The organism is Methylobacter psychrophilus, from assembly GCF_025583945.1.
In the GTDB taxonomy this organism is placed as follows: Bacteria; Pseudomonadota; Gammaproteobacteria; order Methylococcales; family Methylomonadaceae; genus Methylobacter_C; species Methylobacter_C psychrophilus.
The window spans coordinates 1-41987 of sequence record NZ_JAOEGU010000033.1; the positions used below are offsets into that span (position 1 = coordinate 1).

General features: G+C 45.0%; 24 protein-coding genes. 8 read left to right on the forward strand and 16 right to left on the reverse strand.

Annotated features, from left to right (window positions below):
- Nucleotides 1-590: 590 nt before the first annotated feature.
- The 3 genes from N7974_RS14220 to N7974_RS14230 all read right to left on the reverse strand — a co-directional run bounded on the left by N7974_RS14220 (nucleotide 591) and on the right by N7974_RS14230 (nucleotide 4606).
- Complete coding sequence (locus N7974_RS14220; protein ID WP_262966257.1) at nucleotides 591-1925, reverse strand: DASH family cryptochrome; 1335 nt, start codon at nucleotides 1923-1925, stop codon at nucleotides 591-593.
- A 130-nt stretch (nucleotides 1926-2055) separates the two neighbouring features.
- Entirely contained in the window at nucleotides 2056-2598 is a 543-nt protein-coding gene (locus N7974_RS14225; protein ID WP_262966258.1) for a glutathione peroxidase, read from the reverse strand.
- 298 nt (nucleotides 2599-2896) lie between these two features.
- The gene (locus N7974_RS14230) at nucleotides 2897-4606 is read right to left on the reverse strand and encodes a proline--tRNA ligase (protein WP_262966259.1); all 1710 of its coding nucleotides are present in this window, start codon (nucleotides 4604-4606) and stop codon (nucleotides 2897-2899) included.
- A gap of 492 nt (nucleotides 4607-5098) precedes the next feature.
- On the opposite strand from N7974_RS14230, the gene aceE reads away from it, so the two are divergent.
- From aceE to N7974_RS14255, 5 genes are all read left to right on the forward strand, one after another.
- Nucleotides 5099-7777: a pyruvate dehydrogenase (acetyl-transferring), homodimeric type gene (aceE, locus tag N7974_RS14235; RefSeq protein ID WP_262966260.1), complete on the forward strand. Its 2679-nt coding sequence runs from the start codon at nucleotides 5099-5101 to the stop codon at nucleotides 7775-7777.
- Between the two features lie 98 nt (nucleotides 7778-7875).
- The gene (locus N7974_RS14240) at nucleotides 7876-9183 is read left to right on the forward strand and encodes a 2-oxo acid dehydrogenase subunit E2 (RefSeq protein ID WP_262966261.1); all 1308 of its coding nucleotides are present in this window, start codon (nucleotides 7876-7878) and stop codon (nucleotides 9181-9183) included.
- A 17-nt stretch (nucleotides 9184-9200) separates the two neighbouring features.
- Complete coding sequence (lpdA, locus tag N7974_RS14245; protein ID WP_262966262.1) at nucleotides 9201-10616, forward strand: dihydrolipoyl dehydrogenase; 1416 nt, start codon at nucleotides 9201-9203, stop codon at nucleotides 10614-10616.
- Between the two features lie 271 nt (nucleotides 10617-10887).
- Nucleotides 10888-11094 carry a hypothetical protein gene (locus N7974_RS14250; protein WP_262966263.1) on the forward strand — a complete coding sequence of 69 codons (207 nt, stop codon included), beginning with the start codon at nucleotides 10888-10890 and terminating at the stop codon, nucleotides 11092-11094.
- 232 nt (nucleotides 11095-11326) lie between these two features.
- The gene (locus N7974_RS14255; protein WP_262966264.1) at nucleotides 11327-12490 is read left to right on the forward strand and encodes a toxin-antitoxin system YwqK family antitoxin; all 1164 of its coding nucleotides are present in this window, start codon (nucleotides 11327-11329) and stop codon (nucleotides 12488-12490) included.
- 285 nt (nucleotides 12491-12775) lie between these two features.
- On the opposite strand, the gene cysZ is transcribed toward N7974_RS14255, so the two are convergent.
- Nucleotides 12776-13498: a sulfate transporter CysZ gene (gene cysZ, locus N7974_RS14260; RefSeq protein ID WP_262966265.1), complete on the reverse strand. Its 723-nt coding sequence runs from the start codon at nucleotides 13496-13498 to the stop codon at nucleotides 12776-12778.
- Complete coding sequence (mtnA, locus tag N7974_RS14265; protein ID WP_262966266.1) at nucleotides 13488-14531, reverse strand: S-methyl-5-thioribose-1-phosphate isomerase; 1044 nt, start codon at nucleotides 14529-14531, stop codon at nucleotides 13488-13490. The genes cysZ and mtnA overlap by 11 nt, the downstream gene beginning before the upstream one ends.
- Before the next feature lie 138 nt (nucleotides 14532-14669).
- On the opposite strand from mtnA, the gene N7974_RS14270 reads away from it, so the two are divergent.
- A complete protein-coding gene (locus N7974_RS14270; RefSeq protein WP_262966267.1) occupies nucleotides 14670-15980 on the forward strand; it encodes a TRZ/ATZ family hydrolase in 1311 nt (436 codons plus the stop codon).
- A gap of 261 nt (nucleotides 15981-16241) precedes the next feature.
- Nucleotides 16242-16838, forward strand: a complete 597-nt coding sequence (locus N7974_RS14275; RefSeq protein ID WP_262966268.1) for a hypothetical protein — start codon at nucleotides 16242-16244, stop codon at nucleotides 16836-16838.
- Between the two features lie 77 nt (nucleotides 16839-16915).
- Here N7974_RS14275 and N7974_RS14280 read toward each other — a convergent pair whose 3' ends face one another.
- The 11 genes from N7974_RS14280 to nirB form a co-directional block, all read right to left on the reverse strand.
- A complete protein-coding gene (locus tag N7974_RS14280) occupies nucleotides 16916-20362 on the reverse strand; it encodes a hypothetical protein (protein WP_262966269.1) in 3447 nt (1148 codons plus the stop codon).
- Between the two features lie 547 nt (nucleotides 20363-20909).
- Entirely contained in the window at nucleotides 20910-27569 is a 6660-nt protein-coding gene (locus N7974_RS14285; protein WP_262966270.1) for an autotransporter outer membrane beta-barrel domain-containing protein, read from the reverse strand.
- Nucleotides 27570-28528: 959 nt separating this feature from the next.
- Nucleotides 28529-29824 (reverse strand): alginate export family protein, encoded by a 1296-nt coding sequence (locus N7974_RS14290; protein WP_262966271.1) that lies wholly within the window; start codon nucleotides 29822-29824, stop codon nucleotides 28529-28531.
- Nucleotides 29825-29918: 94 nt separating this feature from the next.
- The gene (locus N7974_RS14295; protein ID WP_262966272.1) at nucleotides 29919-31670 is read right to left on the reverse strand and encodes an ABC transporter ATP-binding protein; all 1752 of its coding nucleotides are present in this window, start codon (nucleotides 31668-31670) and stop codon (nucleotides 29919-29921) included.
- A 13-nt stretch (nucleotides 31671-31683) separates the two neighbouring features.
- On the reverse strand, nucleotides 31684-32700 hold the full coding sequence (locus N7974_RS14300) for an ABC transporter permease (RefSeq protein ID WP_243221075.1): 1017 nt from the start codon (nucleotides 32698-32700) through the stop codon (nucleotides 31684-31686).
- Nucleotides 32701-32796: 96 nt separating this feature from the next.
- The gene (locus tag N7974_RS14305; RefSeq protein ID WP_262966273.1) at nucleotides 32797-34197 is read right to left on the reverse strand and encodes a CmpA/NrtA family ABC transporter substrate-binding protein; all 1401 of its coding nucleotides are present in this window, start codon (nucleotides 34195-34197) and stop codon (nucleotides 32797-32799) included.
- 352 nt (nucleotides 34198-34549) lie between these two features.
- The gene (locus tag N7974_RS14310) at nucleotides 34550-35473 is read right to left on the reverse strand and encodes a GAF domain-containing protein (RefSeq protein ID WP_262966274.1); all 924 of its coding nucleotides are present in this window, start codon (nucleotides 35471-35473) and stop codon (nucleotides 34550-34552) included.
- Between the two features lie 26 nt (nucleotides 35474-35499).
- Nucleotides 35500-36069, reverse strand: a complete 570-nt coding sequence (locus N7974_RS14315) for an ANTAR domain-containing response regulator (RefSeq protein ID WP_262966275.1) — start codon at nucleotides 36067-36069, stop codon at nucleotides 35500-35502.
- A gap of 86 nt (nucleotides 36070-36155) precedes the next feature.
- Nucleotides 36156-37073 carry a PhzF family phenazine biosynthesis protein gene (locus tag N7974_RS14320; protein WP_262966276.1) on the reverse strand — a complete coding sequence of 306 codons (918 nt, stop codon included), beginning with the start codon at nucleotides 37071-37073 and terminating at the stop codon, nucleotides 36156-36158.
- Nucleotides 37074-37077: 4 nt separating this feature from the next.
- A complete protein-coding gene (nirD, locus tag N7974_RS14325; RefSeq protein ID WP_262966277.1) occupies nucleotides 37078-37410 on the reverse strand; it encodes a nitrite reductase small subunit NirD in 333 nt (110 codons plus the stop codon).
- Complete coding sequence (nirB, locus tag N7974_RS14330) at nucleotides 37410-39947, reverse strand: nitrite reductase large subunit NirB (protein ID WP_262966278.1); 2538 nt, start codon at nucleotides 39945-39947, stop codon at nucleotides 37410-37412. Before nirB ends, nirD begins: the two co-directional genes overlap by 1 nt.
- A 383-nt stretch (nucleotides 39948-40330) precedes the next feature.
- Between nirB and N7974_RS14335 the strand changes: the two genes are divergently transcribed.
- Nucleotides 40331-41812 carry a NarK family nitrate/nitrite MFS transporter gene (locus N7974_RS14335; protein ID WP_262966279.1) on the forward strand — a complete coding sequence of 494 codons (1482 nt, stop codon included), beginning with the start codon at nucleotides 40331-40333 and terminating at the stop codon, nucleotides 41810-41812.
- Nucleotides 41813-41987: the final 175 nt, after the last annotated feature.

Below are 41987 nucleotides of genomic sequence, written 5' to 3' on the forward strand. Positions count from 1 at the left end.
AATCATTCGACCGATCAACTAATGAATAACGCCGACACAGCGATGTATGTAGCCAAGAAATCAGGAAAGAATACCTACCGATTCTTCAATCCAACGATGACCGCACTATTAAGCGATAGTGATGACTAAAGTGATATGCAAGAATTAATATACCCAAGTGGCGCAGGATTTTGTTTATTTACAACGACTGCAAGGACAGATATTTGCTCCTGCAATATCTGCATTCACCACATCCCTGTGGATTATGCAGGAGCTAAAGCACCAACAGTAGGCTCCTTAAGAGACGCAGGAGCAGTTGCCGATGCGTAAAAATAGGCGCGTAGCTGCTGGTTACGTAACTATTTTGACAACACAGTAAATGAATAAAAAGACCAGTAAACTGAGTATATTATTCTAAGAAAATCACCTAAATAGTCAATATGCTGCACATGGCCCTCAATAAACAGAATTAGCGATAGCTATATAATTTATAGCTGACTTATCCAAACTCCAGTATTAAAAACATTAAGATCGGGCACATAAAAAACCGACACTATCCCAAGTCGGTTTCGATTAATGACACGACATTTACAAAAGCCGGCTTTATAGGTTTAAGGAGTGATAAGCGGCCAATCAGCAGCATCGACAGAATCCAATGGTAAATTTGGACTTTGCCCCTGCCACTTGTTAATAAAGCTTCCTTCCTGATCGTATTGCCTGGTTTGCTTGTCCAGATTGAAATGCCGATTGCTCCGGGGATCAGCGCCAACGCCGGCCAGATATTGCCAGTTACCCCAGTTGCTGGCGACATCATAATCCAGCAATTGCTGCTCAAAATAAGCGGCGCCATAACGCCAATCGACTGCCAACTCATTGACCAGACAACTGGCGACAATTTGCCGGGCACGATTGGACATAAAGCCGGTGGTATTGAGTTGTTTCATGGCAGCGTTTACCAAAGGATACGGCGTATTACCCAGACACCACTTCTGAAACCGTTCGGGGTAAAAACTGGTTAAGGGTTTTTGCTGTTTGATACCCTGAAAAACAAACAAGTATTTGCCATGGCGATGGGCATACCATTGAAAATATTCGCGCCATAATAATTCAAAAAATATCCAATACGTCGATTCATTAGCACCAACTTTTTGTTCGAAATCATTTAAATAGTGGCAAATTTGCCGGGCAGAGAGATTGCCGTTAGCCAGCCAGGGCGAAAATTTGGTTGAATTATCCCAGCCATCCAGTTCATTGCGAAGCTCTTTATAACGACTAGCAGAGCCCTTGGCAAAATAATCCGTTAACTGCTTTAAACCAGCTGTTTCACCGCCATTGAAAACCATTTCCTGATCAGCGTCAGGAGTAAATTTTAAACAATCAGGAAAATCCACTAACCAATCAGTTGATGCTGCAGGGCTGGATGGCAAGAAATCAGGGACAGGCAACGGCTTTTCAACGGGTACTTGTTCAACTGCCTGTCTAAATTTGCTAAACGTATCAGGTAATTTATCCAAAGCAAAAGGTAGTTGCTCCAGGGAATATAAACTATGCGTGTCCGACTCGACCAACTGCAATGATGGTAACTGCTTTTGTAAGGCCAGCATTAGTTGATTTTCATAAAAACCGGTTTGGCGACTGCGATAAAGCGACGAAATGCCATGCTCACCAACCAGCGCTGTAATGGCTTTTACGGGTGATTGATAACACACCACAAGATGCTGGCCAAGTTTATGTAATTGCTTATCGAGATCCAGCAGCGAAGCTTTTAAAAAACGCCAACGATTAGCTGACATCATTGCCAAACCATATTGATTCGGCGATAACCACTGCGGGTCCAGACAATAAACACAGAGTAAATAATCCACCTCGGCCGCTGCTTTTAACAGCGCAACATTATCGTGGACCCGTAAATCATTACCAAACCAATAAAGCCCGACATTACGCATAATCATTTAATCCTTATATCAAGCACTACTGTAAAATTAGTTAAACAAGATCCACTGAAACTGACTTCAAAAATTGCTAACGAGGCTAAAAAAACCAGTCATCTACCAGCAATAAAGTTAAGCTCAGCAACTATTTCGCCATTAGCAGTGAATTAATTTTAGAATCCAGTTGTTCGGGAGTGACATTACTGGCAAACGCCTCAACAGTTGCACCATCCCGACTAATCAAATATTTATAAAAATTCCATTCTGGCGCTTGACCGGTAGTTTGAATAAGCTTTTTAAAAAAAGTATTGGCCTCTGCTCCCTTGACTGCGCTTTTTTCCAGCATCGGAAAAGTCACGCCATAATTGATATAACAGACTTTGGCGGTTTTTTCCGATTCATCAAACTCCTGATTAAATTCATTAGAGGGGAAACCGACCACAACCAGACCCTTATCTTTATATTTTTGATACAACGCTTCCAGACCTTTAAATTGTGGCGTATAACCGCAATTACTGGCGGTATTAACAGCCAAAATGACCTTACCTTTAAATGCCTGGCAAAAATCAAGCTGTTCACTTGATCTTAACTTGCTCATTTTATAATTCAGCAAATCAGAACAAGGTTCTGCCGAGACTGCTGACTGTGCAAATAACAACATGCCAGCCAGTAAAATTAGAATTTTCATGAATATACCTTTTGTGTGGGTTAACCGTAAGCTTATCAGTTCTGGGTAAAAGTCAACCGTGTCGCTACCCAAAGAAACAAAAGAGTTTATTGGAAGAATAATGCTACGGCCTGTTGTACGATGAAAAACTATTTTTTATGACTGAATAGCGGCAATACGTCTAAGCTTAACTCACAAAAAAAATGCCCCGCCAGTTTCCTGACAGAGCATTTTTAATCACTCAACTTAACTCTCAAGTAATCAGCATATTTTTACAGACGCAGGCTTTAGGCGATTTCCTGCGAAAAAAATACCCGATTTAAACCAACTTTGCTTGCAGAAATTCAATGATATTTGCAAACGGGACTTCTTCACTGCCCTGCCCTGTTCTGCCTTTGTATTCAAGCGTACCGGCATCCAGACCACGATCACCAATAATAACGCAATGCGGAACACCGATTAACTCCATATCGGAAAACATAAAGCCTGCCCGTACTTTTCTGTCATCAAACAATACGTCGATACCGGCAGCCCGCAAGTCTTGATAGAGCTGCTCGGCAGCAACTTTAAGACGCTCGGATTTGTGCATGTTCATGGGGCAAAGCGCAACTTGAAAAGGTGCCAGATTGGCAGGCCAGATAATGCCTTTATCATCATGGTTTTGTTCAATCGCCGCAGCAACCACGCGAGAAATACCAATACCGTAACAGCCCATGAGCATAATTTGGTTTTTACCCCCTTCATTAATGACGCCAGCTTTCATGGACTCGCTGTATTTACTGCCCAACTGAAAGATATGACCGACTTCAATACCACGAGCCAGGGTAATTTCGCCCTGACCATCAGGACTCGGATCACCTTCAACAACCGTGCGAATATCGGCAACACAGTCAGGAACCGGTAAATCGCGTTCCCAATTGACACCTTGAAAATGCTTGCCATCTTCATTGGCACCACAAACAAAATCAGACATAACCACGACGCTACGATCAGCGATAACAGGTATTGTCAGACCTAGTGGACCTATAGATCCTGGTTTGCAGTTACAGGCACGTTGAATATCATCTTCACTGGCAAATTCCAGTGGCGAAGCAACACCCGCTATTTTTTCTGCCTTGATTTTATTCAGCTCATGATCGCCTCTTAACAACAAAGCTACCAAGCCTTCATCTTCGCCTTTAACAATCAAGGTCTTAAGGCATTGTGTAGCAGACAAGCCCAAGAATTGGCTAACGTCTTCAATGCTGTGTTGATTTGGCGTATCGATGACTTGCTTGTCAGCGGTTGCCGGGGCGCGAGATCCGGTCGGCATCAACGCTTCAGCCTTTTCAACGTTAGCCGCATAATCGCTACCGGTTGAGAAGGCAATGGCATCTTCACCGGAATCGGCCAACACATGAAATTCATGCGAAATGGCCCCACCGATAGAGCCCGAATCAGCAACAACAGCGCGAAATTTTAAGCCCAATTGATTGAAAATATTGGTATAAGCCTGATACAGGACATCATAAGTTTGTTGTAACGAGTCTTGATCCAAATGAAAGGAATAAGCATCCTTCATAATAAACTCACGCGAACGCATAACACCGAAACGCGGACGGATTTCATCGCGAAATTTGGTCTGTACCTGATAATAAGTAATGGGCAATTGTTTATAGCTTTTTAATTCATTACGCGCCAGATCGGTAATAATTTCTTCATGCGTGGGGCCTAAGCAAAACTCACGATCATGACGATCTTTCAACCGTGCCAGCTCGGGGCCATATTGCTCCCAGCGCCCGGTTTCCTGCCAAAGTTCCGCCGGTTGTAAGGCCGGCATTAACACTTCCAATGCGCCTACTTTTTCCATTTCATCCCGCGTAATTTTTTCTACTTTACGTAGCACACGCAACCCCAACGGGAGCCAGGTGTAAAGACCGGCAGCCAGTTTGCGAATGAGCCCCGCACGTATCATCAGTTGATGACTGGTTATTTCGGCGTCAGCAGGTGTTTCTTTTACGGTATTTAGAGGGAATTGACTAGTACGCATGATGTATAGGGAAATGAAAAATAAAACAGCTATTTTACAGCTTTTTAGCGGGTTCCCAAGTTCTTGACCTGGAATTACCTCTTTATATAAAGTAAAGCTGACTGTTATACCTGGCTAAACGGGGCAATACGCGTCACAAAACAAGCGCAGTCTTAAGCTTCAGAACCCATAATCCGTAACATCCAAGGTTATGACCTCCAGCTTGCCTGCAGAAATAACCAGTTTTTTGGTATTAGCTAAAATGGCTTGTCGATCAGCCTTTATTTCGTGTTTTTAATGCCTTTCGTGGACAATCAGGAACATCACTTACTAAAACGGGTGTATTGCGCACCTTCAATTGTATATACTATGTACCGTTACCAAGTCATTCAGACTGCATTGATACTGATATTTTCTCAGCTGATCTTGCAAACCGAGTCAAAACGACTAAATTAAATTTCATAGTAAAATAATTCTTTAAGCCATGCACACCGCGTCCCAACAGGATCACTCATGAACAACAGTTTAATTCCAGAGATTACCGGACAGAATGACATTGATCCGACCGAAACCAAAGAGTGGGTTGAAGCCCTGCAATCAGTATTAGAGCAAGATGGCAGTGATCGCGCGCATTTTCTGATTGAACAACTCGTTGCTGCAGCACGGCATTCAGGATTTGACATCCCTTTTAGTGCCAACACCGCTTATATCAATACCATTCCGGTTTCCCGGCAAGCCAAGTTTCCTGGCGATGCCATTATCGAACAGAAAATCCGCTCCTATGTGCGCTGGAATGCCATGATGATGGTATTGCGAGCGAATAAACATACCAATGTCGGTGGACATATTGCCAGTTTTGCTTCAGCCGCGACCCTTTACGATGTCGGTTACAATCATTTTTGGCATGCCGCTTCCGATCAAAATGACGGCGATTTAATTTTTACCCAAGGCCATTTGACACCGGGTGATTATGCACGTGCCTTCTTGCTTGGAAGACTGACTAAAGAGCAAATGGATAACTTCCGCCAGGAAGTCGACGGTAATGGACTGCCATCTTACCCACATCCTTGGTTAATGCAGGATTTCTGGCAGTTCCCGACAGTTTCGATGGGACTTGGCCCGATTATGGCAATTTACCAGGCCCGTTTCATGCGTTACTTGCAGGATCGCGGCTTTGCCGATACTTCGGAACGTAAAGTCTGGAGTTTTCTAGGTGATGGTGAAACCGATGAACCTGAATCATTGGGCGCTATCGGTATGGCCGGGCGTGAAAAACTGGATAATCTCATTTTTGTGATTAACTGTAATCTACAGCGTCTGGATGGCCCTGTGCGTGGTAATGGCAAAATCATTCAGGAATTGGAAAGTGAATTTCGCGGTGCCGGTTGGAACGTTATTAAACTGGTTTGGGGTCAACGCTGGGATGCGTTATTGGCTCGTGACAGGGATGGTTTACTTACAGCCCGCATGATGGCGTGTGCCGATGGCGACTATCAAACCTTTAAAGCGAAAGATGGCGCTTATGTCCGTGAACACTTTTTTAATACGCCGGAACTAAAAGAAATGGTTTCCGACTGGTCTGATCGAGATATCTGGGAACTGAACAGAGGCGGTCATGATCCTGCCAAAACCTATGCGGCTTTTCATGCGGCTGTACATCATAAAGGTCAACCTACCGTTATTTTAGCCAAGACCATTAAAGGTTACGGTATGGGTTCATCCGGAGAAGCCCAGAATATTTCTCATCAACAAAAAAAGATGAGCGACATATCGCTGAGCCATTTTCGGGATCGCTATGATTTACCGGTCACCGATGAAGAAATGCACAATCTGCCTTATCTGACCTTTGCCGAAGACTCAAAAGAACTGCTGTACATGCAGCAACGTCGTGCAGAATTGGGCGGACATTTACCGTCCAGAAGATCAAAATCTTATGCGCTGGATGTACCGGTATTAAGTGATTTTAAATCCTTACTGGAAGCAACCCGTGAAGGCCGCGAGATTTCCACTACCATGGCCTTTGTTAATATACTCAATATTTTGGTCAAAGATAAAAATATTGGCAAACGCATTGTGCCGATTGTTCCTGACGAATCCCGGACTTTTGGCATGGAAGGCATGTTCAGACAGCTGGGCATCTGGTCACAGGTCGGTCAATTGTATACCCCGCAAGATGCCGATCAACTGATGTTCTACAAAGAAGACAAGCACGGTCAGGTGCTGCAGGAAGGTATCAATGAAGCGGGCGGTTTGTGTGACTGGATTGCGGCAGGCACGGCCTACTCAACCCATAACGTACCGATGATCCCGTTTTTTATCTATTACTCCATGTTTGGTTTCCAACGTGTGGGTGATTTAATCTGGGCTGCTGCCGATCAACGTACCCGTGGCTTTTTAATGGGTGGTACTGCCGGAAGAACGACCCTGAACGGCGAAGGCCTCCAGCACGAGGATGGACACAGTCACTTGATGGCGGCTACCGTCCCTAATTGCGTATCCTATGATCCAACCTACGCTTATGAAGTGGCGGTCATCATTCAGGATGGCTTGCGACGTATGTATGTCGACCAAGAAGATATTTTTTACTACATCACAGTGATGAACGAAAATTATAGCCATCCGGCCATGCCCAAAGGGATAGAATTGGATATACTTAAAGGTATGTATAATTTTCGAACAGGTCCTAAAAACAAAGCACCCCGAGTGCAGTTATTAGGATCTGGAACCATTTTCCGTGAAGTTGAATTTGCCGCCGAGTTGCTCAAAAACGATTGGGGCGTAGAAGCCGATTTATGGAGCTGCCCAAGCTTTACCGAATTGGCCCGTGATGGCCAATCCTGTGAACGCTGGAACCGGTTACATCCAACAGAACCAGCCCGACAAGCGCATGTTGCCAATTGTCTTGGTAATGCGGTGGGCCCTGTCATTGCCGCAACGGATTATACCCGTGCCTTTGCCGAACAAATTCGAGCGTATATTGCAGCACCTTATACCGTATTGGGTACCGATGGTTTTGGCCGCTCCGATACCCGTGAAAACTTACGACGGTTTTTTGAAGTGGATCGTTTCCATGTCACCATTGCCGCACTGAAAAGTCTGGCTGATCTGGGTCAATTTGATCCTGCCAAAGTAGAGGTAGCCATCGCTAAATACGGTATAGCGGCGGATGTTAAAGCTCCCTGGCTAATTTAACGGAAGGACATACATGACTGTTTTCATTGAACACCAGCACCTTACGGCTATATTTGGCTGTAAATTGCCTATGGCTACCTTGTCAGGAAGATATTGAAATGGCAATATTAATAGAAATTAGAGTTCCCGATGTAGGTAATGTTGCTGAAATTGACGTTGTTGAAGTATTGATTCAGGCCGGTGATATCGTCGCACTGGAGCAGACTGTTGCGACACTGGAAACGGATAAAGCCAGTATGGATTTACCCTCCAGTGCGTCAGGAACCATCCAGCAAGTCTATATCAAGCCAGGTGATAAAGTATCAGAAGGCTCGTTAATTGCAACGGTACTGGCAAGTGATGCAGCTGCCAGTAGTACAGAACCCGCTCAACAAGCCGCTACCCCGGTAGCCGCTCCAGTCGATTTGCCTGTAGCAGATAAAGCGCCTGAACCTGTCAATCTGCCGGTAAAATCGGCACCTGTCGTAGCGTCAGCAGAGACTGTAGCAAGCATTGATCCTGCCACTGGAAAAGCCCATGCGTCACCGGCCATACGGCTTTTTGCACGCGAACTGGGCGTTGATGTCAGCAAGATAAAAACCGGTAGCGGGCGTAAGGGACGCATTTTAAAAGACGATGTCAAAAACTTCGTCAAAAAAGTGATTACTGAAGGTATCGTCGCCACCGGATCGGGTATCCCGAGTCTGCCTGCCGTTGATTTTTCACCGTATGGCGAAACAGAAATTCAAAAACTCAGCAAGATTAAACGTCTGACGGGGCAAAACCTGACGCGTGTCTGGCTTAATTTGCCGATGGTTACCTACCATGAAGAAGTTGATATCACCGACATGGAAGCCTTTCGTAATGCACTGAATGCCGAAAAAACCAAAGGTGAATTAAAAATCACCGGCTTGATGTTTATCATTAAAGCACTGGTTGCCGCCATGCAGCAGTTTCCAGAGTTCAATGCGTCTTTATCGGCCGATGGCGAAAGCTTGATTCTAAAAAAATATTTTAATATCGGCATCGCCGTTGATACGCCTAACGGCCTGGTCGTGCCCGTATTGCGCAATGTTAACAACAAAAACATCAATGAACTGGCGCTTGAATTAGCCCAAAAAAGTGACAAAGCCCGTCTGGGCAAGTTGTTGCCCGGTGACATGCAGGGTGGCTGCATGAGCATTTCCAGTCTTGGCGGCATTGGCGGCACCTCGTTTACACCCATTGTTAATGCACCGGAAGTTGCCATACTCGGTGTTACGCGGGCAAAAATGCAACCGGTCTGGAATGGCAAGGAATTTTTACCTCGCCTGATGTTGCCGCTCGATTTAACTTATGACCACCGGGTCATTGATGGTGCACAAGGTGCCCGTTTTATGGCTACCCTCAAGCAATACTTAAGTGATATTCGTCGTTTATTACTTTAATACGGGAAATACCAACAATGAATGAAGAAGTTTTACATGCAGAAGTTTTAGTGCTTGGCGGCGGCCCGGGTGGTTACAGTGCGGCATTTCGTGCTGCCGATTTAGGTAAACAGGTCGTATTGATTGAGCGCTATCCGGTGTTGGGCGGCGTGTGCCTTAATGTCGGCTGTATTCCATCAAAAGCGCTGCTGCATACTGCGCAAATAATTCATGAAGCCGAAGAATTTGCACAACACGGTGTCAGTTACGGTGAGCCGACGATTGATATTGATAAAATCAGAAGCTGGAAAGAAAGCATTACCAAATCCTTAAATGACGGACTGGCTGGCTTGGTAAAACAACGTAAAGTCACCTTGATTCAAGGCACAGGAAAATTTACCTCGCCGGATACTGTGGCCGTGGAAACTGAAGAGGGCATTAAAACCATCCGCTTTGATCAGGCCATTATTGCCGCCGGTTCACGTCCCACTAAAATACCGATTTTTCCGCATGATGATCCACGGTTATGGGATTCAACGGATGCGTTGGCATTAAAAGAAATCCCTAAAAAGCTATTGATTGTCGGTGGCGGCATTATTGGTTTGGAAATGGCAACGGTTTACCATGCAATGGGTTCAGAAATCAGTGTCGTTGAGCTCATGGATCAAATCATTCCCGGTTGCGATAAAGACTTGGTGACACCGTTATTTCGCCGTATAAAAAAGCAATATAAAAATATCTGGCTGGACACCCGTGTAACGTCTATTGAATCTCACAACGAAGGCCTGAAAGTTTTCTTTGAGGGTAAAGGCGCACCTGAATCAGAGCTGTTTGATGCTGTTTTGGTTGCAGTCGGCCGCAGGCCTAACGGACCGTTAATCGGTGCTGATCTGGCTGGCATTACTGTCGATGAACAGGGCTTTATTGCTGTCGATAAGCAACAACGTACCAATGTCGGACACATCTTTGCCATCGGCGATATCGTCGGCAACCCCATGCTGGCGCACAAAGCAGTCCATGAAGGCAAAGTAGCCGCCGAAGTGACTGCCGGGCATAAAACCCACTTTGATGCCCTGACGATTCCTTCCGTTGCCTATACCGATCCTGAAATTGCCTGGATGGGACTTACCGAAAACCAGGCCAAGCAACAAGGTATCGAATACGACAAGGCGGTATTTCCTTGGGCTGCCAGTGGCCGTTCCTTGTGCATTGGTCGAAAAGAAGGTTTAACCAAAATACTCTGTGAAAAAGGCACCGGCAAACTGCTGGGTACCGGCATGGTCGGCACCAACGCCGGCGAGTTAATTGCAGAAGCCGTACTGGCACTGGAAATGGGCGCGGATGCCGAAGATATCAGCTTAACCATTCATGCTCACCCCACGTTGGCCGAAACCTTTGGCTTTGCCGCTGAAATGATCACCGGCACCATTACCGATCTTTATATCAAGAAATAACGATTGCTGGGGGGTAAAGCTTTCACCACGAACGACTGCATGGATGCAGGAGGTAGAGCAACGCAGGAGCAGTTGCCGAGACACGAAGAACACGAAGTTTTTTGATTGGGAGTTAATGGAGTTGTAGGTTGGGTTAGGCGATAGCCGTAACCCAACACTTCAAACCGGTAAATCATTGGCATACAGTTTAGAGGAAGCGCTATGACCACAATTACATTTTGTACAGCGTCTGGAATCGGCTGGAGTTCCGCGCGAACAAACAGAAGTTATTGTGCACGTTATTACTGATACTCAAGAAACATTGGTAACCAACCAATCACTTGATTATCGCCTATCTGAAACAGAATTACGCCTGGATGGGCGCTTTGCACAAATTGATTCTCATCTTATTCAGGTTGAGCAACGCTTAATCATTAAGCTGGTTGGTCTTATAGCTGTATCAGTTGGCATAGTGGCTGCACTGGTAAAACTGTTATAAAGGCTTGTTGGCGATTTTGTTAAAGCTTTTCACCACGAAGACACGAAGATCACAAAGTTTTTACTCTATTAATCAAAGAGCCGTAGGTTGGGTTAGGCGATAGCCGTAACCCAACACATCGAAGCGGCAAATGTTAGGTTACGCTATCGCTCCCAGCCTACAAACTTCGTTGAGCAACAGGTGAATACTATGATGTCAAAGTCACCATCAAATAAATTAAGGATTAAGCGATATGAAAATTAAACAACTTGTCTTGCTGTTAAGTGTATTACTAACGTTAGCAGGATGCACAACAGCAAAGGATAAAGTTGCCTCTAATAGTTCCATATCCTCAGCACAAAAAATGGATGATATTTCAGGGAAACTTAAAGAAAGAATCACTAAAGTCATAGAGGTAAGAAATGGGATTGCTTATTTACCTAATGAAAATAAACCTTTCACTGGTAAATATGAAACGTATTATCCGAATGGACAGAAAGACATTGAAAAAAACTACATAGATGGAAAACTGAATGGATTGAGCACACAGTGGTATGAAATCGGACAGAAAAAGTCTGAATTTAACTTCAAAGATGGAATAGGAAACGGATTAGCTACAACGTGGCATGAAAACGGACAAAAAGAGGTTGAACTAAATCTCAAAAATGGGAAGCAAAACGGATTAATGATGGGTTGGAATGAAAAAGGACAGAAAGAAGTTGAAGCCAATTTCAAAGACGATAAACAGACTGGATTAGATACACAGTGGTATGAAAATGGGCAGAAAAAATCTGAAATACACTACAAGAACGGGGAGAAAAATGGATTAATGATAGGTTGGCATAAAAATGGACAGAAAGATATTGAAATGGGCTTTATAGGTGGAAAATTTAACGGATTAGGCACACAGTGGTATGAAAGTGGACAGAAAAAACTTGAAGAAAATTACAAAGATGGGGAGAAAAATGGATTATCTACAGCTTGGTATGCAAACGGACAGAAAAACTTTGAAATACACTTAAAAGACGGGAAACAGAATGGTTTAGCTACATCGTGGAATGAAAATGGACAGAAAACAATGGAGGCAAATTTCAAAAATGGGAAAATAAATAATAAAAAAGGAATCGTTCCCCTACCCGAAACAGTTGAAAATGAGAATAAACAGAAAACAAGTGATTTCACACAAGAAATAAAAGAACGTTGCCAAATCCAAATTGGCGAACATGGCGCAGCAATGGTTAAAGCATGTGTCGATCAAGACATAGAAGCTCTCGGCGTTCTTGGTTTATACTTAAAAAATCACGAAGCCATTACTAAGCGATGTATTATTCAAATAGGAACAAAAAATGGATACGCAATGATTAAAGCGTGTGCAGACCAAGACATTGAAGCAGAGGATGCACTAAGCAAATATTAACTCGTAAGGTGCAATCCGAAGCCAAGCAATGTAGGCAAAGCTTACCATTTTTAGAGCTTAATTCGAAACTTAAATCCTCGATTCTGTTTTGCTGAATAGAAGACTACTCTCTACGTTGTAAAACCGAGTATTTTCTATGTGCCAGCCACTGACCACGTTGTAAAACCGGGAATCCTCTATGTGCCAACCTTACCTAAACGTGGTCAAAACATAAGATCTAATCTGTAAAATATATAAGCTAAGCGCTATACCCTACAGATATAAGTCATGTTGAATACTCTTAATTTAACCCTGCTTCTTGATCTCATTAAAATAAATCGTCGCGCCAATGACAGCTGCCGGTGCGACAATGATATTTAATACCGGAATAGTAAGCCCCATCGCGGCGATACCGCCAAAGCTTAACGCTCCCAAACGAATACTTTTAACCAACTGTTTCTGGTCAGAAAATAATACACCGGCATTTTCCAATGGATAAGCCAGGTATTCCAGTGCCATACCCCACGCGCCGAATAAAACCCATAAAAAAGGTGCAATCACGTTAAGGCCGGGGATAAAAGACACGATGACCAGCGGTAAGGCTCGGCTTAATAAATAACCGGCGCGCTTTACTTCAGCCAATATAACCTTAATTAAAGGTTGTTCGTCAATTACGATAGCTTGACCGGTAATAAGCGCCAAGGTTTTTGCCGATAATTTGCCGTAAAAAGGCGCAGCAAGCAGGTTAGCCAATACCGTAAAGGTAAAAAAACCGGCAATAAAAAAGCTGATGAAAAATAATGGCCATAAGAACCAGCTTAACCATTGCAGCCAACCCGGAATAAACTGGTTAATCAAATCAGCAATATAGTAATAACCCAGCGTTAAGGCCACGCTATATAACACGATATTAATTAAAACCGGGATAAGAATAAACGTGCGCAATTGAGGGCTGGTTAATAATTTCAGGCCTTTAAATAAATAACTCACAGCCAAAGCCGGATTGTTGCCTTTTTTGTCAAATAGCATCTTTTAAACCTCTCATACCTTGTTCAGTTGGATTTAATACTACACCACGTTCGGTTACCAGTGCCGAAATTAATTCAGCGGGCGTGACATCAAATACCGGATTCCAGGCGCTAACCAATGAGCCTTCTTTATGATAACAAGCCGGTAACAACTCACTCTGGTCGCGTTGCTCGATTTCTATCTGATCGCCATTTTCAATAGCCCAATCGATAGTCGTTATCGGCGCTACGACCATAAATTTAACACCATGTTGTTTAGCCAGGACCGCCAAAGAATAGGTGCCTATTTTATTGGCGGTATCGCCATTGGCGGCAATCCTGTCAGCACCGACAATAACCCAATCGATAGCACCTGACCTCATTAACCAGGCGGCGGCTGAATCGGCCAGTAAAGTAACGGGGATGTCGTCTTGAGCCAACTCCCAAACGGTTAATCTTGCACCCTGCAACCAGGGACGGGTTTCTCCGGCATAAACGTTTAATGGCTGTCTTTGGGTGGCACTGCGAATAACGCCGAGTGCAGTCCCGTAACCACCGGTAGCCAAAGCGCCGGTATTACAATGCGTCATGACACCTTTAACGCCGGCTAAAAGATCGGCACCCAGTTCGCCCATTGTCGTATTGGCGATGATATCATCAGCATGAATTTTCTCGGCACAGGCAATAAATGCAGCTTGAGGATTCGTTAACGGTTGAGCCAATAAAGCCTGCATTTGCGCCAACGCCCAAAACAAGTTGACCGCTGTTGGTCTGGACTTTGCCAGCATGGCAATGTCGCCTGCTACTTTTTCCTGCCAGTTTGCCGGGTTTTCTGCACAATGCTGAATAACCGAAAGCGCGACACCGTAAGCGGCAGCGATACCAATCGCCGGTGCGCCGCGTACCCGCATCGTTGCAATGGCTTCGGTGACACCCGCAGCATCGTTATAGTCATCATAAACCAGCGTTTCCGGTAATTGCCGCTGATCCAGGACTTTTAAAGAAGTGCCTGTCCATTGCAGGGCCTGTACCGTTTTTTTAGTTTGCAGAGTCATTATTTAATAAAACCTGAGGGTAAAAAGTTATAATTTGGTTACCGGACATTATAATCGGTTACTCAAGGTAACCCATCACTTGCGGATTATTATGTCAGCTTATATTAAGACCAAGCCTACCATCTACAGGAACAACTCATGATAGTCGATACCATTATCCATGCCCGCTGGATTATACCCGTTAAACCGGAATCTGTGACCTACGAATACCATACCTTGGTGATTAATAACGGCAAAATCATTGATTTGTTGCCGACGGAACTTGCCAAACAAAAATATCAGGGCAAAGCCACAGAAAATCTTGAAAATCATGCCTTACTACCGGGCTTGATCAATTGCCATACTCACGCCGCGATGACATTAATGCGTGGTATTGCCGATGATTTACCGCTAATGGATTGGTTGCAAAACCACATCTGGCCATTGGAGCAAAAATGGATGAGTGAAGCCTTCGTTAAAGACGGCACTGATTTAGCGATTGCCGAAATGATTCGGGGTGGAACCACCTGCTTTAATGATATGTATTTCTTTCCTGACATTACCGCAAAACAGGCTATACACCATGGTATACGGGCAACAGTCGGTATGATCGTGATTGATTTTCCCTCGGTCTGGGCACAAAACAGTGATGAATATATTGAAAAAGGTTTGGCCTTACATGAGCAACTACGTCTTTCTGACCTGTGCTCGACGGCTTTTGCTCCACATGCACCTTACACGGTATCTGACGAACCGTTGCAAAAAATCAGAATTCTGGCTGATGAATTGGAGTTGCCGATACATATCCATCTTCATGAAACCTTACACGAAATCGAACAGGCACAAGCACAAACCGGACAACGGCCCATACAAAGATTACAAGAATTGGGCTTGGTCAATCCCTCTTTAATAGCGGTACACATGACCCAGTTAAACGATGAAGAAATCAGCCTGTTTGCAGAATCCGGTGCTCATATCGTGCATTGCCCCGAGTCCAATTTAAAATTGGCCAGCGGCTTTTGCCAGGTTGCCCAGTGTCTTGCCGCAGGTGTTAATGTCGCTTTGGGAACCGATGGTGCAGCCAGTAACAATGATCTGGATATGTTTGGAGAAATGCGCACGGCGGCTTTGCTGGGTAAAGCGGTTGCCGGTGACGCCAGTGCCATTCCTGCCATGACCGCGTTACGCATGGCGACTATTAATGGTGCCAAAGCACTGGGGCTTGATGCTATTTGTGGCTCACTTAGTGTTGGTAAAGCTGCTGATGTGATCGCTATTGATTTAAACACGCTTGAAACGCAACCGTTATATTGTCCGGTCTCGCAAATCGTTTACGCCGCCAGCAGACAACAAGTCACTGACGTTTGGGTAGCCGGCAAGCAATTATTAAAACAACGCCAGCTAACGACCATTAATATCGATGATTTAAAGACCAAGATTGCCGAATGGCAGCAGCACTTGTCGACTTGATTATCAGCAAATATTAGCAACCAAAGCCGCCATATCTTTATTCTAAAAACAGGATATATCAACCTTGCTTAGTTTTAACCGGTACATTAAAAAAAAATAGAAAATTAATCGTATTTTTATTTATTTGGCTGTCGCCAACCAAAGCTACAAGTGTTATAGTTTGGAGATAAAAACTATCGGGTAACTACCAGTTATTCTTGGCAAAATAGGCATTAATAACGTCTGGTAGTCTCTTTTTTAAACAAGGAAAAACGTAATATTATGATTGAACTTTTAATTGCAGCCGTCGCCGTCGTACTTTTTTTTATTTACCTTTCCAGGACCAAAAAAGCCAAAAATCAATCACCACAGCCGGAAAGTCAGACTGGAGAAAATAAACCAGCGGCTCATTCCGAGCCCAAAACTACATCATCTGTAAAGTCAAAAGCCGGTTCGACAACTATCCTCACTCAGCAAAACAGCAATAACGTTCCTCAAGATTCAACACTGAAACGACATTTTGTTTCTCATCTACGTACCATGATTGAATCTCTTAAACCTCGTCCAACCGACTCTACTTTAAGCCGTCATTATGACTCGTTGATCAATACTGAAGTAGAGCAATGTGTAAATGATCAAGATGCACTTGAGCGATTAATTGCCCGATATGAAGGTAACCCAAAAACTTTGGCTCAAGCAATCGAAGCACCAAAAACACTCGCAGAACCGGTGTTAAAAACTGAAGTTGGCGCCAAAGTAAAGCAAGCCAAAGCATCAACTGCCAAGCCTGAGCTGTCGCATCGTCCCACTGATTCTACTTTAGCCCGTCATTACGACACCATAATTAACGCTGAAGCCAACAAAACATCTAAAGCATAAAACAAGTCATTAAATTGCCTACTGTTTACATGCGAAAAACAGTAGGCAATTTCTTTATAGCGTCATCAATAAATCCCTTAATGATGTACCCAGTCTGCTCCTAAAGTCCCCTGTAGATTCTCAAAATAAGACGGATTAGAGACCTCGGCAAGCATCCGCTCTGTCACTTCAAGCTTATAAGTCAACACCTGATTAAAAGAATCAGTTTGCTCGGTTTCGCTGATACGTTGCAAAATATAATCACGATGTTGCTGCCAAAGCCCGTGATCCCTTCCCTGCTTAATTATAAGCCGTTCTTGATACCAATCACTTTTCAGTAAATAATCGCGCGTGAACATAAAGCGAATGTCGGGATCAGTAATGGATTTACCTTCAAAGCTGCCATTGGCCATGATATGAATAAGAGCTTTTAGCGGTGGGCAGGCATCATTAATTGAGCCATCCTGAAAATAAATTTGGGCAACCCGTTGCTGCGCTTCGTAAACATTGTCAACGCCATCAACATAACTGGTCAGATCCTGGGTTTCCGGCTTTAACATGGCTTCATCAAATACAGCTGTCGGATAATCAAAGACTTTACCAAAATTGGTATGTACAAAGCGTTCCGTGATGCGATAACCCAATCTGCTGGCATAAACCGTTCGGCCCTCATAGTCAAAATCTTCCAGCTTTTCCAACTGCCCATGCTCGATAAGATAGTAAGGATCGCGTTGAGCGACCGGCAAACGCGACCAGACTTCAGGGATTAACAGACTGATATCATGATCTATTTTACGTTGAGAGCCGATATAACCTGCCGCTGTCGAATAACCGTGATAGCCGCATAAAATATAGGAAACCAGTGCCGTATTAAGATCCGCTGTGGTGCTCAGCGCGTTAAACGGACCTTTAGTCAGTGCACCTTCAGAACCTGCGCCGGTAGTCGACGGTGATTTACCGGTCAGGCTACAGATAAAATCCATAAACAGCTCAGGTAGCTCCTGATAATGGATGGGATTATAAATCGCCAATGGCCTGATTCCAGCGGCACTATCGGCTGGATTGTTACGGCGACCGGGCAGTACCGCGTTAACCGGAAAATAAACTGCTTGACCGGCATAAAGACCACGTACCAAGCGTGTGGATACTTCAGAAAGATAACGGGTTACCGGGTTAACAATATCCGGTCGAAGTTGCAGATAACGGACATTAAGACTGGGCTTGCCATCGACCAAACGTGGATGGGCTGACGAGACAAAATATTCACCTTCCTGGCCTTGTGCTGCCTGACTAATCACTTTGCGCATTGGCTTACTGAATTCATCAAAGTGAATGATGTCTTCCATCAGTTCACGGGCATCATTTGAGGTTAGCGGTTGGAAATTGGAAATAAAATTGTCGGCACCCGATAAATCAAGCTCAGTCTGTAAATCCATACCCCGGTTAATGGCATCATCGGGACGTTGAAAAAAACTTTGCTCACAGTTATCAACCAGCTTAACGCTAGGATTTTTATAATCCGGATTAAGCCCTGTCAGACGGTTTGACGGCACCACAATAGAGGCCGTTATATCATCTTCCATCTGAACTTTAACCGAAGCCATAAAGTCCTGCCTTAACTTGAAAACACGCCAGGCACCGTTCGTATCAAAACCTACCCGGAGATAACTAGCGATCAATTTTCGGCCATGAAATTTCAATTCGTTACCCGGATAACCATTTACCAAATCAACAGAAAAATGTTCCCGCCAGTTTTGCCCCCACTCCTCTTTGTAAAAACGTTTTATCATCAGCGCAAGCGCCCAAATATGCTGAGGAATTTGCTTTAACCAATGATTATAGTCATGGCAATACTCGGTGACGGACGGTGTCAGTAATTTAATAACCGAACCCAGCGTGCGTTTATTGCTGAGCAGTCTACGTTGATCACTCCCGTTACGTGCGGTATCCCGAAACCGGCCGGAATAATCATAATCAAAAATATCGGCAACCATATCCATATCTTTCTCAAAATTATCGACAAAAACAGCACCGGAAATAATGGCGCCGGCAATTGACTTGGATATTTCTGACTTGCCACCGCCTGATACGGTACTCGGCTTGTGACAAAAGGTGCCTTCCGTATAAGTACCTACCAGTCGCCAACTCGGTGCGTTGGGGTGACGCTCCATATGGACTCTAAAGCCATTGGGATAAACATAAGTATGATTGATCAGCGGTTTTATGGTGACGGTAATATTGTCACGCTGCCAGCTTATTTGCTGTTGCTGGATATTAATTTGTGCCGTATCCGGAATAAAAACAATAGAGGGATGCTTTTTGTCTACCGCATAGCCATCATCTTTAATGTCTATCGTTGAGCCCAAGAGCTGGCAAAGTTTATCGAAAGAATAGCCCTCGTTATCATCCAACTCTTTGGGTAAATAAATTTCCCCCAGAATAGCTCTTGGAAAAGCCAGTGCGCCACCGGAATGCTCCTCTTCACAGCCACCAAACAGATTCGCAGAATAGCTGATCTGGGATTTTATTTCTTTTTTACTGTAACCAAAATAGTTATCGGCAATCAGGGTAACAATGACACCCTTCATGTTGCGGCATACCAGTTTAAAAGGTTTACCCTCATTATAAAGTTCATTCTTATGTTGCCAGCACATGCCGTCTTTACGCTGACGTTCGGTAGCCTCTTTATAGTGCGGTAAACCCAATGCCTGTTTGCGACAGTGCACCAAATGTGGCGCAAGAATGATACAACCGGTATGGCCCGTCCATTGATTAATATCCAGCGCCGCATCATTCTCCGGGAGAAAGGGATCGCCCGCATTACCAAAAATAGACTCAACAAAATCAAGATTGGCAACCAGGCCACCGGGTGCAAAAAACCGGGTTTCCATGGTTTTTTTATGGCTTAAACCAACAACCTCAGGTGCCACGATGGGCCTGAGCAATAAAGATAACCAGAGTTTTGCCGAGTTTTCTTGCCTGCTGGTGTAAGGCAGATACAACAGATCATCTGGCGGCGACAAGGCAATACGCAATAATTGTGCATAAGCCGCAACGGGAACTTCGTTCTTGTCAGCCGGAACAGGAAGCCCGCCAGCAACAATATGAAAGACACCTTTAGTCGTGCGCCGGTCATTTTGTGGATTATGCAAGACGCCTTGCTGTATTCGGTATGAATCAATATATGCAGAGTGAAATTCATTGAACTGAAAGGGTAATGACAGCTCTCTGGCCAAGCCTTTACGCTCCAGTACAAAAGTTTCCCCCGGTATGCGAATGGATTCATCTATGCCATTCTCGAGCAAATAAGCATTAAGGAAATCCTGAATACGTTGATCAGCGGGACAACGGTAATTGGCCAAGAGACGGCGTTGCTGGGAATAATTCTTCAACAAACCATCGGCTATTTTGAGATATTGCTGATCCCCTTCAACTTCACAAACAGGTTGATCCAAGGCCGCTAATTGCAGATTGATATGTTGTAGCTCTTCCAATTGTTTTTGACTGGCCAAATTAAGCCCCGTCGGAATAACAGTTGAATTCATAAATTGACTCCAGCAAGCGTTGATTAAAATCTGTGGGTAGATAGTGATTGAAGATTATTTTTATTGCAATCAATTAACGATAGAGCCAATTATTGACTATAACAGAATGGTATTTCCCCCAAAAAATAAAATCGGTCAATGATAGTTTTTAAGCAGGCAAAGTTGTTCTATTTTTAGATAGTAACCTAAGGAGTAGCCATAAAACAAGCGTTTCAAGAGTACCAATAAAGTGATTGCCATACTGTAAAAGAACCTCGCTCTTTTAACTGAGCCAGAGCAGTAAATACAAAATTAACATAAACGTTTGCCTTAAAAATCGGCAGCATGAAGGGATAAATATTTACATCTCTTCTGCCAGATAAAAACCAGAAGTTGCAACGGTAGCAAACATGCTTTTTATTGAAGAAAAATGTGGTGAAAACCATATGAATCCAGAGGTACTAACGGCCTCTGGATCAGCGATTGAGAGTTATACAGTGAGCAATTGCAAAATCAGATAAAGACAAAACAAGGTGGATAAACGCTAAAATTGTTTATCCACCTGCTTTCAGAATTTGCAACCCACGCTTACCGATCCATATTGGGACAAGAAGTTGTTGCTAAAGTCCCCGTTCCATTGCACCTTCATCTCCAGACCGCCCTTACGGAACACTTCCGCGCCGACGGCAGCCTTACCAAAGGCTTGAGGCATCGGTGCAGTAACGTTGAACGAACCCGCAGAAGGAACACCTTCCAAACTGGCACTGGTGTTCCAGCGATCGTTGCTCAGTACACTCATACCCAATTGACCATAGGTGCGAACGGATAGCCCTCCGGCAGTATCGGGAAAGTCAAAGCGCTGCCCTGCCTCGGCCAAAGGTGTGGCCATAAACAGGGTGCGTGTGGTGCTATTAACGTTGAGATTGTAAAGCCCCGCCCCACTTTCCTGGTAGCCGCCAAGCAAGGTGGTGATCATGTCAAGATCCATGGTAGGACGCAGATACCAGCCCGTGAAAGCAAACTCGTAACTGCCGCGTAACTTGGTATCGAAAAAGCCGATCTCGTTGTTACTTTTCGCCTGCATCAACAACGGGTTCATAGTGTCGGTTCCCGGCAGGTTAACCAACCTGGAACCGTTGTTCCAGATGTTGCCGCCCGCGACTGACGCAGACAGCATTCTCGGACCAGACTGGTGCTTCATGGCCAGACCCAGTAGTAAAGTACTGCCGTTGGCACTTTCCGATGTGGTCGTGCCGTCCAGCCAGTTTTCTTCATAAGCGACAGAGCCGCCAAGAAACCAATCTTCTTTAAGCTCCATCTGCCCACCAAACTGATAAGACACATTGCTACGCTTGTAGCCCAAAGTCTTGTTGTCATCGTAGTTCATTCTGCCCAGAATCACACGGTTCCACACACAAGTGCTCTCGCCCATGCTAACCCCTGAGCCTTTGAAAGTGGGACAACTCATCATGTTGGCCATAAAGCTTTGCACCAACATCGGCGTAGTCGCTGCCTGCGCAGTCGCCAAAGATGACGTCATACTGGACAGTGCTTGTTCGTAATTGTTGGCATTGGCATTGCTCAGTCGTGCGAAAGTATTGCCCAGTCCCGCTTGCTGCTCAGGCGTACCGGTATCCCAAGTATTCTGAAAGTAGCGGGCCAGCGATTGCTCATTAGCGTGGAGACCCACACTATTCGGGCTGAAGTTGGCTTTCGTCGCGATACTATAATTGTTAACGCCTCCGATGTTGTTCTGGTTGACATTGTAAGAGGAAATCAGTGACTGATTCTCTACCTGAATCGGCTGCACGGCATTAAACGATGAGTCCGCCGAGTGGGTCAGTACGGTAATCGTCTTGTTCGGTACCATCACGTTAGTATTGAGATGAACTGTCAAAGGCTTTGGATTGGAATCCACCGAGTTGAACGTGGTATTGTTCAACCGCAGGGTATCCGAAATACCCGTCACAAAATCAGCATCGACAACCATTCGGGTATTTGCATTATAGTTATAATTAACGCCGGTCATCACCAGATCGGTAATTTTACCCGCCTGCGTACCCAGGTAAGTTGTACCGTAGTCATTAAAATCGATATTGGTGACTTCACTGCCCGAAAAATAAGTACCATAGTTGTTAAAGCTGACAGCATTAGGTGGTGGATCAATCGAGCCGATCACGGTACCCTGATTGATAATATCCGTAAAAGCGAGGTTGCCTGTAGGCTGCAGAAAGGCATAACCGTTTCCGTTACAGTTGTCGACTGCGGTGCAACCGCCAGCCAGAACACCACCCTGATTGATCATTAGTGTAGAAACACCTACCACCCCGTCACCACCGGCAATGACTACGCCAGCCGCATTACCGTAAACCTTGCCATTAATCGTGATCTCAACCATTTCATTAACGCTACCGATGGATTGAGCAAAAATACCGTAAGCTCCTGCTCCTGTAGCGCTGACCGTGCCGTCAACAGTGATAATGATCGGCAAGCCCGCGCTTGAATAATCTTTACTGGTTTTGGTAGCGTCATATTGAGCAGCAGAACCGATGAGGGAACTGTTGCCCAGGCTCACCATGCCGCCACCGCCGCCCACCGACTGAGCAACGATGCCATGGGCATTAGCGCCGGTGGTGGTAATATTGGATCCGGCGTCAACAATAACTTCAACAATACCGCCATTACCGGTAGCTGCGTAGGTAGCAATATTTGCCTGACTTGTTCCCAAATGATACTGATCCAAGAAGACGCCCTGCCAGTTTCCTTGACCACTATCGCCGATAAACCCGCCACCGCCACCAATGGACTGAGCCAATATGCCGTAAGCACCCGCCCCGGTTGTGGTAATGCTGCTACCACTTATGTTATGTATATAAACACTATCACCGTCATTGCCAAGGCTATTTGAGTCAGTTGTACCGCCGATACTGGTGTTGATGAAATCGTAATAATGCCCGGAAATCAAGCCGCCGCCGCCGCCTATCGATTGAGCGACTATACCCATGGCTAAATCACCGCTGGTACTAATAGTACCGGCGTTGTTTACCACCACTGCACTACCATTACCGCTACTGCCGTTGGAGTTACCCAATGCCGCCGCCTCGATGTTAAAACTCTGATTGGTGGTTGACGCTCCTGAAGCAGCAACAACCCCGCCGCCGCCACCGATTGATTGGGCAATTACGGCATGAGCCAGGGTACCGGTGGTACTGACTTTACTCCCTGCACCGAAATTAACAGTCACTGCGCCGCCATTACCCTCAGCCTTATCATCTGCACCCAAGACTGCAAAGACCTTCGGAATGGTACTGCCGCTACTGCCGTCACCAAAGCCTGCCAAGCCGCCGCCAGCGCCAATGGACTGAGCCAACACACCGTAGCCGACACTACCGGAGGTGCTGATAGACCCCGAGCCGACATCGACCAAAACAGCATCACCATGGCCACTACTTTCACTTTGTGATGACGCCTTGATTATAATTTCCTTGCTTGACAGCGACAGGTCACTGCCATCAATAGCGGCACCGCCACCACCACCGATGGACTGGGCAATAATTCCCATGGAGCCGTAGCCGAAGGCGCGAATGCTGTTAATACCTTGAACGGTCACTGCATCGCCGCTGCCGGAGGGACCGCCACCAAAAGTCATAACAGAAGTGTAACTGCCTGTTTCACCCTTGGACGAACTGACACCACTGGAACCGCCGCCGCCACCGATGGATTGGGCAAAGATACCATGAGACCACACGCCGCTGGTAGAGGCAGTAATCAAATCGGCACCAGCGGCATTATTACCAACCGTCACTGCACCACCGTTACCGCCACCTCCGCCACCCAGTGTCATAGCCATAGCGAAGGTAGTAGAGGTATCCTCAGAACTGTCGCTGTCGCTGGTACTGTCATCGGGGCTGTCCAAGGCTGATTCGCTGCTTTTCGCAGTGTTGTCAGCATTACCGGCAGCCCCGCCGCCGCCGCCAATGGATTGGGCGAGAATGGCATCAGAGTAACCACCGGTAGTAGTAATCGCCGCGTTGGAACTGTCAGGCATGACCGTTACTGCAGCACCGTCGCCCCCAGTACCACCTTTCCCGCCCAAGCTAAAACTCAATGACGTCTTTGAGCTACTGCCACCATCAGAGGCCGTGGTACCGCCAGCCGCCAAACCTCCACCACCGCCAATAGATTGAGCAACGATGCCGCGAGCGGTCGAACCTGATGTACCAAGGATACCGCCATAATTGACGCTGACCGCACCACCTTTAGCTGCGGTACCAGCGTCACCGCCCAAAGCCATCGTTAAACTATAATTTTGTGCTTCAGTTTTGTTTTTGGTGTTGCTGTTGCCGAGCGCACCGTTGCCGCCGCCGCCGCCGATGGATTGAACCACGATTGCACTGGCGCTGGCACCTTGGGTATTAATGGTTCCGGTATTATTAACCGATACAGCTCCGCCCTGGCCACCATCACCACCGGCACCAGCTTGGCCATAGGCAAAGTTCAAGGTCACTGAGTCAGGAGGAGTGTCCTCGGAACCACCGATCGAACCTGCTGTAGCTGAGGCCGAGGAATCGCCCCCATTACCACCACCACCACCAATCGACTGCGCCAGAATACCCAGCGCACCGTCATTAGCGGTGGTGATCCCGCCCGTCTGGTTAACCGTTACAATGTTACCGGTTCCTGCGCCGCCGCCCTGACCGCCCAGCGCAACACTAATAGCAATGCTTGGAATCTCCGGATCTCCGGAAGCAAAGGCTTCGGCTTTTGAGCTGGCAGCGCCACCGGTTCCGCCACCACCGGCTATTGATTGCGCCAAAATACCCATTGCATCAAGCCCGGAAGTACTGATGCTGTTGTAATCGTTAACAGTGACGATACCCGCTGCACCACCACTGCCGCCCTCACCGCCAATAGTGGTAGATATGGCCCATATGACGCCTTCCGAATGCGCTGAAGCTGCGCCGCCATTACCGCCACCACCAGCAATACTCTGAGCGACAATAGCGTTACTGTGTGCGCCGGAGGTAATAATGCCGCCATAATTATCCACACCAACTGCTCCTCCTGTGCCACCAATGCCGCCGGTACCACCAACTGCCGACGAAAAGAACAAGCCCACAGTTTTGGCATAACCGCCATTGCCGCCGCCACCGCCAATCGACTGCGCCAGCACCGCAGCGGCATAGTCACCCGAAGTTACCAGAGTACTGTTGGTATCGATAGCACTGGTCCCAACATCCACATTGACTATGCCACCGCTGCCACCGGCACCACCGGCACCACCAACCTTTGCTGACCACCCCCTGCCTGATGCACCGTTGCCACCCCCCCCGGCAATCGACTGTGCAAGGATAGAAATTGCACCATCACCCAAGGTAGTAATATTTGAATTACCGGTGGTAGTGACCGCTACTGCGTTACCGTTTCCGCCCGTCACACCACTGGAACCAACAGACCCGATCGCCCCGTCCCCGCCAATACTGCCGCCCCCGGAAGCTATGGACTGGGCCAATATGCCAAACGAGGTTTCTCCTGCCGTATGGACAGTACTGCCGCCGTCGGCGCTGCTGCCAAGATCAACGCTGACCTTACCCGCGCTATTACCGTTACTACCCTGTGAACCCAAGGTTAAAGGCGACGGGTTAGTAACCGTACTGGCGGTAGTCGTAAACATGCCGCCGCCATCACCCAGCGACTGTGCAACGATACCAGGTGCGTCAGCACCGGTGGTAACAATTGAACCACCCTCAGCCTGGAGGACATTAACCTCGTTGCCGGCTCCGTTGGCATTTGCCACCGAGTAACCGGTACCAGTATTAGTTAAACTCATCCTGCCACCACCACCACCGATGGATTGAGCAAGAATACCAACACCATAATCACCAAAACCGTTCAAGGCACCGGCATTGTTTACTGTCACCGTATTGCCGTCACCGGAATTTCCGACAACTTTAACTGTATCGGAACTATTTAAACCACCGCCAATGGATTGTGCGATGACACCAACGCCAGTACCCAAGTTTCCGCTACTACCGGGGAGCAAACTGATATTCGCTCCACTAACCACAGTCACCGCTACTTTGCCGGCATCGCCACCAACAATAATATTCCCAATAGCGGCTTCTTTCGAAACTTTATCAATGACAAGTAACCCCGCAGTACCGCCTATACTTTGCGCCAAGATGCCAGTAACCGAACTGCTCACGTCACCACCAACAGACAAGGCACCGGAATGCGTCACGCTGACGACGCCACCGTTGCCGCCCTTGCCGGGATTTGCTGTTAACCATTTGTTTGTATCGGTAACCATCATTTCTCCACCCGCGCCACCTGAGCTATAGGCCTGTAGTCCGATACTGGCCTGGGAGCTTGATGCCCCTGTCACCGAAATTTGCTGGGAATTATTGATAGTCACCGAGCCGCCGTTACCACCATTACCGCCAGTGGCCATGGTAGTGTTATCATCAACATTTTGCATTACAAATCCCGCGTCCCCGCCACTGGATTGGGCAATAATCCCTCCTAAAGTGTAGGCTGCCATATTACCCGTATTGACGGTAGTGATGGTTACAGCCCCTGCATTGCCACCGTTGCCGCTGGTAATCTCCTGATTATTTGATGATCCAATATACCCGCCACCCCCACCCTGAGCCATGGCAGAAATCAATGCACTTTGGCTGACGCCTTGTAATGATGGAGTACCGACGACACCGGATTGATTAACGGTAATATCACCAGAAGCTGAGCCGGACGCGCCATTATCAGTGATTGTCATGTCGCTTCCTGTGGATTGCAAATTAATAACCGACGGCAGCGGCAGCACGGGTGTGCTCAAACTTGTATATGCATAGGAGTTGATTGTGCCATAATTGGTGAAAATAACATTTCCTCCGGCAACAGGGGACGCAGGGTCAGCACTTGGCGCAATAATTGAAACACTACTTTGCTGGCTTGCGGTTGGAGAGCCGTTATCCAGCGTGCCATTATTGATGAAAGTAAATCCTGAACTACCCGCCGCCACATTAACAGCACTGGCGCTGTCACCTGACTGGATAGTGCAGGAACTGCTTCCTGCAGCGCACGTGACGATACTTGCTGACGTCGGTAGCGCAAAGCCCATGCTTGCGCCGCACAGCAACCGTACAGCAATGGATAAAGCCGACAGATGCAGAGGCACACTCTGATTAGTTGGTAACGTTCTTATTTGGACTTTCGTTATTTTATTCATGTTCTAACCTTATTTTAAGTAGGTTGCTGCTCGTTGGAGTTGCAAGTTTTTAACTATCAAAACAGTATGCAAGACCAGGAGCGGTGCTATTAGCCAGTAATGTCATCGTTTTATAAGATGACGAAAAAATGTTTTAAAACATGTCAAATAATCGATAAGTAAAGACCGCCGGTTTTATACCTGTCGCCTAAAAGTTTAAAAAAATTCAATTGAGAGAGTTCTTTAACCAACAAATATCAAACACCTTAATCAGCAGAAGCTTTACCGATTAAACTTAATTTCATTAAATGCAAATATATTTGATATTAACGACTAATAAAACAAAATAGATCATCATAACCCGTTAGTTATAAATATTTTTTTTAAAAAAAATTTATTATATTTATCTGTTAAATTCACAAATATAGAAAATATTTAAGATCATAGCATTCAATTATTCTAATTACCTCATAATACTTTTCTGTTTTAGCCATTTTTCTTGCCGCTCTTTATTACCCGCGATGGATTGCATAACGATAAGGCAGAATTAACAAGACCTGAGCACATGTCAGCATAAAACGATCACAAGGAACAGAGATAGACTCCGGTAAATCCTGCATACACCACTATTTCCATAGTTTTTATGCAGAATTTACATAGCCGGGGATAAATGAAGATTGAATAAATATCGAAGGAAACTGTTGAAACGAGGAAATATAGACTTTCAGAAATTAAATTTCCATTACATGAAATTTTTAGCCCGTACGGATAACATCCCTTGAAGGGATGGTATCCGTTAATATCGAATTTATTTATCTGAAAATATATAGTTACGTAGCAAGCAGGCTAAGTAACTATTTTTACAACGAAAAAATGCTTAGGTAAAAAGAACAATACGTTTTTTGTACACTTTGTAGAGAAAATTTTAAAATCGACGCTGATAGCTTTTATACCCGGCACCTAAAACACACGATGGGGCTTTAAAAACTAATATTACCTTGTAACCAGATTTTTTGGGTATCTGTGTTGTACTGATCGGCATTGTAATAAGCATATTTTGCAAGCACCGAATAGTGCTTACCAAATTTTTTGGTCGCCATAAAATCCCATTCATCGCCGTAATGAACACTGCCGGTATCATCATAAAAGGCATGGTAAACGCCGGTTAAGGCAACATTGCCCTTGTCCAGCGAAGTAATTATGGTACCAAATACATCACGAATACCATCTTTAGGGGTCACCAGAAACAGATCTGCCCAACCCTGAAAGGCATGATTGGTACCCAACGGGGTAATAAAGGTTTTATTTTGACCAACGCCATCCAGTTGCTCCATGGCACCTTGAAAGGTAAACATATGCGCGGTCAAGCCACCCATCAAGTTAAAACGGTTGACGGTATATTTTTGCAGGCTGTTTTGGTAATCCGACTGGATACTCCATTCGGCCGTATAAAGCAGACCATAATTATCACTTACTTTAAAGGAGTCCCCCGGTTTTTGATAATTGGTCACGCGAAGACCATAGGTCTGGTTGGATTTATTATAATTTTCCTGCTCGGTATAACCCAGCCAATAGCCATAGCCGACCAGATTACCATAATCCCCCAGCTTGTAATTGACATTGAGTATCGGTGCATTAATATTTTCGGTCGTCGAAGTAAACGTTTTTACATTACCCATATAGCCAACATTAACTGTCAGGCCAAAAAGTTGTTGATTGTTGTGAGTAATTAGTACCGAGTCATAGGTTTGCTCCAACTGACGCCAACCGACGTTACCAATAAATCGATCATCATCCAGTTTGATACGTTGCCGCCCGCCTTTTATGATGGTATCGGCAAAACCTGCATAACTGAGCCATAACTGGTCAAGTTCGCTGACGTAAGGATCGGCAACCGTTGAATATTGGCTTTTACCGTTAACCGTACTATTGTAATTCGAATCCATTGCATAGACGCCTTCGTATTCCGCATAACCTTGCAAACCATGAAACACCGGTGACAGCAACCCCAAGCGTAACCGCGAGGTCACCGCATTGGCGGTATCGGGTTGTTGTTTGGCAGGTACGCCGCCAATGGGCTTGGTCATGACATCACCTTGATTAACATTTTCATAGCGCGTATTCAGATCAATTTTTACCGCTCCGTTTTTGCCGTAGTGATAAAAATTAAGCGCATCTTCAACCTCTTGGGTAACACCCGCCAACGCAGAATGGCTCGCTACCGATAATGTCAACAGCGCAACCGATAATGGAATTTTTTTTTGTTGCCTTGGCATAAAGCCCCCTACGTTATTAATTGATAAGTGATGGTTTCGTAAAACCTGAAGCAGGGAACGATGATCCATGGGTCTATTTTATGAGCAAATTTGTCTAATGTGCCTGATCGCATTCAGCCAGAAAAGTTAATAAACTTTCCCGATATTTATAATAATCAGGGTGTGCAAGCAATGCTTTTCGCGTGCGCGGCCTGGGTAAATCGATATTCTCTATTTTACCTATTTTTGCATGAGGGCCGTTGGTCATCATCACCACGCGATCTGCCAATAAAATGGCTTCATCAACATCATGGGTCACGACGATAGCCGTTACGTGCGTCCGCTCCCAAACTTCCATCAAAACCTCCTGTAACTCCCAGCGCGTCAATGAATCCAGCATACCAAAAGGTTCATCAAGTAACAGCAACTTGGGTGACAAGGCAAAAGCGCGGGCAATTCCAACCCGTTGGCGCATACCATTAGATAGTTCGGCGGCTTTTTTATGCAGTGAATCTGCCAAGCCAACACGAGTCAGGTAGTATTCAACAATATCATTACGCTCTGCTTTGGTGGCATGGGGATAAACCTTATCAACGCCCAAGGTCACATTTTCAAATGCCGTCAACCACGGAAACAGGCTGGGAGCCTGAAAGACCACGCCACGATCAGGCCCCGCGCCGTCAATCTCACGGTTATCAAGAACAATACCCCCTTCGGAAATACTGTTTAATCCGGCAGTCATTGATAAAACCGTGGATTTACCGCAACCTGAATGACCGATAATGGAGATAAACTCACCTTTTTTCATTTTCAGGTCAAAACCGTCAACAACTTTAACACTGCTGTTACCATCGGGTGTCGGGTAACTTTTTGACAACTGCGAAAATTCCAGATATCTAGGCCTGCCCAGACCATCCTTATCCGGTTTTAGTGCCGAACTATCCCGGTTCCAATCATTACTGGTATTAGGCCGGACTGTTGGCAGGATAATTTTATCCGGTGCCGATTCCCCGGTCTTTTCGATGCCAATAGCCAGCAGATATTGGGTAATTTCGGCACGACATTTTTTAAATGTTTCATTATGGTTTAATGCAGCTCTATTGCGTGGCCGCTCGATATCGATAAGGAAATCGGGGCCAAAGGTTGCATCAGGGCCAGGGTTTAACGGAATAACGCGGTCAGCCATATAGATTGCTTCATCGACATCATTGGTAATCAGGATAACTGTTTTCTTTTCCTGCTCCCAGATTTGCAAAATCTCATCCTGTAAATTACCGCGTGTCAACGCATCCAGAGCACTCAGCGGTTCATCCAGTAATAAAATATCCGGACTGGCCGCCAGAGCGCGAGCGACATTAACCCGTTGGCGCATGCCGCCCGATAATTCCGCCGGTTTTTTAGCCATGGCAGCACCCAGATTAACCATACGAATATATTTTTCTGTATGCGCTTTACGTTGTTCGGCAGTCCAGTCTTTAAAAATGGTATCAACTGCCAAAGCTACGTTTTCATAAACCGTTAACCACGGCATCAACGAATAATTTTGAAATACTACACCACGATCAGGCCCCGGCCCGGTAATTGGCTGACCCTGTTTTAATACCTCACCGCTGTCAGCCTGAATCAGACCGGCAATGGTTGAAATCAACGTGGTTTTACCACTGCCGGAAAAGCCGACAATGGCGATAAACTCACCCTGTTTAACGGTTAAATTGATATTTTTCAGGATCGATGTTTTATCTTTACCGTCACCATAAGCTTTACAAACATTCTTTAATTCTACTAACGGCAAGTAAGGATCGTTTAATGGCAATGGCTTTTTGGTCACTACACTACTATGAACTAACTTAATTTTTACAGTTGGCATAACAGACTCCTGATTAAATATCTTTACCAAAAGAGAATACTTTTTGAAATGACTGCATGATACGGTCCAAAATAAAACCGATAATACCAATGGTAAATACAGCCACCATGATTCGTCCCAAGGAATTTGAGCTGCCGTTTTGAAATTCATCCCAGATAAATTTTCCCAGTCCCGGATTTTGTGCCAGCATTTCCGCAGCAATTAACACCATCCAGCCCACTCCCAGCGATAACCGCATGCCGGTAAAAATATAAGGCAAAGCCGATGGTAAAATGATTTTTTTAATCTGCGTAAACCAGTTAAGACGTAATACCTTGCCTACGTTAACCAAATCTTTATCTATGGAAGATACGCCGACAGCGGTATTAATTAAGGTTGGCCAAAGCGAACACAGCGTTACCGTAATGGCTGATGTTAAAAAAGATTTTTCAAACCATGAATCCTCGGTAGTGATATAAACCGCACTGACAACCAGCGTCACAATAGGTAACCAGGCCAATGGTGATACCGGTTTAAAGAGTTGAATCAGTGGATTGATTGCCGTATTGACAACCGGACTCATGCCACATAAAAGACCCAGTGGCACAGCGATCAGTGTGGCAATGACAAAGCCTGCAAAAACCGTATAAAGACTGGTGAAAATCTTGTCCAGATAAGTCGCCTGACCGTTATAAGGCCGGGATTTAATTTCAGCTGCCGGATTTTCTGCCAATGTTTGTGTATTGCGCTCTTGCTGGCGTTGATAAAACTTGGCTTCTTTGTCCCTTTCTGCGAAATGTTCCGTCAATAAGCCCCCAGCCTCATGCCAAACGGCAACAGGGCCGGGTATTGCGCCAAGACTGGTGTTAACTTTGGCAGCGGAAAAACTCCAAAGCCCCAGAAACAAAGTAAAAGCAATAATGGGTACGCCCATAATCAAAAATAGCTGACGGGCTTGTTGTGCAGGATTTTCACCGGCCGCTATTTTTACAAAAGGTACAAACCAGGTTAAACCGGTTATGTTAAAAAATTTGATTAATTGGTTGTTCATTTTTTGACCTCAATTTACTTAACATCTGCAGGAGCCAACCATGCCGGCCCGCTCCTGCATCAACATACCCCGCATTACTACCCGGAAATTCGGGTATTACTCAACAACCTTGCCACCAGCTACTTTTTGTTTGCCTTTAAGGCCGATAGTAAATTTAGTCAGATACTCATTGGGTTTGTTACCGTCATAAACAATGCCATCAATAAAATCGGCGCTGGGTGCTTTAAAACCGGTTTCTTTATCTGAGGGAAAATCGCCGGCTTTAGCTTTACCTTCGGCAATTAACGCTTTGGCTGCTGCCATGTAAATATCAGGACGGTAAACTTTTTTGGCTATTTCCATATACCAGGCATCCGGTTTTTGCTCGTTGATTTGTCCCCAGCGACGCATTTGGGTCAAGCTCCAAACCGCATCGCTGTAATAGGGGTAAGAGCCGTTATAACGAAAAAACACATTAAAATCGGGTAATGCACGTTTATCACCCTTTTCGTATTCAAAAGTGCCGTTCATACTGTTGGCAATAACCTCATAGTCAGCACCGACATACTGTTTTTGCGAGAGCATTTCTACGCCTTCGTTACGGTTTTTATTATTCTCTGCATCCAGCCACATTGATGCACGAATTAAGGCCTTGATAACTGCCAAATGGGTATTGGGATATTTATCCGCCCATTCTTTCGTCACCCCAAAAATTTTTTCAGGGCTGTTTTTCATCAGTTCATAATCGCTGATAACCGGGACGCCTATACCTTTAAATACGGCTTGCTGATTCCAGGGTTCACCGACGCAATAACCAACAATAGTACCTGAATCCATAGTAGCCGGCATTTGTGGTGGCGGGGTTACTGACAATATGGCTTCGGCATCAATTTGACCGGAAGTGTCTTCCGGAGGTGCATAATATCCCGGTTTAATACCGCCGGCTGCCAGCCAGTAACGCAATTTCATATTATGAGTTCCAACCGGAAAGGTCATTGCCATATTGAACGGTTTACCGGCATTTTTGTATTTTTCGAGTACCGGCTTTAAGGTATCCGCTTTAACAGGATGTACCGGTTTACCGTCCTGCATGGGTATCTGCGGTTTCATTTGCTTCCAGACATCATTCGATACCGTAATGGCATCGCCATTTAAGGTCATCGTGAAAGCACTGATAATATCTGCTTTGGTACCATAACCTATGGCAGTTCCAAAGGGCAATGTTGCCAGCATGTGGGCACCATCAAGCTCACCATTGATAACCCGGTCCAATAAAACCTTCCAGTTGGCTTGAGCTTCAATTTGTACGGAAAGCCCTTCATCTTCGAAATAGCCTTTTTCAAAAGCAACCGCTAAAGGTGCCATATCGGTTAATTTAATAAAGCCCAACTTCAGACTTTCTTTCTCCAGTTTTTCAACAGCACCAACACTGGACGCAAAGCTTAACGTTGTAATAGTGGCGACGGTTACAAGTGCTGTAACCAGATTTTTAATAGTTAATTTTCCCGATTTTTTCATAACGGCTTTATCCTGTTCAGATATTCAGTGCAAAAAAAAAGCGTCGAAAACCTCTGTGTCAATAACAACACTGAGATTTAGCGACGCCTTTGTCTGGTGCTCAACTTTGAGCAAGGAATGGTGACTCCAACGTTGGAGCCTCTGACAATGTTAAAGCATAAGCTATGCCAAAATTATGGAAAAGTATTTATATTTAAAATAAATTAATAAATACAATCTGTTGCGTTACTTTTACAGGAATAAACACCTTAAGGGTAAACATCAATATCGAAATTATTAATTGCTGCGCTCCAGTAACGTGCAATATTCAAAATATTTTGCACCAAATCAGATCTCACTGGCTCGATTAACTTTAAAACAGAAAACTGACAATGGCTTTTAGCCGGCCTTTTTCTATAACCGGTATGGCCAACATACTGCTTAGACTATCCAGCTCCGGACTATAGTCGGACTCCTGATTACCCGTGATAACAGGCATGCCGGTCAGCCAGACGCGGCCCAAGGCACCAATGCCTTTGGTAACCGTCATGGTTTCAAATATTTTCGCCAGCTCATTACTGCTTTTACTATAACCCTGCTGACAAATGAGTTGTTTGCCTTCCCTATCTGGAATCCATATCTGAATACGTTTGGCAATAGGCGTCGCTTTCGCTGACAAAAAGGTCATGATATAAGGCTGCCCGGGATTATCAGCAACAGGAATACCAATTCCCATAGTAATACCGGCCTGTTGTGCATCGCCAGCTCTAATAAAGGTATCTGCCTTGCTGATATCATCGATAAGAACGGGCATACCCGATTCCCAAGCCAGTCCAGCCAGACCTTGCCCCTTGGGTACGCTGATTTGTCTGGAGACAGCTTCAAAATATTGTAGTGTGCCGTAATAACCGTCCATAACAGCAAGACTTTTATCCAAAACCGGATTATTGCACCAAACCTCGATAGCTCCGGCATGATCCTCGTCATCGCCACATAAAAAAACCACGACAGCCATCAGAAAATCGCCGGAAAAAATAGGTATGGCAATGCCGCAGGTTAAACCGGCGTTTTTTGCAGCAGCGATACGCTTAAAATAAGAGTGTTCAAATTTTGCCAAAACAATGGGATGACCAGCAGCCCAAGCCTTACCGGGTAAGCCTTCGTTATAAGAAAATTTTTGTTGCTCACTGTCCACTTTAAAATCGGTTAGTCCACCATATAAACCGGAGCCAAATTCCAATTGAGTGCGTTCTTTGTCTGGAATCCATACTTCAGTGACTTTGATAAAGGTTTTCATGGCTGGTAGATGCAGTTAAGGCTTTTTTATTTAAACAGTTCCGACATGGCAACAACATTTTTAGCCATTTCGCCCAAGGTAATATTTCGATCCATCGCCAATTTCCTAAGCGTATGGTAAGCCTCGTCTTCAGTAAAATTTTGCGTTTTTATTAAAATGGCTTTGGCACGATCAATCTGCTTTCTGTCTTCAAGCTTTACACAAGCCTCTTCCAGTGCATGCTTAAGTGCTTGCTGATGTTTAAATCTGGCGATAGCCACGTTGATGATGGTGTTAATACGATTACCCTGAAGACCATCGACTATAAAAGCACTAATGTCAGCTTTAATGACCTGGTTAATAGTATCTGTAGTCGTATCATTGGCAAACATAATGACAGGTAAAGGCGATTGATCATTAAGCGTTTTCAGATCAGCCAATAATTTTTTAGAGGGTGTATCAAGATTGAAAATAAGGACATCCGGCGTGACATCCTTAATCAGCGCTAAAATTGCAGGACTATATTCGATTTTTAAGCATTGGTAATCAGTGTCTTTAAGGCTGTTTTCCAGCAATGTATTATGAAGATCACTTTCAATCAATAATACATTAAGCATAATTCATAATATTGCGTCAGTGTAAGGTAATCGGTTTAAACACGGTAAGCGACTATTACCTTCGCCTACCGTTTTGCTGTTATAAATCAGGCCGGTAAAAAAACAGTCCCTTGAGCAAACATGACCGCTTCACCACCAACTCGCAAGGCAAGCTGCTCCTGACCTTTATGATCCATTTCCAGATTCAATACACTACGCCTGGCCTGTGAATCGCCTCTATCAACGGCAAAAGTGTGAGTACCTTTTCGGGTATGTTCAAATGAACACAAGTAAGAAGCAAACGCCGGCATTGCACTACCTATCGGTGGATCTTCGTGAATACCTATACGAGGCCCCAGTAGTCGCGCATTAAAATCTGAATCCATAAAAGGTGTTTTCGGTGCAAACAATAAAATTTCCTGTGCTGCTGTTTGTGGCGCTATTGATTGACTCCACGCCGCATAATTAAATTTGGCTTTTCTAACCGAGTCATAACTCCAAACCGGCACTATCAAATAAGGTACGCCACAGGATACCAGACGGGGTGAGTATTTTTTATGATCAAGTTCCGACTGCTGAATGGATAAGAAACCGGCCAACTCTTCATCGGTAGGTGCAAAGCGGTCAACGATGGATGAAACCTTACGACTAAACTGAACAAAAAACGGCTTGCCCTGGTTTGCAGAAATATTGACATCAATCGGCCCGACGTTCTGTTCAAATACCACCGGCGTAATCGCTTCAGTCAAGTTAATATCGCCACAACAACCCAGTACATACGCCGTTGCTATAATGGGATGACCGGCAAAATCTATTTCACCCAGTGGTGAAAAAATACGCATCTTTCGGGTGGTACCTTCACTGCCGGGATGAAAAACAAATACTGTTTCAGTTAAATTTAATTCTTTGGCAAGTAATTGCATCTGTTCATTACTCAGACCATCCGCGTTGGGAAAAACGGCAATCTGGGCACCATTGAAAACCTGGCTGGTGAAAACATCAGCAATATAATAGTTATAATTCATCGAGCTACTCCGTCATGCTGATTTGAACGCTACCGTTTTCCATGCGCACTGCATAGGCCGGTATGATTACCGTTTCATCTTCAAGACAGATACCCGTTTGCAGATTGAAATGTTGTTTATATAAAGGCGAGGCGACTACCGGTTGGCCGTTAATATCGCCAATCAATCCGCGTGACAAGACATTGGCCTTACCAAAAGGGTCGTAATTGTTAAGCGCATAAACGGCAGACTCTTTAGGCATATAAAACAGCGCCACCTGTTGGCCGTCAACCAAAGCGCAAACACCGGAATCAGGTTGTAAATCATCAATACTGCAAACATCTTGCCACTGAGCCATTACGCGACCTCCACGAGTTTAAAATGTTTTCGTTCATCGTCATCGGCAGGACGGATTTGTCCACGTTCCTGAACAAAAACAACATTATCATCAGCTTGATTACTATTAACAAAGTGATGAAAACGTTTTAATTTTAATTCATCGGCAATGGTGGCTTTCCATTCACATTGATAGGTATCAATAACATACTGCATTTGTTGTTCTAACTGCTCACACAAACCAAGTTTGTCATTAATCACGACCGACTTTAAATAATCCAGACCACCTTCCATATTTTCCATCCAAACCGAAGTACGTTGCAACCGGTCGGCAGTGCGGACATAAAAACTCAACAAACGGTCGATATATTTAATCAAGGTTTCTTTATCCAGACTGGTGGCAAACAAATCTGCATGCCGTGGTTTCATGCCACCGTTGCCACAAACATACAAATTCCAGCCACTCTCTGTCGCTATAATCCCAATATCTTTACTCTGCGCTTCTGCACATTCGCGCGTACAACCCGACACTGCAAATTTAATTTTATGCGGTGATCTTAAGCCTTTATAGCGATTTTCAAGCTCTATGGCCAAACCGACACTGTCATCCACGCCATAACGACACCAACTGCTACCGACACAAGATTTAACCGTCCGCAAAGACTTTCCGTAGGCATGACCGGATTCAAAGCCGGCATCAATCAGTTCTTTCCAGATAGCCGGTAATTGATCGACCGGCGCCCCCAGCAAGGCCACTCGCTGGCCACCGGTAAGTTTGGTATAAAGTTTATATTTTTTACCCACCTCACCCAGAACAATCAACATATCAGGGGTAATTTCACCGCCGGTAATTCGCGGTATCACCGAATAGGTTCCATCTTTCTGCATATTGGCTAAAAAGGCGTCGTTGGTATCCTGTAAAGCCATGTGTTCTGTTTTTAATACAAAATCATTCCAGTGAGAGGACAGAATAGAACCGACGAGCGGCTTACAAATCTCGCAACCCCGGCCTTTACCATGTGTTTCCAGTAAGGAATCAAAAGTTTTGATCTCTTCAACGCTGATAAGGGTAAAAATCTCCTGACGGGTATAAGCAAAATGCTCACAAATATCCGTATTCACTGCAAAGCCCTGTTTTGCCAACTCTGAGTTCATCACTGATTTTAGTAACGCCGCACAGCCTCCACAACCGGTTGCGGCCTTGGTTTCTGCCTTTAACTCACCGATAGTGGTACAGCCCGCTTCAATCACCTGACAAATGGCACCTTTAGTGACATCGTAACAAGAACAAATTTGAGCAGACATGGGTAAAGCATCGGGTCCCAAGCCAACCGATTCATCAGAACGGGCCGGTAAAATAAGTGCATCCGGATTTTCCGGAAGCTCAATACCATTAATGCAATACTGTAACAATGTCCCGTAACCGGAAGCATCGCCGACCAATACTGCCCCCAATAACTGTTTTTTATCCTGACTAACAACCAGACGCTTATAGACTTCGCGATCACCATTTTGATAGGTATAAACCAGGGCGCCCTGGGTTTTGGCATGCGCATCACCGATACTGGCGACATCAACCCCCATCAACTTTAATTTTGTACTCATATCCGCGCCGGTAAAGCTGGCTGCATTACCGGCCAGATCAGCGACAACAGTACGCGCCATGGCATAACCCGGGGCGACCAAACCATAAATCATGCCATTCCAGAGCGCACACTCACCAATGGCATAAATATCAGCATCCGAGGTAAGACATTGATTATTAATTACTATACCACCGCGAGGTCCGACTTCGAGCGCACAATCACGCGCAATATCATCACGCGGACGTATGCCTGCCGAAAACAATACGATATCCGTTTCCAGCTCTTCACCATCGGCAAAGCACATTTTATTCACGCACTGATCGCCATCAGTAATAAGGCTGGTATTTTTGCCGGTATGTACCGTTACGCCCAAATTTTCGATCTTGCGCCGTAACATGGCACCACCGGCTTCATCCAGTTGAACGGCCATCAAGCGCGGTGCAAACTCTACGACATGTACTTGCAAGCCCAGATCTTTTAAGGCATTGGCAGCTTCCAACCCCAACAAACCACCACCAACAACAACACCCACTTTGCCGTTTTTAGCCGCTGCGGCCATGGCTTCAAGATCTTCAATCGTCCGATAAACCAGGCACTGTGGCCTGTCATGTCCAGGTACCGGGGGTACAAAAGGGAAAGATCCCGTCGCCAATACCAGCTTGTCATAACGAATAGTGATACCTTTTTGAGAAACTACCGTTTTGGATTCACGACAAATTTTGACTGCCTTATCGCCCATATGAATGGTAATACCGTGTTTTTCAAAAAAGCCGGGCTCTACCAGAGACAAATCTTCGGCAGTTTTGCCGGAAAAAAATGCCGACAGATGGACCCGATCATAGGCAGGTCTGGGTTCTTCACAAAAAGTAATGATTTCATAGTCGTCTTTAGCAGAACTTGCGACCAGACTAGCCAGAAAATTCTGGCCAACCATGCCATTACCAATGACGACCAGTGTTTGTTTTGTGCTCATGTATAACCTCAATGACTACGTTATTGCTATTTCTATAGTTATCTAGCAAACGACATGCCACAAGTTAAAAGCCATTATCCTTAATAGTCCAAGTAAGTAATAACAGAAAAACAGGGGCTCATAAGATTCAAAATAGTGCGTAAAATCTTATTTAGTGCATAAGCAGCATCATAATAGTGCATAGCGACAGCTTGATCCTGATCAAAACGTCTTACTGCTTTCTTTTTGGTGCATCTGTGGTGTTTTGGTGCGCTTTAATGGTTAAAGCAAGCTTAATCCGGATTTTATAGGACATTATTAAGCCAATGATTTTATTGTAATTTTTATTTATGGCACATAACATGCTTTAGATTATGACATCGCCCTCAATCATGAGATTAAAAATGTCATCAGAAAAAATGAACCTGTTTTCCTTCTCGGGAAAAATAAAAATCCTGCATATGAGCTGGATAGCTTTTTTCATCAGCTTTGTTGTATGGTTCAACCATGCGCCTTTAATGCTGGTTATTGCCAAAACCCTGGGCATGAACAGCGCTGAAATAAAAACCATACTGATATTAAATGTTGCACTCACCATTCCGGCACGCATTATCATCGGTATGTTAGTCGATAAATTTGGCCCCAGACGAACCTATTCGACGCTATTGGCCGCCAGTAGTATTCCTTGTTTAATGTTCGCTATTGCTGCAAATTTTGAACAATTGGCGCTTGCCCGTTTTTTATTGGGTTTTGTAGGAGCAGGTTTTGTCATTGGCATTCGCATGGTTGGTGAATGGTTTCCTGCCAAACAAGTCGGCATTGCCGAAGGCATTTATGGTGGCTGGGGCAATTTTGGCTCTGCTGCTGCTGCCGGAGCATTACCCGTTTTAAGCCTTATATATGGCGGTGATGAGGGCTGGCGCTATGCGATTGCTTCGACCGGTATAGTGGCTTTAGTCTATTCGGTTATTTATTTTTTTAATGTCTCTGATACCCCTAAGGGTTCGACTTATTTTAAACCGAAAAAAAGTGGTGCGATGGAAGTAACCAGTACCGGCGACATGTACTTTTATATCTTCATGACAATACCTTTATACCTGGCATTAACCCTGTTAACCTGGAAATTATCGTCAACAACCGATGTTAACCTGGTTTCAATGCCTGTTGCTATCGGCATTTACATCACTATCTGGACCTTGTTTCTATACAATGTTTACAAAATAGTCCATGTTAATAAAGAGAATTTACAACAACCAACGGCTGAAATTCATCGTTATAAATTTAAACAGGTCGCCATTTTGGATTTAGCCTATTTTATGACCTTTGGCTCCGAGTTAGCCGTAGTATCGATGTTGCCGCTATTTTTCTTTGAAACTTTCCATATATCTCAGGGCATCACCATGGTGCAAGCCGGCTTGCTTGGTGGCAGCTTTGCCTTTATCAATCTGATCGCACGTCCTGCTGGCGGCTGGATCAGCGATAAATTTGGCCGTAAAGTTTCTTTAAGCCTCTGCATCTTGGGCTTGTCAATCGGCTATTTAGGCATGTCAATGATCACTTCTGAATGGTCACTTATTTCGGCAGTATTGGTCACCATGTCGTGCTCGTGTTTTGTATCGGGCGGCTGCGGCGCTGTCTATGCAATCGTGCCGTTGATTAAACGCCGCATGACGGGTCAGATTGCCGGTATGGTCGGTGCTTATGGTAATGTCGGTGGCGTATTATTTTTGACTTTACTGTTGTTTGTTTCATCGTCAGTATTTTTTATGATCATAGCGGGAGTTGCTTTAAGCATATTGATTGCCGTGCAATTTATTGATGAACCTAAAGGCCACATGGCTGAAATTCAGGATGATGGCACTGTTGAAATGATTGAGTTAAGTTAAATTAAATAGGCCCATTAACCCTTTATGCTTGTTAGCGACTGATATTAACAGGGCAACCGCATATAAATTAACTAAAAAACCAGAGATAATACCCAGTTTTTTTGGAGATTTTCTACCATGTCATTAAGTTTACAAGAAGCTTTTTCGTCTCTTGAAGATCCACGAGTTGAAAGGC

Bases quoted from the DNA above. Each gene is read 5' to 3' on its own strand.
- N7974_RS14290 (WP_262966271.1), bottom strand. From the start codon at position 29,824: ATGCCAAGGCAACAAAAAAAAATTCCATTATCGGTTGCGCTGTTGACA.
- N7974_RS14255 (WP_262966264.1), top strand. From the start codon at position 11,327: ATGAAAATTAAACAACTTGTCTTGCTGTTAAGTGTATTACTAACGTTA.
- N7974_RS14225 (WP_262966258.1), bottom strand. From the start codon at position 2,598: ATGAAAATTCTAATTTTACTGGCTGGCATGTTGTTATTTGCACAGTCA.
- N7974_RS14295 (WP_262966272.1), bottom strand. From the start codon at position 31,670: ATGCCAACTGTAAAAATTAAGTTAGTTCATAGTAGTGTAGTGACCAAA.
- lpdA (WP_262966262.1), top strand. From the start codon at position 9,201: ATGAATGAAGAAGTTTTACATGCAGAAGTTTTAGTGCTTGGCGGCGGC.
- N7974_RS14220 (WP_262966257.1), bottom strand. From the start codon at position 1,925: ATGCGTAATGTCGGGCTTTATTGGTTTGGTAATGATTTACGGGTCCAC.
- nirD (WP_262966277.1), bottom strand. From the start codon at position 37,410: ATGGCTCAGTGGCAAGATGTTTGCAGTATTGATGATTTACAACCTGAT.
- N7974_RS14240 (WP_262966261.1), top strand. From the start codon at position 7,876: ATGGCAATATTAATAGAAATTAGAGTTCCCGATGTAGGTAATGTTGCT.
- N7974_RS14270 (WP_262966267.1), top strand. From the start codon at position 14,670: ATGATAGTCGATACCATTATCCATGCCCGCTGGATTATACCCGTTAAA.
- nirB (WP_262966278.1), bottom strand. From the start codon at position 39,947: ATGAGCACAAAACAAACACTGGTCGTCATTGGTAATGGCATGGTTGGC.
- N7974_RS14310 (WP_262966274.1), bottom strand. From the start codon at position 35,473: ATGAAAACCTTTATCAAAGTCACTGAAGTATGGATTCCAGACAAAGAA.
- N7974_RS14335 (WP_262966279.1), top strand. From the start codon at position 40,331: ATGTCATCAGAAAAAATGAACCTGTTTTCCTTCTCGGGAAAAATAAAA.
- N7974_RS14320 (WP_262966276.1), bottom strand. From the start codon at position 37,073: ATGAATTATAACTATTATATTGCTGATGTTTTCACCAGCCAGGTTTTC.
- N7974_RS14280 (WP_262966269.1), bottom strand. From the start codon at position 20,362: ATGAATTCAACTGTTATTCCGACGGGGCTTAATTTGGCCAGTCAAAAA.
- aceE (WP_262966260.1), top strand. From the start codon at position 5,099: ATGAACAACAGTTTAATTCCAGAGATTACCGGACAGAATGACATTGAT.
- mtnA (WP_262966266.1), bottom strand. From the start codon at position 14,531: ATGACTCTGCAAACTAAAAAAACGGTACAGGCCCTGCAATGGACAGGC.
- N7974_RS14305 (WP_262966273.1), bottom strand. From the start codon at position 34,197: ATGAAAAAATCGGGAAAATTAACTATTAAAAATCTGGTTACAGCACTT.
- N7974_RS14230 (WP_262966259.1), bottom strand. From the start codon at position 4,606: ATGCGTACTAGTCAATTCCCTCTAAATACCGTAAAAGAAACACCTGCT.
- N7974_RS14275 (WP_262966268.1), top strand. From the start codon at position 16,242: ATGATTGAACTTTTAATTGCAGCCGTCGCCGTCGTACTTTTTTTTATT.
- N7974_RS14285 (WP_262966270.1), bottom strand. From the start codon at position 27,569: ATGAATAAAATAACGAAAGTCCAAATAAGAACGTTACCAACTAATCAG.
- N7974_RS14315 (WP_262966275.1), bottom strand. From the start codon at position 36,069: ATGCTTAATGTATTATTGATTGAAAGTGATCTTCATAATACATTGCTG.
- N7974_RS14300 (WP_243221075.1), bottom strand. From the start codon at position 32,700: ATGAACAACCAATTAATCAAATTTTTTAACATAACCGGTTTAACCTGG.
- cysZ (WP_262966265.1), bottom strand. From the start codon at position 13,498: ATGCTATTTGACAAAAAAGGCAACAATCCGGCTTTGGCTGTGAGTTAT.